The sequence below is a fragment of the Sinomonas halotolerans genome, assembly GCF_039615075.1.
Lineage (GTDB): Bacteria > Actinomycetota > Actinomycetes > Actinomycetales > Micrococcaceae > Sinomonas > Sinomonas halotolerans.
In genome coordinates, this window is sequence record NZ_JBDFRB010000005.1 from 109,142 (window position 1) to 165,729 (window position 56,588).

49 protein-coding genes and 1 tRNA gene (2 of these 50 running past the window's edge) are annotated in these 56,588 nt (G+C 71.0%); 27 read left to right on the plus strand and 23 right to left on the minus strand.

Annotation, left to right across the window (positions count from 1 at the left end; all coding sequences use genetic code 11):
- Positions 1–77: the 5' portion of a dihydroxy-acid dehydratase gene (gene ilvD, locus ABCQ75_RS07655; protein WP_345884416.1), read on the minus strand. 1,816 nt of this gene lie to the left of the window's left edge; only the first 77 of its 1,893 coding nucleotides appear in the window; its start codon is at positions 75–77; its stop codon lies beyond the left edge, outside the window.
- A gap of 86 nt (positions 78–163) precedes the next feature.
- Here ilvD and ABCQ75_RS07660 point away from each other — a divergent pair, with 86 nt between their 5' ends.
- Positions 164–1,138 (plus strand): helix-turn-helix transcriptional regulator, encoded by a 975-nt coding sequence (locus tag ABCQ75_RS07660; protein WP_345884418.1) that lies wholly within the window; start codon positions 164–166, stop codon positions 1,136–1,138.
- 89 nt (positions 1,139–1,227) lie between these two features.
- On the opposite strand, the gene ABCQ75_RS07665 is transcribed toward ABCQ75_RS07660, so the two are convergent.
- Positions 1,228–3,315 carry an HNH endonuclease signature motif containing protein gene (locus ABCQ75_RS07665; protein WP_345884420.1) on the minus strand — a complete coding sequence of 696 codons (2,088 nt, stop codon included), beginning with the start codon at positions 3,313–3,315 and terminating at the stop codon, positions 1,228–1,230.
- Positions 3,316–3,513: 198 nt separating this feature from the next.
- Between ABCQ75_RS07665 and ABCQ75_RS07670 the strand changes: the two genes are divergently transcribed.
- A complete protein-coding gene (locus ABCQ75_RS07670; protein ID WP_345884421.1) occupies positions 3,514–4,977 on the plus strand; it encodes a DUF2637 domain-containing protein in 1,464 nt (487 codons plus the stop codon).
- Positions 4,978–5,209: 232 nt separating this feature from the next.
- Here the strand turns inward: ABCQ75_RS07670 and ABCQ75_RS07675 are convergent, their stop codons facing one another.
- From ABCQ75_RS07675 to ABCQ75_RS07685, 3 genes are all read right to left on the minus strand, one after another.
- A complete protein-coding gene (locus ABCQ75_RS07675) occupies positions 5,210–6,214 on the minus strand; it encodes a cytochrome P450 (protein WP_345884423.1) in 1,005 nt (334 codons plus the stop codon).
- A 312-nt stretch (positions 6,215–6,526) separates the two neighbouring features.
- Entirely contained in the window at positions 6,527–8,575 is a 2,049-nt protein-coding gene (locus tag ABCQ75_RS07680; RefSeq protein WP_345884425.1) for a hypothetical protein, read from the minus strand.
- The gene (locus ABCQ75_RS07685) at positions 8,572–8,874 is read right to left on the minus strand and encodes a PDDEXK family nuclease (RefSeq protein WP_345884427.1); all 303 of its coding nucleotides are present in this window, start codon (positions 8,872–8,874) and stop codon (positions 8,572–8,574) included. Before ABCQ75_RS07685 ends, ABCQ75_RS07680 begins: the two co-directional genes overlap by 4 nt.
- Before the next feature lie 179 nt (positions 8,875–9,053).
- Between ABCQ75_RS07685 and ABCQ75_RS07690 the strand changes: the two genes are divergently transcribed.
- Positions 9,054–9,185 (plus strand): hypothetical protein, encoded by a 132-nt coding sequence (locus ABCQ75_RS07690; RefSeq protein WP_345884428.1) that lies wholly within the window; start codon positions 9,054–9,056, stop codon positions 9,183–9,185.
- 84 nt (positions 9,186–9,269) lie between these two features.
- Here ABCQ75_RS07690 and ABCQ75_RS07695 read toward each other — a convergent pair whose 3' ends face one another.
- From ABCQ75_RS07695 to ABCQ75_RS07725, 7 genes are all read right to left on the minus strand, one after another.
- On the minus strand, positions 9,270–10,112 hold the full coding sequence (locus ABCQ75_RS07695) for a GIY-YIG nuclease family protein (protein WP_345884429.1): 843 nt from the start codon (positions 10,110–10,112) through the stop codon (positions 9,270–9,272).
- 100 nt (positions 10,113–10,212) lie between these two features.
- On the minus strand, positions 10,213–10,815 hold the full coding sequence (locus ABCQ75_RS07700) for a helix-turn-helix transcriptional regulator (RefSeq protein ID WP_345884432.1): 603 nt from the start codon (positions 10,813–10,815) through the stop codon (positions 10,213–10,215).
- A gap of 31 nt (positions 10,816–10,846) precedes the next feature.
- Complete coding sequence (locus ABCQ75_RS07705; protein WP_345884433.1) at positions 10,847–12,832, minus strand: APC family permease; 1,986 nt, start codon at positions 12,830–12,832, stop codon at positions 10,847–10,849.
- A gap of 289 nt (positions 12,833–13,121) precedes the next feature.
- The gene (locus ABCQ75_RS07710) at positions 13,122–14,822 is read right to left on the minus strand and encodes a phosphodiester glycosidase family protein (protein WP_345884435.1); all 1,701 of its coding nucleotides are present in this window, start codon (positions 14,820–14,822) and stop codon (positions 13,122–13,124) included.
- Between the two features lie 311 nt (positions 14,823–15,133).
- Positions 15,134–16,675: an alanine/glycine:cation symporter family protein gene (locus ABCQ75_RS07715; protein ID WP_345884437.1), complete on the minus strand. Its 1,542-nt coding sequence runs from the start codon at positions 16,673–16,675 to the stop codon at positions 15,134–15,136.
- A gap of 161 nt (positions 16,676–16,836) precedes the next feature.
- Positions 16,837–17,277, minus strand: a complete 441-nt coding sequence (locus tag ABCQ75_RS07720; RefSeq protein ID WP_345884439.1) for a VOC family protein — start codon at positions 17,275–17,277, stop codon at positions 16,837–16,839.
- Positions 17,278–17,369: 92 nt separating this feature from the next.
- A complete protein-coding gene (locus ABCQ75_RS07725; RefSeq protein WP_345884442.1) occupies positions 17,370–18,647 on the minus strand; it encodes an MFS transporter in 1,278 nt (425 codons plus the stop codon).
- Between the two features lie 151 nt (positions 18,648–18,798).
- Here ABCQ75_RS07725 and ABCQ75_RS07730 point away from each other — a divergent pair, with 151 nt between their 5' ends.
- Positions 18,799–19,401, plus strand: coding sequence for an SAM-dependent methyltransferase (locus ABCQ75_RS07730; RefSeq protein WP_345884444.1), 603 nt, complete (start codon positions 18,799–18,801; stop codon positions 19,399–19,401).
- A gap of 233 nt (positions 19,402–19,634) precedes the next feature.
- On the opposite strand, the gene ABCQ75_RS07735 is transcribed toward ABCQ75_RS07730, so the two are convergent.
- Positions 19,635–20,978: an MFS transporter gene (locus ABCQ75_RS07735; protein ID WP_345884678.1), complete on the minus strand. Its 1,344-nt coding sequence runs from the start codon at positions 20,976–20,978 to the stop codon at positions 19,635–19,637.
- A gap of 154 nt (positions 20,979–21,132) precedes the next feature.
- Here ABCQ75_RS07735 and ABCQ75_RS07740 point away from each other — a divergent pair, with 154 nt between their 5' ends.
- A complete protein-coding gene (locus tag ABCQ75_RS07740) occupies positions 21,133–21,879 on the plus strand; it encodes an IclR family transcriptional regulator (protein WP_345884445.1) in 747 nt (248 codons plus the stop codon).
- 214 nt (positions 21,880–22,093) lie between these two features.
- A complete protein-coding gene (locus tag ABCQ75_RS07745) occupies positions 22,094–24,430 on the plus strand; it encodes an FdhF/YdeP family oxidoreductase (RefSeq protein WP_345884446.1) in 2,337 nt (778 codons plus the stop codon).
- Between the two features lie 9 nt (positions 24,431–24,439).
- Here ABCQ75_RS07745 and ABCQ75_RS07750 read toward each other — a convergent pair whose 3' ends face one another.
- Entirely contained in the window at positions 24,440–24,760 is a 321-nt protein-coding gene (locus ABCQ75_RS07750; protein WP_345884447.1) for a DUF6457 domain-containing protein, read from the minus strand.
- Positions 24,761–24,978: 218 nt separating this feature from the next.
- Here ABCQ75_RS07750 and ABCQ75_RS07755 point away from each other — a divergent pair, with 218 nt between their 5' ends.
- From ABCQ75_RS07755 to rlmN, 4 genes are all read left to right on the plus strand, one after another.
- Positions 24,979–26,169 (plus strand): 4-hydroxybenzoate 3-monooxygenase, encoded by a 1,191-nt coding sequence (locus tag ABCQ75_RS07755; protein ID WP_345884448.1) that lies wholly within the window; start codon positions 24,979–24,981, stop codon positions 26,167–26,169.
- Positions 26,170–26,375: 206 nt separating this feature from the next.
- Positions 26,376–26,858 carry a carboxymuconolactone decarboxylase family protein gene (locus ABCQ75_RS07760; protein ID WP_345884449.1) on the plus strand — a complete coding sequence of 161 codons (483 nt, stop codon included), beginning with the start codon at positions 26,376–26,378 and terminating at the stop codon, positions 26,856–26,858.
- 122 nt (positions 26,859–26,980) lie between these two features.
- Complete coding sequence (locus tag ABCQ75_RS07765) at positions 26,981–28,942, plus strand: ABC transporter ATP-binding protein (RefSeq protein ID WP_345884680.1); 1,962 nt, start codon at positions 26,981–26,983, stop codon at positions 28,940–28,942.
- 470 nt (positions 28,943–29,412) lie between these two features.
- Positions 29,413–30,624, plus strand: coding sequence for a dual-specificity RNA methyltransferase RlmN (gene rlmN, locus ABCQ75_RS07770; protein ID WP_345884451.1), 1,212 nt, complete (start codon positions 29,413–29,415; stop codon positions 30,622–30,624).
- A gap of 138 nt (positions 30,625–30,762) precedes the next feature.
- Here the strand turns inward: rlmN and ABCQ75_RS07775 are convergent, their stop codons facing one another.
- Positions 30,763–31,281: a GNAT family N-acetyltransferase gene (locus ABCQ75_RS07775; protein ID WP_345884452.1), complete on the minus strand. Its 519-nt coding sequence runs from the start codon at positions 31,279–31,281 to the stop codon at positions 30,763–30,765.
- A 195-nt stretch (positions 31,282–31,476) separates the two neighbouring features.
- Between ABCQ75_RS07775 and ABCQ75_RS07780 the strand changes: the two genes are divergently transcribed.
- Positions 31,477–32,514, plus strand: a complete 1,038-nt coding sequence (locus ABCQ75_RS07780) for a LacI family DNA-binding transcriptional regulator (protein ID WP_345884454.1) — start codon at positions 31,477–31,479, stop codon at positions 32,512–32,514.
- 65 nt (positions 32,515–32,579) lie between these two features.
- A complete protein-coding gene (locus ABCQ75_RS07785) occupies positions 32,580–33,596 on the plus strand; it encodes an aldo/keto reductase family protein (protein ID WP_345884456.1) in 1,017 nt (338 codons plus the stop codon).
- Positions 33,597–33,970: 374 nt separating this feature from the next.
- Here ABCQ75_RS07785 and ABCQ75_RS07790 read toward each other — a convergent pair whose 3' ends face one another.
- Genes ABCQ75_RS07790 through ABCQ75_RS07800 form a run of 3 tightly spaced genes read right to left on the minus strand, consistent with a single transcriptional unit; the run spans position 33,971 to position 37,744 of the window.
- A complete protein-coding gene (locus ABCQ75_RS07790) occupies positions 33,971–35,491 on the minus strand; it encodes an APC family permease (protein ID WP_345884458.1) in 1,521 nt (506 codons plus the stop codon).
- 1 nt (position 35,492) lies between these two features.
- Positions 35,493–36,578, minus strand: a complete 1,086-nt coding sequence (locus tag ABCQ75_RS07795; RefSeq protein ID WP_345884459.1) for an agmatine deiminase family protein — start codon at positions 36,576–36,578, stop codon at positions 35,493–35,495.
- Positions 36,575–37,744 (minus strand): nitrilase-related carbon-nitrogen hydrolase, encoded by a 1,170-nt coding sequence (locus ABCQ75_RS07800; RefSeq protein ID WP_345884461.1) that lies wholly within the window; start codon positions 37,742–37,744, stop codon positions 36,575–36,577. The genes ABCQ75_RS07795 and ABCQ75_RS07800 overlap by 4 nt, the downstream gene beginning before the upstream one ends.
- A 185-nt stretch (positions 37,745–37,929) precedes the next feature.
- On the opposite strand from ABCQ75_RS07800, the gene ABCQ75_RS07805 reads away from it, so the two are divergent.
- The 6 genes from ABCQ75_RS07805 (at position 37,930) to ABCQ75_RS07830 (ending at position 42,914) form a co-directional block, all read left to right on the plus strand.
- A complete protein-coding gene (locus ABCQ75_RS07805; protein WP_345884463.1) occupies positions 37,930–38,622 on the plus strand; it encodes a TetR/AcrR family transcriptional regulator in 693 nt (230 codons plus the stop codon).
- Positions 38,623–38,752: 130 nt separating this feature from the next.
- Entirely contained in the window at positions 38,753–40,183 is a 1,431-nt protein-coding gene (locus ABCQ75_RS07810; RefSeq protein WP_345884465.1) for a flavin monoamine oxidase family protein, read from the plus strand.
- Positions 40,184–40,364: 181 nt separating this feature from the next.
- The gene (locus ABCQ75_RS07815; protein ID WP_345884468.1) at positions 40,365–41,135 is read left to right on the plus strand and encodes an RNA polymerase sigma factor; all 771 of its coding nucleotides are present in this window, start codon (positions 40,365–40,367) and stop codon (positions 41,133–41,135) included.
- Positions 41,132–41,389, plus strand: coding sequence for a zf-HC2 domain-containing protein (locus ABCQ75_RS07820; RefSeq protein WP_345884470.1), 258 nt, complete (start codon positions 41,132–41,134; stop codon positions 41,387–41,389). Before ABCQ75_RS07815 ends, ABCQ75_RS07820 begins: the two co-directional genes overlap by 4 nt.
- 71 nt (positions 41,390–41,460) lie before the next feature.
- Entirely contained in the window at positions 41,461–42,264 is an 804-nt protein-coding gene (locus tag ABCQ75_RS07825) for a methyltransferase domain-containing protein (RefSeq protein ID WP_345884472.1), read from the plus strand.
- 80 nt (positions 42,265–42,344) lie between these two features.
- Positions 42,345–42,914: an OsmC family protein gene (locus ABCQ75_RS07830; RefSeq protein WP_345884474.1), complete on the plus strand. Its 570-nt coding sequence runs from the start codon at positions 42,345–42,347 to the stop codon at positions 42,912–42,914.
- 159 nt (positions 42,915–43,073) lie between these two features.
- On the opposite strand, the gene ABCQ75_RS07835 is transcribed toward ABCQ75_RS07830, so the two are convergent.
- Entirely contained in the window at positions 43,074–43,763 is a 690-nt protein-coding gene (locus tag ABCQ75_RS07835) for a methyltransferase domain-containing protein (RefSeq protein ID WP_345884476.1), read from the minus strand.
- Between the two features lie 80 nt (positions 43,764–43,843).
- Positions 43,844–43,920 (minus strand) — tRNA-Met (locus tag ABCQ75_RS07840).
- A gap of 174 nt (positions 43,921–44,094) precedes the next feature.
- On the opposite strand from ABCQ75_RS07840, the gene ABCQ75_RS07845 reads away from it, so the two are divergent.
- The gene (locus ABCQ75_RS07845; RefSeq protein ID WP_345884479.1) at positions 44,095–45,288 is read left to right on the plus strand and encodes a YihY/virulence factor BrkB family protein; all 1,194 of its coding nucleotides are present in this window, start codon (positions 44,095–44,097) and stop codon (positions 45,286–45,288) included.
- An 82-nt stretch (positions 45,289–45,370) separates the two neighbouring features.
- Here ABCQ75_RS07845 and purB read toward each other — a convergent pair whose 3' ends face one another.
- Positions 45,371–46,825, minus strand: a complete 1,455-nt coding sequence (gene purB / locus ABCQ75_RS07850) for an adenylosuccinate lyase (RefSeq protein ID WP_345884481.1) — start codon at positions 46,823–46,825, stop codon at positions 45,371–45,373.
- A 236-nt stretch (positions 46,826–47,061) separates the two neighbouring features.
- Between purB and ABCQ75_RS07855 the strand changes: the two genes are divergently transcribed.
- Positions 47,062–47,643: a hypothetical protein gene (locus tag ABCQ75_RS07855; RefSeq protein WP_345884483.1), complete on the plus strand. Its 582-nt coding sequence runs from the start codon at positions 47,062–47,064 to the stop codon at positions 47,641–47,643.
- Complete coding sequence (locus tag ABCQ75_RS07860; protein WP_345884484.1) at positions 47,640–49,094, plus strand: hypothetical protein; 1,455 nt, start codon at positions 47,640–47,642, stop codon at positions 49,092–49,094. Before ABCQ75_RS07855 ends, ABCQ75_RS07860 begins: the two co-directional genes overlap by 4 nt.
- Positions 49,095–49,104: 10 nt before the next feature.
- Here ABCQ75_RS07860 and ABCQ75_RS07865 read toward each other — a convergent pair whose 3' ends face one another.
- Positions 49,105–49,533, minus strand: a complete 429-nt coding sequence (locus tag ABCQ75_RS07865; RefSeq protein ID WP_345884486.1) for a phage holin family protein — start codon at positions 49,531–49,533, stop codon at positions 49,105–49,107.
- Positions 49,534–49,587: 54 nt separating this feature from the next.
- Between ABCQ75_RS07865 and hisC the strand changes: the two genes are divergently transcribed.
- From hisC to ABCQ75_RS07885, 4 genes are all read left to right on the plus strand, one after another.
- A complete protein-coding gene (hisC, locus tag ABCQ75_RS07870; protein WP_345884488.1) occupies positions 49,588–50,742 on the plus strand; it encodes a histidinol-phosphate transaminase in 1,155 nt (384 codons plus the stop codon).
- Between the two features lie 160 nt (positions 50,743–50,902).
- Entirely contained in the window at positions 50,903–52,180 is a 1,278-nt protein-coding gene (gene pdhA / locus ABCQ75_RS07875) for a pyruvate dehydrogenase (acetyl-transferring) E1 component subunit alpha (RefSeq protein WP_345884490.1), read from the plus strand.
- Positions 52,180–53,160: an alpha-ketoacid dehydrogenase subunit beta gene (locus tag ABCQ75_RS07880; RefSeq protein ID WP_345884492.1), complete on the plus strand. Its 981-nt coding sequence runs from the start codon at positions 52,180–52,182 to the stop codon at positions 53,158–53,160. The genes pdhA and ABCQ75_RS07880 overlap by 1 nt, the downstream gene beginning before the upstream one ends.
- Positions 53,161–53,168: 8 nt before the next feature.
- The gene (locus ABCQ75_RS07885) at positions 53,169–54,761 is read left to right on the plus strand and encodes a dihydrolipoamide acetyltransferase family protein (RefSeq protein WP_345884493.1); all 1,593 of its coding nucleotides are present in this window, start codon (positions 53,169–53,171) and stop codon (positions 54,759–54,761) included.
- A 59-nt stretch (positions 54,762–54,820) separates the two neighbouring features.
- On the opposite strand, the gene ABCQ75_RS07890 is transcribed toward ABCQ75_RS07885, so the two are convergent.
- A complete protein-coding gene (locus ABCQ75_RS07890; protein ID WP_345884496.1) occupies positions 54,821–55,399 on the minus strand; it encodes an HhH-GPD-type base excision DNA repair protein in 579 nt (192 codons plus the stop codon).
- Positions 55,400–55,541: 142 nt separating this feature from the next.
- On the opposite strand from ABCQ75_RS07890, the gene ABCQ75_RS07895 reads away from it, so the two are divergent.
- Positions 55,542–56,186 carry a phosphatase PAP2 family protein gene (locus tag ABCQ75_RS07895; RefSeq protein WP_345884497.1) on the plus strand — a complete coding sequence of 215 codons (645 nt, stop codon included), beginning with the start codon at positions 55,542–55,544 and terminating at the stop codon, positions 56,184–56,186.
- 121 nt (positions 56,187–56,307) lie between these two features.
- Positions 56,308–56,588: the beginning of a LysR substrate-binding domain-containing protein gene (locus ABCQ75_RS07900; protein WP_345884499.1), read on the plus strand. The gene runs 667 nt beyond the window's last position; only the first 281 of its 948 coding nucleotides appear in the window; its start codon is at positions 56,308–56,310; its stop codon lies beyond the right edge, outside the window.

Sequence of the window (56,588 nt, forward strand, 5' to 3'; positions counted from 1 at the left end):
CCGGACGCGCGCATCAGTGCGCGGGCGCCCGCCATGTTGCGGCCATGGGTCACGGTACGGGAGCGAAGAGCTGGCATGGGATCACCCCATCACGCGCGCGCGGACCCCGGCCAGACTCCCGTAATACTAGTAGTGGGACTACTAGCGTTCGAGGAGGCTGCCCATGGAGGCTCCCGGTTCCGCCACTGCTGCGGGCTCTGCTGGATCTGGGGAATCTGCGGGTTCCGCCGGTTCGGCCACTGCTGCCGGTTCCGCCGGCTCCGCAAGGTCTGCGGGATCTTCCAGTCCCGCCGAGGCGCGCCGCAAGGAGCTCGGCGCGTTCCTCCGCAAGCGCCGCGAGCGCGCCGTGCGGGCCGATCACGGGCTGCCGCCCGTGGGGCGCGGCCGCACCACGGGCCTGCGGCGGGAGGAGATCGCCTTCCTCTCGGGCGTCTCGGTCACCTGGTACACGTGGCTCGAGCAGGGGCGGGACATCAACCCCTCGCGCCAGGTGCTCGACGCCGTCGCCCTCCACCTGCGCCTCACCGCACCTGAGCATGACTACATCCTCGGGCTGAGCGGCTTCGCGCCCGCCCCCCGGGAGGCGCCCGGTGCCCCCGAGCCGGTGCCGGCGCACATCCAGAACCTGCTCGACGCCCTCGACCCCTCGCCGGCCTTCGTCGTCACCGCGACGTGGGACATCGGGGCGTGGAACCGTGGGTACGAGGCGCTCTTCCCCGGCATCGCGACCGTCCCGGCCGGCGAGCGGAACCTGCTGCGCCTCACGTTCACCGACCCGTACGTGCGCGGCATGCTTCCCGACTGGGAGGACACGAGCCGCAGCTTCCTCGCCGACTACCGCGCCGAGGCCGGCTCCCGCGCCGACCGCGACGCCCATCTCGAGCTCATCACGCGCCTGCGGGCGGACAGCGAGGACTTCGCCCGCGCCTGGGACGACCACGAGATCCGCCGCTTCGCCTCCCGGGCCCGCACGTTCCTGCACCCTGAGGCCGGGCGGCTCGAATTCGAACAGCACCAGCTCGTCCCCTCCGACGCCCCGGCCCTCCGCATCATCGCCTACCTCCCCGCCCCCGGAAGCGATGTCCTTGAACGCCTCGAAGCCCTCGTCGGGGGGAAGCTGCGGCCGGGAGCACAGTGAAGGTGCGTCTGTCCTGCAGCTGGTGCATCCCGTGCGATGCAGGCTCGGGCTCCTAGGCTCTCGGGCTCCCGTACCCCCGCGGCCTTGGGTCAGAACGGCGGCGGCGGGTCGGCGTGCGGGTAGGTCAGGAAGCGCCTTCCCGAGGGCGACGTCCATTCAAGCGTTCCCGGCGGCGGGTTCGGCGCCTGCGCGGGACTCGCACTCATTCGGGGTGCTGGTCCTGCAGGTGGTGGTGCAGGTGGTGGTGCGGCGTGGCGGACCTTCCAGAGGCCGAGGCTCTTGAGCCGATGGTGCTCAGGGCAGAGCAGGGCAAGGTTTCCAATCTCGGTGGAGCCCCCGTCGGCCCATTCCTTCGTATGGTCCGCCTCGGTCGCGGCGGCCGGCTTGTCGCAGCCGGGAAAGCGGCAGGTCCCGTCGCGGACGGCCAGGAAGCGGCGCATGGCGGCAGTCGGGGTATAACGGACCCGCCCGACGGCGAGCGGTGCGCCCGTCTCGGGTGACACAACGAGCCGCGTCCACGTCGACGCCTGGGCCGCGAGCCTCCGTGCCGACTCCGGATCGATCGGCCCGTAGCCCAGGATCTCGCCCGCGCCGCCGCCGCCCGCGAGCGTGGCTGCGGGAACGGTCACGACGAGCTCCATCCGCACCCCGCCCAGCGGCCCGCAGCCGGGCGGGACCTGCCCTGTCGCTCCGGGCAGGCTGGGAGCGGTCCCCGGCACGCGGCCGTCGCTGGCGGCCGCTTCGGGCAGGGGCGCGGGCTGCAGGTCTCCAGTACGGGGCGGCGCCGGCTTCAGCCCGGGGCAGGTGGTGATCTGGACGTCCGTGCCGATGGGCGCGGTGCTCTGGGCGCCCGCCTCGTGCGGCGCCGCGTGCACGCTGAGCACGAGGTCGGCGAGGACGTCCGCGCGGAGCTGGTTGACGGTCCGCTCCTCGGCCGGGCTCTGGAGGCTGCGCGCGATCGCGGTGAGCCGCGTGTCGATGGCCGCGCCCGTCTCGAGCGGCAGGAAGGCATTGAGCCAGCACATGCCGTCCCCGACCGGGACCACGTCCACGCGCCTGTCGGCGACGGCCTTCGCCCTGCGGATGGCAATCGGCTCGTCGGCGTAGTCCTCCGCGAGCCGGCGCAGGCGTCTGCTGAGGGTCGGAGCGGTCGGCCTGACGCCGCCGTCGGCGGGCGCGGCGATCTGCACGGCGGCCTCGGCGAACTCCCGGAGGCGCGAGACGGGCACGGGGATGGACGCGTCGAGCACGACGGCGGCGCGTCGCCTCGTGAGCTGGCCCGCCCGCATGGTCTCGAGGACCGGGGACATCCGCGGGTCGGCCAGGGCCATAGCCTCCTCGACCATGCCCCGCGCCGTCCGCTGGGCGATCCGCAGCGTCGCCGCCACCTCGGACGCTGCGACGCCCGGGACGTCTGACGTGCTGATGCCCGGGTACCGCCCAACCAGGTCCGCATGCCCCGCCAGCAGGCTGATCCTGTGGGCATCCAGGCAGGCCTGCTGCGTCTCGAGTGCTTCGAGGTCCTCGAGGAGCTGCGCCGGGTCGTCAAGCCGGGGGACATCCGGATCGAACGGGCCGAGGGGAAGGGCACTGCCCCCGGTTCGGATCCCCGCGCGCCGTGCTGGGTCGCCCGGCACGGCGCAGATGCGGCTGAGCTCCACCGGCGGGAGGTTCGCCGCGAGCGTGGACTCGAGCCATTCGAGGTCTTTCAGTTCCCCCGCGGCAGCCTCCTCGTCAGAGGGCTGGCCCAGCGGTTCCTCGAGGCTCATCGGGTCGACGAGCCCGAGGTCTTCGAAGTCCCGTGTGAAGAGCTCGGTGTCCTCGGGCAGGCCGTTGTCCCACGGCCCGTCGCCCGGCCCGTCCGGGGGCGGACCGGCCCAGAGCGGCAGGTCTGCGACCGGCACAGGCACGGGAAGAGCCAGCGATGGCGGGGTGCCCGCGGAAGTGGGGGACGCGGCGTCGTGCCCGGGGGCGTGCGGAGGGGCCGCCGACGGCGGGGTGCCCGCGGAAGCCGGGGACGCGGCGTCGTGCGCGGGGGCGTGCGGAGGGGCCGCCGACGGCGGGGTGCCCGCGGAGGCAGGCGGGGTGTCCGCGGAAGCCGGGGACGCGGCGTCGTGCGCGCGCGGGCGGGCGAGCCGGGCGGCCGCCTCGCTGTCGAACACGCGTTCCTCTGCCATGAGCCAAGGCTCGCACACACCTACGACAATTCTCGTCGCGCCGGCGCACGTCGCGACGGGCCCCCGCCGCCCCCCACCTGCCCCGGAAGCCCTCAGAACCCCACCAGAAGCCCCAGAACCCCTCCCCGACAGGCGAAGGGGGCACCTTACCGTGTAACTTTTCACCGGCACGTCATTTCAAACGAGTAGTCAGGTACCGTGAGCCCTTCGAAAACAGCCCCAGCCCCCAGACCGCTCTCCCGTCCGATCGTTGCGTCGGGGATCGCCTCGACCATCATCATCGGGTCCGGCGCCTTCGTCCTGAGCTTCTCGGCATTGACTGACCTGGCCGTCCGCGCCGGGATCAGGCCCGAGATCGCGTGGATCTGGCCGATCATCGTGGACGGCATGATCGTCGCGGCGACGGTCGCGATCGTGGCACTGGCCGGCCGCAGCCGCCGTGCACTGCTCTACCCCTGGTCGCTCCTGTTCTTCGGCGCGATCGTCTCCACTGCGGCGAACTCGGTGCACGCCATCCTGGCCGTCCAGGCCGAGCACGGGAACGTCCCCGTGGTCGTCTCGGCGCTCGTCGCCGCGATGCCGCCCGTGGTCCTCCTCGCGATCACGCACCTCACAGTCCTCCTGGTCCAGCACGCGCGCACGGCGCGGTCGGCGGCCAAGCCGGATGCCGCCGTCGAGGATGCTCCGGAGGAAGCCGCCGCTGACGCCGCAGCCCTGGCGCACGACGCCGCGGCTGCCGCCGCCCTGGCTGCCCCCGTCGCCCCGGGTGCCCACACGGGCATGGTCCCGATGGTGCAGGCCGGCCCGCACACGGGGATGGTCCCCGTGGTGGGCGCGCAGGCGGCGCACACCGGGATGGTCCCGGTGGTGGGCGGCTACGACGGCATGATGCCGGCCGCCGGCGTGCACACGGGAATGGTCCCGATTGTCGGGCTGGACGGCATGACGCCGGCTGCCGGCGTCCACACCGGGATGGTTCCCATGGTCTCGGCGCACGGGATTGAAGCCGCGGCTGGCGCCGAGGGCGAGTCCGAGGCCGCGCTGCGGCCCGCGCACAAGGCGGAGAAGGCTGCTCCGAAGACGGCCCGCGGGGCCAAGTCGGCGTCGTCGAAGCCGGCCACGGGCAAGACCCCGGCCGTGAAGGCCAAGCCGGCCGCCAAGCGACCGGCGCCCCGCACGCGCGCTGGCGCTGGAGCCGGTGCTGGTGCTGGAGCCAGTGCCGCGACGGGTTCGGGCACGGCTGCAGCCGGTGCGACTGGCGGTGCGACTGCCGGGGCTTCGGCCAAGTCGGCGGCGTCCTCGACCGGTGGGCTGGGAACGGCCCGCGCGCTCAACGAGCAGCTGGACAAGGCCGCCTCGAGCCCGCTCCTGCGGGCGCTCGACGCCGCCGACGCCGTGGCCGCCCAGGCGAAGGCTGCTGAGGCGAAGGCCGCCGAGGCGAAGGCTGCCGAAGCGACGGCACTTGAGGTGACCGCCGCTGGCGGGACGGGCGAGTCCGTCGAGGCCCAGGCCGACAACGCCCAGGCTGCCCAGGCTGCCGAGACCGCCCAGACCGCCCAGGGCAGTGCGGCGCAGGACAGCGCGGCCCAGACCAGCGTGGCCCAGGATGAGGCCGCCAAGTCCTCCGAGAAGGAAACGGACGAGGAGCTCGTCAGCGCCTGACGCGCCAAGAGCCTCAACAGCAGGCCCTCGGCTACACAGCAGACCCTCGGCTGCACAACAGGTGCGCACGCGGGCCTGTTGTGCAGCCGAGGGCCTGTCGTCTTGTCCGGGGCCGTCATGCCTCGGGCCTCGGGGATGTGACCCGCAGCGGGTGGGGCGAGACGTGGCCACGCGTGGGGTCAGCGGGACTTGCGGTGGATCGACTTGTAGCTGAGGTACGCGGCGAGACCCTCTAGGCCGAGCCGGAGTAGCGCAGCACCTCGTCGATCGCGCCGGGGATCTTCTTGGGGTCCTCGACGAGCTGGGCCCAGACGGCGGCGTCCGCGGCGAGGAGGTGGAGGGCGTTGGAGATGAGCGTGGTGGTGGTCTCGTGGCCGGCGAAGAGGAGGCTGTAGGCCACGGAGGCGATCTCGTGGTCGGAGATCTCGGCGCCGTCCTTCTGGGCGGTGACGAGGTCCGCGATGAGGTTGTCGCCGCCCTCGGCGTGGGCCTTCGCGACGAGCGCGAGGCAGGCCTGCCAATACTCGACGAGGTTGTGCGCGTGGGGGATCTGCTCCTCGTCGCTGAGGTCGCCCCAGGTCATCGCGGCCCGCGAATCGGACCAGCGCTTGTAGTCGTCCAGCTTGGCGAGGTCCTCGCCGAGGGGCGTGAGGATGGTGATGGTGGGGACCTCGTAGGCGAGGTCCTTGACGATTTCGCCGTGGTGGGTGGCTGTGTCCTGGCCGCGCGCGATCATCGCGTCGAGGCGGTCGGCGACGTTCTGGCGGATGAAGGGCTCGAGGACCTTAAACCGGCGCGGCGTGAACGCCTTCTGCACGATGCCGCGGATGCGGGTGTGCTCCGGGTGGATGCGGGCGGAGAGGCCCGAGTAGGCGGTGAAGCCGCCCTCGTTCATGATCTGGGTGGCCTGCGGGCCGCGCTTGCGGACGGGCGCCTGAGCGTTCCCGGAGGAGAAGGTCTCCCAGTCGTCGAAGACGGCCTTGATGTCGTAGCGGGTGACCACGAAGAGGTCGATCCGCTCGTCGTACATCACCGGCTCCTCGGCGCGGAGGGCTGCGTACGCCGGGAACGGGTTCTTCATCTGGAACGGCTCGTAGCCGTGGTGGGTGGCGCCGTGGGTTGCTGCGGGGGCGGACGACGGCGCGTGGCCGGCTCCAGCGGGCGCCGCACCTGTGTCGGTGCCCGCCTGAGCGCCGAACCCGAACGGACAGCCCGTTCCCTGAGTCTCCAGTGACATCAGCACTCCTTGATCTGGTGACCTTCGGCGCGGCTGGGGGCCGGGCCTGTGCCTCTAGATCCAGTGTGGTCCTGGTCACCGACAAGTGTGCTGGGTCGCCTTCCACTGAGCGGAAGTGGGTTGGGCGTAGTCTTCGCTCAACTCTGCGCCTTGTCACGCGCGGGGCCCCGGCCGCGCAATTCGGTGCGCTCAACGCCGCTTGGCAGGCTGTAATTTGCCAACGGCAGATCACACCAATATCGATTTGAAGAACCTAAATTCGCCGCCCAAGTGCGATCCGGTGGGACATCAAGTTGAAACCGGCTCTCGCCCTCAAACCTCTAGGCCTGCTCGGCTCAAGGCCTTCCTTCTGATCCGATCGGCCAAGGGCCGTTCTAATGACTTGAGCCATTGTGTTACGGTTCCTTGTCCCAACGAGTCGAGGATGGCGAAGATCGCAACGAGCGCGGCACATGCGCCCGCGAGCCAGCCAACGATTGGCGACAGCTGGGCCAACCAAGGAGGATCTATAAGCTTTAGGCCCGCCAAGCTTACTAGAGGGGCGACTATCACCCAAAGAGCAACCTTGATCAAGAGCGCTGCCCGTCGATGAGCGAACGCCTCGATATTCGTTCGGCGGTTTCGTTCGATGTCACGCAGTGACTCGAGTTGAGAACTCAACCGTTGGGCTTCCTCTCGCTGTTCATCGAGCTCTGCCGAAATACGAGTAATCTCCCCTTCGTTCTCAAGCCAAGCAGCGGCGGCGGAGTCGGCCGACGCCGATGCGGCCGCCTCTTCACCTTCGCGAACTATTAATTCTCTGTGGAACGGCTCCTCAATCTCTGTCCGTAATCGTTGAAGGACTGCAAGCGGTGAATCTGAATTGACTCTAGCATCAAGGCCCAAGGTCTCTTCCATGAGAGCGTTCTTGCCGGCGACAGTTGCCCTAAGAACGACGGCCTCGTCAGCGCTGACTTCACCCCGAGACTCTAGAGTTTTGACTTCGTCAACATATCTAGCCCAGAGATGCGCCTCTGGCTGCATTCCAGCGTATGCAGATGCGACAACCATATTTCGCGGGAGATCCTGGGCGACCGCAGGGCTCCTAGCCCATAGGATTCCTGCTAAGGCCGAATCTGACATTGCTAGTGGCCAGTCATGCCGTTCGCCTTCGACGAGCTGGGAGGCGCGGACGAGCTCCGTGTTATTGGTCAAAAGGACGGCACCACAGCGATCAAGAAAGCCGTGGGAGCTTCCTCTCCGCAATCTATGTATGGCAGAAATACTCTCGACGTCATAACGGCGCGTGCTTTCATGCCGATAATGAACTACTTCTTGAAGATGCCGTTCCAAGGCCTCTTCATCCAGGCCATATGCTCGGTAGCCATCTGGTGTGGAGCGGACTTCTATGCCAAGGTCTTGGAGCCGCTTGGGGATCATTTGTCGCCCAATGGCGATGTCGGCAGCGCTCCAGTGTAGCTCCTGAAAGGTAAGATCTATGGGTCGTGCCTCACGTCCTTGCGTGTTCCTAGAGAAGCTTTCTGCGCTCTGCATGACGCCGTCTAGCTCTCGAACCGAATGTTCGAAGGCGCAGATTGTTGCTCCTTGCGCTCGAGCTAAGTCTATGAGTTGACTTGTTGCCAGCGCCTGCGGGACACCGCCATAGCCGAGAAGATCGATAAGTACGGGAGTGTCGACGTAGATTGACAGCGTGGCCAGCGAATTCCGAAACGTGGAAGTGTCCAGCGTGACCACAGAAGCAAGGATCGCACCTTTCGCAAATTCTTCCAAGTACGAGAAGCCAACGCTGTCTCGTTCGTGAAGATGTGCAACAAAGCGCGCCACAACGTACTCTGAATCTTGACTCTGATCATCTGTTCGGGAGTCGAGATCTGCCAGCCGCCGTCCTCGTACCGCGCTGGCAATCACCGGAACGGCGATGCGGTCGAGATACTTTACAAGATCTTCTGCAGCAGGTGCTTCTTGAAGTTCGGGTCGCAACGGAAATTCAGCTTTGGTGAACTCAAAGAAACGATCCTCGAGTTCATTCTGCTGGCGGAGATACTTATCACGCATGCCCTTGATGGCGGGAGCGGCCTTGAGTCCGTCTTGGGTCAAAGAATACCCAGAAGGTTCTCCCTCGATGAGGCGAGTCCGTTTAGCTCTTTTAAGGATTTTTCCTACAACAAGGTCGGGAATGGCGATGCCAAAGCTCTCGCGGATCTCTGCGGCTATTTTATCCTGTGTGAGCCTCTTGGGGTGCTCCTCCACTAGAACGCCCAATACGAACCCTCGGAAATTATCGATATAGCTCGGCGCCTCTGCGTTAAAGTTTGCTCTCAAGACTGCGAATCCTACTAGGGCGCTTGAATGCTCGGTCACGAATGCTCTCCAGTAGTAGATTGATGCGGCGATGTCGGAGCGGCGGTCCAGGCTTGACTGTTGAGCCGGTACGTCGAGTGCAATGTCGTGGTGGCCGTAGTGGTCAACTGCTGTGTCGCATGCCCGTTGTGGACCGGCCAGTCGCGTGACGGGCAAGCATCGGAGAACCGGTCCGCGTACTTCGACTCCAGCCCCACATGCCGCTTCACCAGCCGTTCGTACGTGCTGCCCTTATCTCGCGCATCGGCGGCGAAGTAGTGCAGCTTGTCGAACGCGGCCGCGAAATCGGTAGCCCCCATGAGGGACATCTTGCCTGATGCGGACCGAATGCTTGAACGTCCGAGTGAGTCCGTATGATGAGCAAAGCTCCGGGGGGCACCGCATCGCTTGAGGGGACACCCACTGAAGAGGCATCTTGTCGTTCTGTCGGAAGCGCCTGGTTGCGCGCCGGCTCGAGCCTCCGCCCGCTGCTGGTCGCGTGGATCATGGACGGCTTCGAATCCCCCGGGTATTCGTCGCCTTCCGAGCGATCGCCCTCGTAGGCGGGGTCGTCACGGTCTTCTTCGTGATCGAGACCAAGGGCCGGGTCCTCGAGGAGCTCGCGCCGTAGGGCTGGATTGAGGTTGTGTGAGGCGAGTGCACGACGGCGGGTGGGTGCCCGCCGTCGTGCGCTTGTTGGTCTGTGCTGCCAGCCTCAGCGGAAGCGGTTACGGATGTATGACTCCTGCTCGCATGTGAGCGCACCCCAGCGGTCGCCCGTAACGGCCAGCTTGCCGTACCTATCGCGCAGCGCCTGCCGCACCGTCTTGGGACTCCTGCGGAGTTCGCGTGCCAATTCGACGGGGGTGGGCCCAAGCCCTGGCGCCCGTGCCGCAGGCGTGGGCTCCTGGGCCGCAGACGTTCTTGCCGGCTTCTCATCGAGGGGTGGCCGAGAAGCCGCGCTAGGGTGCGAGGCTGACGCCTCACGCGTCATCGCTTCGCGTGCCGTGCGCAGCCGGGGGAGAGGGCGCGGGTTGTCCGCGATGTTCAGGGGCGGCATCCAGCGGTGAATGATCGCGGACTCAACGGTCTTCAGGGAATGGGCGAGCGTCGTGGGCCTTAGCCAGACTGCGATCGACAGACGCTCGTGCATCCACGCCGTAAGCCGCGTATCCCCGTCGAGTGTAAGCCCATAATTAGAGAAGTAGCCGGGCTTCTCAGGATTGCGCGGAATCGCCTGCAGTTCGAGCGCATCGCGCATAAGTGCGGCGAATGATCGTCGAACCGTCGAGCTGCCAGTCCGCGTCTTCTTTGCCGGATCCACCGCGAAATGGGTGTCGAGTTCCCGACGCACAAGGTTGTCCTCGCTCTTGCCTACATACAGCGGCGAGTTTGGCTCTGGGTCGAGGCCCAGGTCAGTCCATGCAGTCGTGTCGCCGTAGATCGCGTACAGCCCCGGGGTCGGCGGCACGTGCCGCTTCGCCAGCATGATCGGCCACCGTTCGCCCGACAACGTGGTGAGGGCTTCGGCGAGGTGCAACGATTCGGACGGGGCCATGTGGGAACCGTAGCAAGGATGGCTTCCCGCGCTGCAGATCGGCCCCGCGTCCCTGTCTCCCATCTGGGCGCCGATCGAGCGCCCTCGTGCTGTGCGGTGGTCACTCGGCCCCGTCCTGGTTCCGCGCCTCATCAAGGTACGAGTAGGCCGTTACTCGGGAGATCCCCAGCCGCGCGGCAATGCGGTCGATGCCCTTCCTCATCTGCAGCACGCCCTGCTGGTCGAGCTTGGTCAGGATGGCGATGCGGTCGTCGCGGCTCATCTGGTCCACGGGCTTGCCGACCTCGCGGATGGCCTCGGTGACCATCGCATCCATCACCGCAACGTTGTCCCGGCCGAAGAACTCGTTCGGCTGCTCGGGGGAATCGGAGGCGGCCCCCGGCAGTAGGCCCTGGAGGAGGGACTGCAGGCGCTGGAGAGTGCTGACGTCGAAGTTGATGCAGAGGGCGGCGATGATGCGCCCGGCCGAGTTGCGGAAGTACACGGAGGAGCACCGCAGCTCGCGGCCGTCGGCCGTGAAGCCGCGGTAGCCGAACGCGTTGTGGTCCGCGCCTAGTTTGTGGAGCACGCCGGCGACGAGCGACGAGCGGCCTCTGCCCAGGGTGCGCAATGTCCACAAACAGCAGGACCAGGCGGCCGTCATCGTCCTCCGACGAACCGAGCAGGCGCGCGGGGCGGACCGACGGCAGCGCAGCGGAGCCATCCTGGAAGCACCCGGCCGGGCTCGCCCCTGGTCAGCCCACGTGGATCCCGGGGCGGCGCGCCGGGTCGGGCTCGTGTTCGCGGATGATCTCCCTGACCACGGGCGGGGTGTCCCCGCGGCCGAGCAGGAGGTAGCGCATGAGGTGCGCGAGCGGGTTGCCCTCCGACCACTCGAAGTAGGCGTGGGGGCGGACCCCGGTGGCGTCGCGCAGGGCCAGCAGGATCGCGGCGATCGCATTGGGCGCCGCCGGACTCGCGGCCCGCAGCACCCGGTGGCCCTCCACTTCCACGCCCCGGACCACCAGCGCCTCGCTGAAGTCGGATGGGTCCACCACGTCGATCTCGAGGAAGATGACGTCCGCACTCCCGGGGACGGGATTCATGCCGCGCTGCTCCGCCTCCTTCGCCGCATACTCGGCCGGGTCCCGGACATCGGGCCGGTGTGCGATGAGGTTGAGCCGGCCGTCGTAGTCGAGGGAGTCGACGATGAAGCGGCGGGCCGTCGGATCGAACTCGATGCTGTCCGCACGCAGCTCCGTGGTCCTGCTGACCCGGGAGACGAGGGAGACCACGATGATGCCGGCGATGAAGAAGCCCGAGATCATGATCCCCTCCGGCTTCTCGATGATGTTGGCCCCGAGGGCGTACAGCATGACGAGGCTGAGGGTTCCGAAGGCCACGGTCCCGATGCGCTGACCCCTGCGCGCGGCGGAGATCGTGACGGCCACAGCGCCGGAGACCATCATGGCGAGGACTCCGGTGGCGTAGGCGCCGGCCTGCGCGTTGACATCGGCCTTGAATCCGATGGTGATCGCGATGCTGATGCCCGTGTAGACGAGGACGACGGGGCGGACGGCGCGTCCCCACTCCGGCGCCATGCCGTACGAGGGCAGGTACCGGGGGACGATGTTGATCAGCCCGGCCATCGCCGAGGCGCCGGCGAACCAGAGGATGAGGATGCTGCTGATGTCGTAGGCGGAGCCGAAGGCGTCCCCGAACTGCTCGTGGGCCATGTACGCGAGAGCCCTGCCATTGGCCTCCCCGCCTTCCTGGAAGGCGGCTGCAGGGATCAGGAGCGTGGTGACGAAGCTGCTCCCGATGAGGAAGACGCTCATGATGACCGCGGCGGCCGTGAGGAGCTTGCGCGTGTTCCGGATCCGATCGGCCAGCTGCTGCTCCGGTGTGCTGCCCTTCGAGGCCACGAGCGGCATCATGCTGACACCGGTCTCAAACCCTGACAGGCCGAGCACGAGCAGCGGGAAGGCCAGCAGGGCCGGGATGAGCAGCCCCGAGAGCCCGCCTCCGCCCGACGCGACGAGGGCACTTGCCCACGCGTCCAAGGACTGGGGATGGGACAGGATCTCCAGGAGACCCCGCCCGATGATGATGGCATTCAGCCCCAGGAACGCGGCCACGAGCGGGATCGCAATGGCCACGGCCTCGGTGAAGCCGAGCAGGAAGACCCCGCCAAGGACCAGAAGGAGCCCCACCGTGATCGGGACCGCCTGTCCCTCCAGGGCCGGCGGGAGGAACGGATTCTCGAGGATGTGCACGGTCGCATCCGCCGCTGAGAGGGTGATCGTCACGATCCACGAGGTCGCGACGAACCCCAGGAGCACGAGGACGAAGACCTTCCCCCGCCAGAACGGCAGCAGCTCCTCGAGCATGTGCACGGATCCCTGGCCGTGCGGGCTCTCCTTGGCCACGCGCCGGTACATCGGAAGCATGCCGAGCAGGGTCAGCGCGACGATCAGAAGCGTCGCCAGCGGGGACAGCGCCCCCGCCGCGAGGGCGGCGATGCCGGGGGGGTAGGAGAGCGTGGAGAAGTAGTCCACGCCCGTCAGGCACATGACCTTCCACCAGCTGTGCTTCTCGGTGTGGTCCTCCGGGGACTCGGGCCCCACCGGCTGGTGGACCCGCCTCTCCAGCAGCCACCGGGCGAGCGGCGTCTGGGGCGGGCTCTGCGGCGCGGGGCCCGGAACACTCTCCGGCATCGAGTAGTGCATGGGTATCGTCATCGGTGTCCTCCGGATCGCCGCCCCTGGGTCTGTGGAGGCCCATCAGCATCAGCAGTGTCAGCTGAAAGCAATGATGGGCCGAGACAGGGGCGCCGTCCGCATTTACGCCCGGGCCTTTACGCATCCCTAACGCGCTTTGCGGGCGGGAGCGCCTTTCGCCGGGCGATCGCAAGGACCGTGAGGCGGTCCTGCCAGAGGAGGCGGTCCTGACAGTGGAGGCGGTCCTGGCAGAGGGGACGATCCGGAAGAGGAGGCGATCCGGAAGCCGACGGGTCAGCCAGCCGACGGCTCAGCCGGCCGTCTCCCGCCCGGGGAGGAGGAGCAGCGCGTCGCCGACAGTGCGCTCGGTGCCGCCCGAGGGGCTGGTCACGAGGGACCCGCCGACGGACATCGCGGTGGACCCGCCGCCGTCGAGGTTGATCGCCTGGACCATGCCGAGCGAGGCGGCGACCTGCGCGGTCTCCTTGATGCTCAGGCCGAGGCGGTCGGTCTGGCGGCCGTCCGCGGTGACGAGGAGGGTGCGGCCCTGGGCGTCCACGCCGGCGAAGGTGCGCGGGTTCCGCTTGTGGACCCAGCCGTAGAAGAAGCTGGGCTTGCCCGGGTGGACCATGCCGTCGCGGGCAGCGGTCACGTTCTCGGCGCCGTCCTGGATGAGCAGGGGGCCGCCGTTGACCACGCTCGTGGACTTGCCGGCGTCGAGCGCCTTCCCGTCCTCGCCGACCAGGCCGGTGGTGACCTGGAGCTGGCGGCCCACGGGCGCGATCTCGCGCAGCTGCACGGCGGCGGATCCGGTGGCCTGGAGGGTGCGGGCGCCGGCCGGCACCGCCATGCCGCGCTGCCCGCGCACCTCGGTCACGCGCCCGGAGGCGTCGAGGACCACCTCGACGCCCGCGCCGGCGGGGGTCTGTGGGCCGAAGTCGGAGGTGAACGCGACCAGCTCGTCCGCGTCGGTGCACGTCACATCGTGGAGGGGGAGCCAGGTCGGGGTGTCGCCGGTGCCGCCGCAGTTGCGGACCAGCCCGGGCACGCGGTCGACGCCGTCGAGCACCAGCTGCTCGCTGCCCGCCCGCACCGTGCCGCGCCAGCGCAGCCGTTCCACCGAGGTGCGGCTGTGCTTGCCGTCCACGACGAGGGCGGGGCGGTCGCCGACCGGCTCGCTCAGCGTGCGCCCGCCGTAGACGCCGACGCCGGCCGGGTCGCCTTCCGCCCCAGCCTTCGGGTCGAAGACGAAGAACCCGCCGTTGACGCCGGCGAGGGCGCCCTGCGCCTGGGCGAGCGCGGTCACGCTCTCGCGTCCCTGCAGGTCGGGGCCGAACGAGGCGGCCAGCTGGCCGGTGTACTCCTTCGGATCGATCGTGAGGACCTCGAGCTTCCACTGGCCGTGGCTGTTGTCCCCGCTGGCCGAGTCGCCGTCCCAGCCCGTGTAGACGAGCGAGGAGGCGTAGCCGGCGGCCTTGATCTGGGCGACGAGTCCGGCACCCTCCGCCTTGGTCGCGACGTTCCCGGCACGGACTCGGTAGCCCAGCTCGCCGCCGGCATCCGCGAGCTGCGGGGAGACGACGTGCTCGACTCGGGCGTCGACCCCGGCGGCCCGCAGCCGCTCCGCGGTGCGCTCGGCGCCCTCCCGGCTCGAGATGGCCGACGCCGGAGCGTCGGGGTCCGGGGAGTCGGAGGGCACCGCGACCTCGGCGGTCCAGAAGAGCGAGGCGCTCGGCGCGCCGCGGGTGATCGAGGTCCGGGTCACGCCCGGCGCGAGCTGGGTGACCGTCCGCGTCTCGGGGAGGTCCTCGGCGCCGAGGGCGAGGCGGCCGGCCTGCGCGGTCGGGTCCGGCGTGGCGCTCGACGACGGTGCCGCGCTCGGCGATGACGACGAAGGCGCCGGTGCGGGGGCCGGCTCGGCGAAGGCGGCCGGGGCGGTGAGGGCGGCGGCTGCTGCGACGGCAGCGCACGCGGCGTAGAGCCGGGAGAAGTTCGAGGTGGGTGCGATCACGGCGTCAAGCGTAGGGGCGCAGGCTGGCCCAGAACGCCGGATCGAGGAGCCCATCCGTGATCTTCGGCAGCTGTTCCGCGCAGCGTCGCGAGCACTGCGCGAAGGGTTCACGCCGTGTTCACACTGGGGGCCGCGTCCAGGCTGCTGGCAGAGAGCGCCCCCAAAGCGCGAACGGCGCGCCCCCTGCACACCCCCGCCCGAGGAGGGCGGGGGAGCGCGGTGGGGGACACGCCGTCGTGCGTCTGCCCCGGCCCGCCGCAGACCGCAGCGAACCGGGGCAGATGCTCCGAACCAGAGCCGGTGCCGAGAGGTCAGACGCGCGCGTCTTCCTTCTCGCGCTCGGCCGTCTTGTAGGACTCCCAGAAGGTGGCGCCCACGATGCCGAGGGGCTTGGGATCGAAGACCGGGTCGAGACCGAGCTTGACCTGGCGCTCGTAGTCCTTGAGCGCCTTGAAGGCCGGCTTCTGCAGGACGAGGATGCCCACGATGTTCAGCCAGGCCATGAGGCCCACGCCGATGTCGCCCATCGTCCACGCGTCAGCGGCGGTGTTCACGCTGCCGTAGGCCGCGGCGATGAGGATGGCGACCTGCAGGGCGATGGTGGTCACGCGGCCAATGCTCACGCGGGTGCCCGGGAGGAGCTTCTTCGAGGCGTCCCCGACGAGGAAGCGCAGGTTGGTCTCCGCCATGTAGTAGTAGGCGATGACCGTGGTCATGCAGAAGAAGATCAGCGTGAACGCGATGAACGCGGCGCCGACGCCCGGGAAGACCGAGTCGAAGCCGGCCTGGACGAACTGGGGTCCCACCACGGCGCTGGCCGAGAGGAGGCCGCCGTCGGCGAGCACCGCGCCGTCCTCGCTGCCACCCGAGAAGACGCGGTACGCGCCGGTCGAGAGGATGAGGAAGCCGGTGGCCGAGCAGACGAAGAGCGTGTCGATGTAGACCGCGAAGGCCTGTGCGAGGCCCTGCTTGGCCGGGTGCGAGACCTCGGCGGCAGCAGCGGCGTGCGGGCCCGTGCCCTGGCCGGCCTCGTTCGAGTACACGCCGCGCTTGACGCCCCACATGACGGCGAGGCCGATGATCGCGCCGAGGGCGGCGTCCATGCCGAAGGCGCTGCGGAACACGAGCGAGATGATCGCGGGCAGCTGGCCGGCGTTGAGGACGACGACGATCAGGGCGAGGATGATGTACGCGATGGCCATGAACGGCACGACGAACGCAGCGACGCTCGCGATGCGCTTCACGCCGCCGACGATCACGAGGGCGAGCACGACGGCCGCGCCGAGGGCCACGGTCCACGACGGGAGGGTCCAGGCGCCGCTGATGGCGGTGGCCATCGAGTTGGTCTGGACGCCCGGCATGAGGACACCGCAGGCGAGGACGGTCACGGCGGCGAAGATGTAGCCGTAGACCTTGAAGAAGCCGGCGCCCTTGGTGTGGGCGAAGGCGCGGGAGAAGTAGTAGGCCGGGCCGCCACGGTACTCGCCGGTCAGCGGGTCGCGGGTCTTGTAGATCTGGCCGAGCGTGGACTCGATGAAGGACGTGGACGCGCCCAGGAAGGCGACCGTCCACATCCAGAACAGGGCTCCGGGCCCGCCGAACGCCACAGCGGTGGCGACACCGGCGACGTTGCCGGTGCCGACGCGGCCGGACAGGGACATGGCCAGAGCCTGGAACGAGGAGACGCCCGAGTCGGACTTCTCACCGCGGAACAGCTGCTGGACCATGCCCTTCACGTGCCGCACCTGCAGGAAGCGCGAGCGGACGGAGAAGTAGACGCCGGTGGCGAGGCACAGATAGACGAGCCAGTCGCTCCAGATCACGCCATTGATGGCAGACAGGACATCGCTCATGAGTGTGGGTTCCCTCCATGAAGAGCGTTTGGGGTGCGATCGGGGGCTGCGCGAAGTCGGTGGACCTGAGTGGCGCGCGTCACCCAAAACCTGTGAAGTTTCCCACAGAGCATCGGCATTAGTCCATTTGGCTATGCCCGGGGCGGGGCCGGGGCCTTGCGTCAGCCGATCTGCTCCGCGAGGGCGACGATGATGCCCGCGGGCCCGCGGAGGTAGCAGAGCCGGTAGATGCCCTCGTAGTCCGCCACCCGGCCGAGCAGTTCGGCGCCGTGGGGGCGGAGGCGGGCGATGGTGTCCTCGATGTCGTCGACGGCGAACATCACGCGGTGCAGGCCCAGCGTGTTGGGCGGCAGGCTCGGCGGCTGGGAGCTGACCGCAGCGGGGTGGTGGTACACGGTCAGCTCGAGCCTGCCGTGGCCGTCCGGCATCCGCATCATTGCGATGTCGGTGCGCACGCCCTCGAGCCCGACGGTCTCGTCCGCGACGGCGCCCTCGATCGACGCCCTGCCCTCCACCTCCAGGCCGAGCTCGGAGTAGAACGCGACGGCCGCTTCCAGGTCGTCGACGACGATCGCGACGTTGTCCATCCGCTGAACAGCCACAGGGCCACCTCTCGCCGGCACACGGGACGCCCCCAGTCTCTGGTCCCGAGCCCGCTGGGGACAAGGCTGCGCGCCGCGTCAGGACCCCCGCGTCATGCCGCCCGGCGGTGGGGCTGGGCGGCGAGGTGCCGCCCGGCCCCGACCAGCACGGCGGCGAGCACCAGCGCGGCGGTGCCGCTCACCAGCAGCGGCACCTGGCCGGCGTCGCCCCACGCGAACCCGGCCCACAGCCCTGCCACGAGGATGCCGCCGCCCGTGAGCCCCTGGAAGAGCCCCTGCGCCCGGCCCTGCAGCCCCTCCGGCGCGAGGCTCGACACCCACGCTTTGCCCACCCCGTCCGTGCAGGCGGCGAACCCGCCGTACGCGAGCAGGATCGGGAACACCCACGCCGGGTCCTCGATGAGCCCGAGCCCCAGGTAGCCGGCCGCGAAGAACACGAGCCCCGCCGCGAACACGAGATGCCGCGGCACGCGGTCCGAGAGGGCCCCGGCCGGGTAGGAGAGCGCCGCGTACGCGACGTTGAACAGGATGTACGCGGCCACGACGCCCTCGGTGGGCAGGCCCAGCTCGTGTGCGCGCAGCAGCAGGAGCGCGTCCGGGAAGTTCACGAGCGAGAACACTGCGAGCACGCCGATGAGCCATCGCAGGCGCCGGGGTAGGGCAGGCGGCGGGCGCCCCGGCAGGCTTTGGGGGAGGGCGCGGGGGAGGCGGGGCGCGGCACGCGGCGGGGGACTCGGCGTCGGGCGCCGTGCCCAGGGCGGGAGGGAGGGGTGCACGACGGCGGCGGGGTCCCCGCGCTCTTCCCGCACCGCGGCGACGAGCAGCACCGAGAGGACCGCGGGCACCACAGCGACCCACAGGAGCGGCTGGATCTGTCCGCCGACCAGGGCGAGGAGGCCGAGCCCGACCGCGGGGCCGACCACCGCGCCGGCCGAGTCCGCCATCCGGTGGAAGCCGAAGATCCGGCCGCGGGAGGCGGGTTCGGCGCCGTGGGTGAGCAGGGCGTCCCGGGGCGCGCCCCGGATGCCCTTGCCGAGCCTGTCCACGCAGCGGCCCGCGAGCACCGCCGGCCATGCCGAGGCGAGGGCGATGACGAGCTTGCCGACCGCCGCGAGCCCGTAGCCCAGGCCGATGAGGCGGCGCTTCGAGGAACGGTCAGCGAGCCGGCCCGCCACGACCTTCGTGACCGAGGCGGCGCCCTCCGCCGCACCCTCCACGGCCCCGACCACCGCAGCAGGCGCCCCGAGGACCGCGGTGAGGAAGATCGGCAGGACCGGGTAGAGGAGCTCGCTCGCGGCATCCTGGAGGAAGCTCACGCCCGAGAGCGTCGCGACGTTGCGCGTGAGCCAGCGCGGACGCAGCACCTCCACGGAGCCAGTCCAGCATCGATGCCTCCCGAGCGGAAGGCGGAGGCGAGCCTGAACCCGCGCCTGTGTTCGCTCAGGCCTTCCGGACGGGGGCGGAGAGCGCGACAGTGGTGCTGGGCGCATGCGCTGGCTGGGGCGTCCGGAGGGTTCTGCGATGAAGGGCTTCTACAACTCCTGGTACCGGTTCGGGACCCCGCCCTGGGTCGGCGGGCCGCGAGCGGAACTGGTCCGCCTCGTCGAGTCCGGTGGCCTGCGGCCCGGGCGGGCGATCGACTTGGGGTGCGGGGTAGGGGACAACGCCGTGTTCCTCGCCCAGCACCGATTCGAGGTCACCGCCGTGGACTTCGCGCCCGCGGCCATCGCGAGGGCGGAGGAGAAGGCCCGCCAGGCAGGCGTGGACGTGGACTTCGTGGTGGACGACCTCACGCGGCTCACGAAGGTCAGCGGCCCGTTCGACGTGCTCGTGGACTACGGCACGTTCGATGACCTGGGCCCACGGCAGCGCGCCGCCTACGTCGAGCAGGTCGTCCCGCTCGCGGCACCCGGGGCGAGGTTCCTGCTGTGGTGCTTCGAATGGGAGCCGCGCCTCTGGGAGCGGGCCGCGACCGCGGTCCTGCCGTTCGGCGGGCTCGCGCTCCGTCCCGGCGAGGCGGAGCGCTGGTTCGCGGACCGTTTCGATGTCGAGCGGATCGCCGGCGAGACGGGGCTGCCGAGCTGGCCGCGCGGCTGGGCCGCCTACCTGATGGCCCGCCGCTGAGAGCCTGTCGAGCGCCCGTCCGCGCCAGTCCGGGCTTCCGCTCGGCGGAAGGCCGGGGCGCTTTGGCGGGGGGGGGTGCTGGTGCGGTCCCCAACTGCACAACCCGCGAGGCCGCCGGGCCATTTTCGGCCGTTGAGCGGCACGAGTTGTGCAGTTGGGGACGGGTCGACACAGTTCCAGCTGCCTGAGGGCATGAGCCACGCGAATTGTGTCGCTCTCGCGCCGGCTGACGCCTACAGGTCCTTGCGCCCCGGCACGACGTGCGGCACGGCGACGAGCGCCAGCACGGCCAGCACGGCCGCGCCCGCGAACACGTAGAAGCCCCACGGGTAGGCGATCCCGAGCGTCACGAGCGTGCCGGTCACGGCCGGGCCGAGGATGGCGCCCACCCGGCCCACTCCGGCGGAGAAGCCGAGCGCGGTGCCGCGGAGGCGGGCCGGGAAGAGCTGGCTGACCCACGCGTACACGAGTACCTGGGCGCTGAACACGAAGACGCCCGTGACGAACACCGCGGCGTTGAGCAGGAGTTCGTTCTGCATCCTGATGCTCAGGGCCGCGAGCAGCACGGCGGAGATCCCGAACCACAGGAGCACGATGCGCTTGGCGCCGTGCCTGTCGGCGAGCCAGCCGGCCACGAAGAGCCCCGCCACGGCGCCCACGTTGAGCACGAGCAGGAGCGTGAGCGAGGAGCTCAGCGAGTAGCCGGCCGAGGCCATGAGGGTGGGCAGCCACGTGTTGAGGCCGTACACGAGCAGGAGGCCCATGAAGGATGCGATCGCGATCCCGACCGCGACGAGCGGGTACGGCTTCTCGAGGAGCGCGCGGTAGCCGAGCCGGGCGGGCACGCCGGCTGTGGCGGGCGACGACGGCGAGTCGCCGGCGGCGTGCGCGCCCACCGCCGGCGCGGCCTGGGTGCGTGCGGGTGCGGCCTGAGTGGGGGCTTCCTGCGCGGGTGCAGCCTGTGCAGGTGCAGCCTGTGCAGGTGCGGCCTGGGCGGCCCGGGGGAGCGACTCGGGGAGCTTGAACCACAGGAACGGCAGCAGTACGAAGCCGGCCACGCCGCCGATGGCGAACATCATGCGCCAGTCAGGGATGAGGATGAGCGCGAGGAACGCCGTGGCCACAGCGCCCACGTGGTAGCCGGTCATGGTCCGGGTGGTGGCCTTGGCGCCGGAACCGGCGGGGGCATAGTCGTTCATGTAGGCGAGGGCCGCGGGGAGGCATGCGCCGAGGCCCGCGCCGGCGAGGAAGCGGAAGAGGCTGAAGACGGCGACATTCGGCGCGATGACGATCGCGAGGGTGAAGACCGAGAACCATGCGACGCACGCGATGAGGAGGCGGCGCCGTCCGAACCGGTCGGAGAGCGGGGCGATGAAGAGCGCCCCGACGCCCACGCCGACGAGCGAGATGGTGGCGGCGAGCGTGGCGCCCACGGGCGTGAAGCCGAGGTCGCCGGTCTTCAGCAGCGTGGGGATCACGGTGCCGAGCACCACGAGGTCGAACCCGTCCAGGACCATGGCGAGCCAGCAGAGCCATACCGGCCATGCGGAGCGTTGGGCTGTCGGGGCGGGGGTCATCGTTGACATGGCTACCTCGGAGATGGAGAGCGCTCGCCGCTGCGGTGCCATCACGGCGTGCTGGGTACGCGAGATTTGTATCACTGGACGCTATGGCCTGTGACACGTGCCACCATTGAATGGAATCTGAACCCGTCCCAATGGAGGAGGTGCCGTGGCCAACTCGACATCGGGGGACTCGGTCGTGGACCGGATCGTGCGGATCCTCGAGGCGTTCCCCGAGGGGGTCAGCTCGCTCCCGCTCGCGGAGGTCGCCGCCCGTGCGGACCTTCCGCTCACGAGCGCGCACCGGCTGGTCCGCCAGCTCGCCGAGCACCGCCTCCTCGAGCAGGCCCCGGGCGGCACTGTCCAGCTGGGGCTGCGGCTGTGGGAGCTCGTGAACCGCAACTCTCCCATCCTCGTGCTGCGCCAGGCGGCCCTGCCGTTCATGGACGACATCCACCAGGTCCTCAACCAGAACGTGAACCTCGCGGTGCTCCAGGGCGACGACGTGCTGTTCGTCGAGCGGTTCTCGCGGCGCGGGTCGGTGGCGAACCGGGCCAAGGTGGCGGGCCGCATGCCCGTGCACGTCTCCTCGGCAGGGGTTGCGCTCATGTCCGCCCAGCCGCAGCACGTCCAGGCCGAGTACCTCGCGCGGTTCCGCGACCCCACCGGCAAGGCCACCGTGGACCACGTCCGCCACCTCCTCGCCGCCGCCTCGACGCAGGGCTACGCGGAGCTGGCCGGCGTGGTGGACCCGGACACGTGGGGCATCGCCGTCCCTGTCCTCGACGCGAAGCGCCGGCCCGTCGCCGCAGTGGGCGTGGTGGTGCCCCTCGCGGAGGTTCGCATCCCGCAGATCGTGCCGGCGCTCAAGACGGCGGCGCGGGGCATCTCGCGCCAGCTCGTCCAGGCGGAGTAGGCACGACGCCGTCGGCGCGCCTTCGCGCCGGCGGCGGGCGCCCGGCGTCGGGCACCAGAGCGGAGAAGCCGGGAGGACGGAGAGGGCGGAGACGGGAGAAGCCGGCGCGGTGGGTTGCCCTGAGGGTATTGCGGGTATCCCCGGATTACTGCTACGCCTGAAGGCAGTGAGCCGCGCACCGCCAACCGTCCAGTCTGGCCGAGGGGAGCACCACGTGACACGCAATGAGCCTCCAGTCGAGGAAGTCGACGAGAGCACGATCGAGGTCAAGGACCATCCGAAGCACTGGGCCGCAGGCGTGCCCGGCGTCTACTACTCGATGAAGCCGGCCCTGAAGCACATGGGCATCCGGCGGGCCTCGAAGACGCTGCTCGCCCTGAACCAGAAGGACGGCTTCGACTGCATGAGCTGCGCGTGGCCGGACCCGCCGGAGGACCGGAAGACGTTCGAGTACTGCGAGAACGGCGCCAAGGCGGTCACGTGGGAGGCCACTCCCGTGGTCATCTCGTCCCAGTTCTGGGCCGAGCACCCGATCAGCGAGCTGCGGCAGCGCTCCGAGTACTGGCTCGGCATGCAGGGCCGGCTCACGGAGCCGGTCTACAAGGCCGAGGGCGAGGACCACTACCGGCCCATCTCGTGGGAGGAGGCGTTCTCGCTCCTCGGGACGAAGCTCAAGAGCCTGGCCTCGCCGGACGAGGCCGCCTTCTACGTCAGCGGCCGCACCTCGAACGAGGCCGCGTTCCTGTACCAGCTGTTCGTGCGGGCCTACGGGACGAACAACCTGCCGGACTGCTCCAACATGTGCCACGAGTCCTCCGGCTGGGCCATGGGCCAGACCCTCGGCATCGGCAAGGCCACGGTCTCCTATGACGACTTCCGCAACGCAGAGCTGCTCATCCTCATCGGGCAGAACCCGGGCACCAACCACCCGCGCATGCTCAGCGTCCTCGAGGAGGCCAAGCACAACGGCGCCGAGATCGTGGCCGTGAACCCGTTGCCCGAGGCCGGCCTCATGCGGTTCAAGAACCCGCAGCGCGTGGACGGCGTCATCGGCAAGGGCACCACGCTGACCGACCAGCACCTCCAGATCCGCCTCGGCGGGGACATGGCGCTGCTGCAGGCGGTCTCGAAGCGCGTCCTCGAGGCCGAGGAGAGGAACCCCGGCACCGTGCTGGACCACGAGTTCCTCGCCGAGCACTGCGAGGGACTCGAGGAGCTCAAGGCGCACCTGGCGGATCTGGACGAGCAGACCGTCCTGGAGGCCACCGGGCTCACGAGCGAGGAGATCGACGAGCTCGCCGCGCGCTACCTCAAGGCGGAGAGGGTCATCATCTGCTGGGCCATGGGCGTGACCCAGCAGAAGAAGGCCGTGCCCACCATCAAGGAGATGATCAACCTCCTCCTCCTGCGCGGCAACATGGGCAAGCCGGGCGCAGGCGCCGCCCCGATCCGCGGCCACAGCAACGTCCAGGGCGACCGCACCATGGGCGTCTGGGAGCAGATGCCGCCGGCCTTCCTGGACGCCCTCGGCAAGGAGTTCGACTTCGAGCCCCCGCGCCACCATGGCGTGGACGCCGTGGAGAGCATCCGGCGCATGAAGGACGGGCGCATCAAGGTGTTCGTCGCGATGGGCGGGAACCTCGTCGCCGCCATCTCGGACTCCCACGTCGCCGAAGAGGCCATGGAGAACACGGACCTGAGCGTCCAGATCTCCACCAAGCTCAACCGCTCGCACACCGTGACCGGCCGCGAGGCGCTCATCCTCCCGACGATGGGCCGCACCGAGATCGACCGGCAGGCCAGCGGCGAGCAGTTCGTCTCCGTGGAGGACACCGTGTGCGCCGTGCACCGCTCCGCCGGCACCGTGGAGCCCGTGGCGCCGAACCTGCTCTCCGAGGTCGCGATCGTGACCCGCCTGGCGCGCGCCACCCTCGACGGGAAGACGAGCGCGGACTGGGCCGGCTTCGAGCGGGACTACGACCTGGTCCGCGAGCACATCTCCCGCGTGGTGGTCGGCTGCGAGGACTACAACCGCCGCATCCGGGAGAAGGACGGGTTCCTCCTCCCCAACGGCCCGCGCGACTCCCGCACGTTCAGCACCCCCACGGGCAAGGCGATCCTCACCGTCAACGAGCTTGAGTACCTGCAGCGCCCCGAGGGCACGCTCATCCTGCAGACCCTGCGCTCGCATGACCAGTTCAACACCACGATCTACGGCTACAACGACCGCTACCGCGGCATCAAGAACGGCCGCCACGTGGTGTTCGTCAGCGCCGAGGACATCGCCGAGCTGGGGCTCGAGGACGGGCAGCTCGTCGACGTGCACGGAGTTCACGACGACGGGAGGGAGCGCGTGCTGCGCTCGTGCCGGCTCGTCTCGTACCCCACACCGCGCGGCTGCGCCGCCGCCTACTACCCGGAGGCGAACGTCCTGATCCCCCTGGACAGCGTCGCGGAGGGGAGCAACACGCCCGTGTCCAAGGCCGTCATCGTGCGCCTCGAGCCGAGCGCCCGGACAGGTGAGGCGCCGGCGGCGGCCGCCGGCGCCTGAACCTGCGCGTCACTGGGCCGTGTCGGTCCAGCCCTTCCGGTCCGGGCCGCCGTCCGTGCCGTCCTCGCAGAGCCTGAGCACGGTCGCGGCCGCCTTCTCGAGGGCGGACTGGGTCTCCTGCTTGCCGTTGCGCGAGGCGAGGCCCGCCGCGTAGCCCACCATGAGGGCGCTCACGGGGCCGGCGTCGGGGGAGACGCTCCGCGCGGACTCCTCCGCGACCCGGCGGACGAGCGCCTGATCCAGCTCGAAGTCCAGGATCTGGAGGGCCTGGGCCAGACGCCGGCTCCACTGGGCGATCTCTCGGTCGTTGTCCGCTGCGTGCTCGCTCATGCTGCTCCTTGCGGTAGGTCCTGCTGGCGGGTGCGGCGCCCGAGGGCCGCTGCCCTCAAGGCATAACACCCCCGGATGCCCTCCACAATGCCCGCGCGGCGGGGAATCATTCTTCCGTTGAATGGCATTCGGGGTCCTTCTGGGCCGACGGGCACGCCACACTCGTTGCAGACCAGCCTCCGCGGGCCGCGGACCGGCTCCAGCCGAAAGGAACGATCATGGGCGATCGCACCGTCATCACCACCCAGGTGGCCATCATGGGCGCGGGCCCTGCGGGCCTCATGCTCTCCCACCTCCTCGCGCAGGCCGGGATCGAGAGCACGGTCGTGGAGATCCGCTCCCGCGCCGACATCAGCGCCACCATCCGCGCGGGCATCCTCGAGGCCGGCAGCGTGGACCTGCTCGTGGGCTCCGGGATCGACAACGTGCTCCGCAACGGCCACGAGCACGAGGGCACGGAGTTCCGGGTCAACGGCGAGAGCCACCGGATCGACTTCAAGGACCTCGTGGGCCAGTCCGTGTGGCTCTACCCGCAGAATGACGTCTTCGACGACCTCTCCGCGCGTCGCGAGGCCGACGGCGGGGACGTGCGCTACTCGTGCTCCGACGTCTCGACCGCGGACCTCACGGGCCAGCCGAAGGTCTTCTTCACCGACTCGGACGGTGCCCAGTTCGAGCTGCGCGCCCAGATCCTCGTCGGCGCGGACGGCTCGCGCAGCCACTGCCGCTTCCAGATCCCCGAGAACGAGCGCACCTGGTACTTCAACGAGTACCCCTTCGCATGGTTCGGGATCCTCACCGAGGCCCCGCGCAGCGCGGACGAGCTCATCTACGCCAACTCCGAGCACGGGTTCGCGCTCATCTCCCAGCGCACCGACACCGTCCAGCGCATGTACTTCCAGTGCGACCCCAAGACCAACGCCGCCGACTGGACCGACGAGCAGATCTGGGAGCAGCTCCGCGCCCGGGTCAATGGCAACGGCTTCGAGCTCAAGGAGGGCCCGGTCATCGACAAGATGGTGCTGCCGTTCCGCTCGTTCGTGAACGCGCCGATGCGGTACGGGAACCTCTTCCTCGCCGGCGACGCCGCGCACACCGTCCCGCCCACCGGCGCCAAGGGCCTGAACCTCGCCCTGCACGACGTCAAGCTGCTCTTCGAGGGCCTCGACTCGTTCTTCTCGACCGGCTCCTCCGCCCTTGTGGACTCGTACTCGGACCGGGCGCTGGACCGGGTCTGGAAGGCGCAGAACTTCTCGTACTGGATGACCACGCTCCTGCACACGGTCCCGACCGAGGAGAACCACGCGTTCTTCCGCGCCCGCCAGCTCGGCGAGCTCCGCTCCCTCCTCGAGTCCGAGCACGGCCGCGCCTACATCGCCGAGTGCTACACAGGCTGGCAGGGCAAGTAGTATCACCCCCTCCCGTTGTGGGCTCCCTGCCGGACGGTTGTGGGGTCCCTGGCGGGCCGTTGTGGGGTCCTTAGCGGGCGGTTGTGGGGTCCCTGGCACTCTCAGGGACCCCGTATCGGGGTGGCAGGGACCCCGTGTCGGGGTGGCAGGGACCCCGTATCGGAGGGGGCGGGGCGGAGGGCCCGCGGACAGGCCATGATGGGTCCATGACTCACAATCCCGCCCCCGAATCCGACGAGGCCCACGCGTTCTACCTCGACAAGTCGGACCCGGCCGCGTGGAAGGCCATCAACGCCTTCGCGCTCGCCGTCCGCAAGGCGACGGACGACGCCGGCCTGCCGCGCGACGTCGTCGAGCTCGCCGCGGTGCGCATCTCCCAGATCAACGGCTGCGCGTACTGCCTCGACCTGCACGGGCGCCTCGCGGCCGAGGCGGGGGTCTCCGCCCGGAAGCTCAACGTGCTGCCCGCGTGGCGCGAGGCCGGGGTGTACACGGTGCTCGAGCGCGCGGCGCTGGACATCGCGGAGGCCGTGACCCTCCTGCCGGAGGACGAGGAGCGCATCGCCGCCCTCTCCCGCGCCCGCGCCGAGCTCGGCGACGCCCGCTACTCGGCCCTGTCCTGGGCGGCCATCTCGATGAACGCGTTCAACCGCCTCTCGATCGTGAGCCGCCACAAGGTCACCCCCTAGGCGCGGGGCGCCCGAGGCGAGCAGCCCCTCGGGCACCCAGGCCAGCACCCCGTCCGGCCCCTCGGCCCTCTGCCGCATACTGGCTCCTGTAGGCGCGCGAGCCCGGAAGGAGGCCCATGTCCATGCACCCACCCGGGCGGCCCGGCGGCGTCGTGCGCGGAGGGCGCGTCGGAAGCGGCGACGTCGCCCTGCAGAAGAAGCTCAACGCCGAGGCGCCCAGGATCCCCCACCTCCTGCGGCGCATCGCCGAGCTGTTCGCGCCGCACCGGAAGGCGCTGGCCCTGACGGTCGTGCTCGTGCTCGCGGCGGCCGCGCTCTCCGTGGCCCCGCCGCTGCTCACCCAGCGGATCTTCGACGAGGGCCTCTTCCCGCCCGGCGGCGGGCCCGACCTCCCGCACCTGGCCGAGCTCGTGGGGCTCATGGTGGGCGCGTACGTCCTCTCGGCGCTGCTCGGCGTGTGGCAGACGTACCTCACCTCCACCGTGGGGAACACGGTCATGGGCTCGCTGCGCGTGCGCCTGTTCAGCCACCTCCAGGCCATGGAGTTGAGCTTCTTCACCCGCACCAAGACCGGCGTGATCCAGTCCCGCCTGCAGAACGACGTGGGCGGCGTGGCAAGCGTCCTGACCAACACGGTCTCGAGCGTGGTGGGGAACATCGTCACGGTCATCGCCGCGTTCGTCGCGATGGTGCTGCTGAGCTGGCAGCTCACGCTCGTGGCACTCGTGCTCATGCCGTTCCTCGTCATCGCACAGCGGCGCGTGGGCCAGGTGCGGGCGCGGATCGCCACGAAGACGCAGGAGTCGCTCTCGGACATGACGGCGATCACCCAGGAGTCGCTCAGCGTCTCCGGGATCCTGCTCGCGAAGAGCTTCAACCGCCAGCCGGACGAGATCGCGCGGTACTCCAAGGAGAACCAGAACCTCGTGGGCCTCCAGGTCCGCCAGGCCATGAGCGGGCAGTACTTCTTCGCGCTCGTGACTATCTTCATGTCCTCGATCCCCGCGATCGTGTACCTCGTGGCGGGGTGGCTCCTGACCGGCGGGGTGGGGGAGCTGGGCGGCGCCGTGATCACCGCGGGGACGATCGTCGCCTTCACGACCGTCCAGGCCCGCCTCCTGTTCCCGCTCATCGGGCTCATGCGCGTGGCCCTGGACCTGCAGACCTCCGGCGCGCTGTTCGCGCGGATCTTCGAATACCTGGACCTGCGGCCCGCCATCACGGACGACGACGGTGCGCACCCCCTCCCCGCCGACGCCCCCCGGCTCGGCGAGGTGGAATTCGATTCCGTGACGTTCCGGTACCCCGACGCGCGCGGCGGCGAGCGGGCGACCCTGGACGGCGTCTCGTTCCGCATCGAGCCCGGCCAGTACGCGGCGTTCGTCGGGCCGAGCGGGGCCGGGAAGACCACCGTCTCCTACCTCATCCCGCGCTTCTACGAGGCCACGTCCGGGACGGTGCGGTTCGCGGGCCGGGACGTGCGCGGGCTGAAGCGCGAATCGCTCATGCGGCACATCGGCGTCGTGAGCCAGGAGACCTACCTCTTCCACGCGAGCATCGCCGAGAACCTCCGGTACGCCAAGCCGGACGCGACCGCCGAGGAGCTCGAGGCCGCGTGCCGCGCGGCGAACATCCACGCCACGATCGCGGCCTTCCCGGACGGCTACGACACGGTGGTGGGGGAGCGGGGGTACCGGCTCTCGGGCGGGGAGAAGCAGCGGATCGCCATTGCGCGCGTGCTGCTCAAGGACCCCGAGGTGCTAGTGCTGGACGAGGCCACGAGCGCCCTCGACACGGTCTCCGAGCGCGTGGTGCAGAAGGCGCTGGACACCGCCTCGCACGGGCGGACCACGATCGCGATCGCGCACAGGCTCTCCACCGTGGTGGGCGCGGACGTGATCTATGTGGTCGACGGCGGGCGGATCGTGGAGCACGGCACCCACGCCGGGCTCGTCGCCGCCGGCGGCGCGTACGCGCGGCTCTACGCGCAGCAGGCGGCGGGACCGGGCGAGCGGGCTGCGGGGCCGGGCGAGCGGGCTGCGGGGCCGGGCGAGCGCGCGGTGGGGCAGTCGGCCCCGCCCTGACCGTTTCGGGTACAGATCAGGACCCGGTTTTGGCGTTTCGGGTACGCGGGGCGAGGGGCCTTCCCCGTTTCGGGTACACATCCGGGCCGGGTTTTGGCGTTTCGGGTACCGTCGTGGCACGCATGCGCCCGCTGTTGTCCCGGCTCGCGGCAGCGGCGCACGACGCCGGGCACTCGCCTTCAGCGGCAGCGGTCGCCTGGCCAGCCGGAGCGGCAGGCGGGCCGGCGGCGGGCGGGGTGCGCTGCGCCGTCGTGCGCGTACCAGGAACACGGAAATCGCCGAGCTATCTGTCCCCGAAACCGCGTTGGGCGCGAGAGGTGTACCCGAAACCGCGTGGGGGCGCGAGAGGTGTACCCGAAACGCCGAAACCCCGCCCCGATGTGTACCCGGAACGGAAGGGGGCCTGCGGGAGAGCGGAATCATAGTCCCCGGTTGTGGAATCAACAAACGGACATGGAACAATGGAAAGGATGACTTCCTCCGCCAGCCGTTCCGACCTCCAGTCCGAGGCGCCCCGTCCCCAGGTCACCCCGAAGGCCGAGGGCTGGGAGCAGCAGCGCACCCCCGAGGGCCGCCCGCTGCTCCAGTTCGCGTCCCCGCGCGTCAAGCAGCCGCCGCAGCACTTCGCGGACCTGAGCCTCGAGGAGCGCGTGGCGAAGGCCAAGGAGCTGGGACTCCCGGCGTTCCGCGCCAAGCAGCTCAGCACCCACTACTTCCAGCACTGGACCACGGACCCGGCCGCCATGAGCGACCTCCCCAAGACGGGCCGCGAGGAGCTCGTAGGCGAGCTGTTCCCGCCGCTCCTGACCGAGGTGCGCCGCCTCAAGACCGACGACGGCAACACCATCAAGCTCCTGTGGCGTCTCTTCGACGGGGCCCTCGTCGAGTCCGTGCTCATGCGCTACCCGGGCCGCATCACGCTGTGCGTGTCGAGCCAGGCCGGCTGCGGCATGAACTGCCCCTTCTGCGCCACGGGCCAGGCGGGCCTGACCCGCAACATGTCCACGGCGGAGATCGTGGACCAGGTCGTGGCGGCGAACAGGCTCATCGCGGCGGGGGAACTGGGCACGAGCGAACACGACGACGAGCGCGTCACCAACATCGTCTTCATGGGCATGGGCGAGCCGCTCGCGAACTACAAGCGCGTCATGGCCGCCGTGCACCGCTTCGCCGACCCGGTCCCCGCCGGCCTGGGCATGAGCGCGCGCAACATCACCGTCTCGACCGTGGGCCTCGTCCCGGCGATCCGCAAGCTCGCCGACGAGGACCTCCCCGTCACCTTCGCGCTGTCCCTCCACGCGCCCGACGACGAGCTCCGCGACGAGCTCATCCCCGTCAACAACCGCTGGAAGGTGGACGAGGCCCTCGACGCCGCCTACGACTACTTCCGCGCCACGGGCCGCCGCGTGTCCATCGAGTACGCGCTCATCAAGGACATGAACGACCACGCCTGGCGCGCCGCCCTCCTCGCGAAGAAGCTCAACCAGCGCGGCCGCGGCTGGGTCCACGTCAACCCGATCCCGCTCAACCCGACACCGGGTTCCATCTGGACGTCCTCGGAGCCGGCCGTGCAGCGCGAGTTCATCGAGACCCTCCGCGCCGCCGGCGTCCCCACCACGCTCCGCGACACGCGCGGCAAGGAGATTGACGGCGCCTGCGGGCAGCTGGCCGCGGCCGAGTAGGGGGCGGGCGCGGGGAGCTTGGTGCGTACCCGGAACGGGGTTTCGGCGCGTTGATGTGTACCCGGAACGGGGTTTCGGGGGTGTGATGTGTACCCGAGACGGGGCGGTGAGGACGTCGGGTGGGCGCCCCTTCGTGCGTCAGCCCGCAACCGCGTGGGCGCGCACCGGCGCCATGACCGGCTTGGCGTAGCAGATGGAGTCCTCGAGCTCCTGGTAGGGGCCGAAGTTGGGCACGCGCCGGTATCCCGCAGCCTCGTAGAACATCTTCCCGTCCGGCTGCGCCGACCCGGCCTCGGCCATGACGAGGGTGATCCCGGCGTCGTGGGCCTCGGCCTCGAGCGCGAGCAGGACCGAGCTCGCGATCCCCGCACCGCGCGCGTAGGGGAGGACGTAGACCCGCCTGACCTCCGCCGTCCCGCGGTCCAGCCAGCGCAGCCCGCCGCACCCGAGCGGCTGCCCGGTGGCGCGCTCATAGGCGATGAGGAACACGGCGAGTTCGGCGGACGACGGCGGGTCCCCGGCGTCGTGCGCCATCTCCCCGGCGGCGGTGCCTCCGCGGCGGGCGGCGAGCTCCGCCTGCTGCGCGGCGCGGAGGTCGCGGCCGACGGGGTTGCCCCACGGAACGCGGCGGATGGTGAGCTTGGGATGGTTCTGCATGCCTGCCCCCTTCGCTGGGACCGCCGCTGGAGTGGCCCGCGGCCGGTACCGAGAAACGGTAGGGAGCGGGTGTTTCGGCGGCGTATCGTCGCCGTGAGATCTGGGCAAAACCGCGCTCTCCAGCCTGCCCGAAGACGGCACCGCAAACTTCGCAAGCGCTTGCGAGATGTGCGTCACCCCTACTAGTCTCGTCCTGTGCCTTCCCCTTCCGTCCATGACGTCGCCGCGCGCTCTGGCGTCTCGGTGTCCACCGTCTCGAGGGCCCTGCGCGGCGTGCCGGGCATTTCAGCTGCCACTCGCAAGCGTGTGCAGGAGGCTGCGGTGGAGCTCGGGTACACGGCCTCGCCCACGGCGTCGCGCCTGGCCACCGGCCGCACCCGCACGGTTGCCGTGATCGTCCCCGAGCTCGCCAAGTGGTTCTTCGCCGAGGTCATCGCCGCGGCAGGCCGCGTCCTGGCCGAGCACGGGTACGACGTGCTGCTCGTGGAGCTCTCCACGGCGGAACTGCGGCGCGCGTTCTTCACCGGGCCCGGGCTGCGCGGCCGCGCGGACGGTGCGATCGTCGTCGCCCTGCAGCTCGGCGCCGACGAGTTCGAGGCGCTCGAGGGACAGGGCCAGTCGGTGGTGCTCGTCGGCTCGGAGCGGCAGGGCGCCGGGTCCGTCAGCGTCGACGACAGGGCCGGGGGCCGGGCGGCCGTCCGCCACCTCGTCAACCTGGGGCACGAGCGGATCGCGTTCCTCGGCATACGGCACGAGCCGCGCTCCACTCTCGGCGGCGTGCCGCCCGCACAGCGCCTGCTCGGCTACCGTGACGCCCTCGCCGAGGCCGGGCTGCCCGAGGACCCCCGCTGGGTGCTCACCGCCGAGAACAGCGTGGACGGGGGAGCGGGCGCCGTGGCCGGCCTCCTCGCGGAGCAGGGGCTGCCGACGGCGATCGCCGCCGCCTCGGACGAGCTCGCCTTCGGTGCGCTCAGGACGCTGCGGGGAGCGGGCCTGCGCGTGCCCGAGGACGTATCAGTGGTGGGCTACGACAACCACGGGCTCGCCGGGGCCGTCGACCTGACGACGATGGACCACGACGTGTCCGGTCAGGGCCGCGCCGCCGCGCACGCACTCCTCGCAGTGCTGGGTGCGGCGCCGGTGGCGGGGCCGCGCGTGATCAGCCCGCGGCTCGTGGTCCGCGGCTCCACCGCGCCACCCGTGGACCGCGCGGGCTCCACCCTGCCCCCGTGAGCCCCACGGACCCCAGAACCCCAGAACCGCAGAACCCCAGAAGACCCTCTTTCGGAAGGAACCCCATGGAATACCGCAAGCTCGGCCGCTCCGGCATGTACGTCTCGGAGATCGCCTACGGGAACTGGATGACCCACGGCGAGCAGATCGACCAGGACGCCGCCACGGAGTGCGTGCGCGCCGCCCTGGACCTCGGCATCACCACGTTCGACACCGCCGACGCCTACGCCGGCACCCGCGCGGAGTCCGCCCTCGGCGAGGCGCTCCAGGGCGTGCGCCGCGAGGGCCTCGAGATCTTCACGAAGGTCTACTTCCCCACAGGCGAGGGCAAGAACGACCGTGGCCTCTCCCGCAAGCACATCATGGAGTCCATCAACGGCTCCCTCCGCCGCCTCCGGACGGACTACGTGGACCTCTACCAGGCCCACCGCTACGACTACGAGACGCCGCTCGAGGAGACCATGCAGGCGTTCGCGGACATCGTGCACGCGGGCAAGGCCCACTACATCGGCGTCTCGGAGTGGACGGTCGAGGAGATCCGCGCCGCGCACGCCCTCGCGACGGACCTGGGCATCCAGCTCATCTCCAACCAGCCGCAGTACAACATGCTGTGGCGCGTGATCGAGCCGGAGGTGGTGCCGGTGAGCGAGGAGGTCGGGCTCGGGCAGATCGTGTGGTCCCCGATCGCGCAGGGCGTCCTCACCGGCAAGTACGCACCAGGCGCCTCCACGGCGCCGGCAGACTCGCGCTTCGCGACCGAGGCGGGCGCGGTCAAGGACGAGCACCGCTACATGCAGCAGTCCGTGCTCGAGCGCGTCCAGGAGCTGCGCCCGCTCGCCGAGGAGGCCGGCCTGTCCATGGCCGCCTTCGCCGTGGCGTGGGTGCTGCAGAACCAGAACGTCTCGGCGGCGATCGTCGGCGCCTCGAAGCCCGAGCAGCTCAAGGACAACGTCACCGCATCCGGGGTCACGCTGTCCCCCGAGCTCCTCGCGCGGGTCGACGCGGTGCTGGTCCACCCCGAGGCGGGGGACGTCGTCGAGCGCGATCCGTCCAAGGTGGAGTCGCGCCCCGAGCGCGCGTAGAGCCGTACGCAAGGCGGCACGCGGAGCGTTTCGGGTGCGTGCCGGGCGTCGTGCATGTCCGTGTCGGGCACGCACCCGAAACGCTGGTTCGCGGGGATTGTCTGTACCCGAAACCGTGATTCGGGGGAATTGTCTGTACCCGGAACGCTGATTCGGGGGAATTGTCTGTACCCGAAACGCTGATTCGGGGGAATTGTCTGTACCCGGAACGCTGATTCGGGGGGATTATGTGTACCCGGAACGCTGATTCGGGGGGATTATGTGTACCCGAGACGGGGAGAGGGGCGACGGCGGCGGGCCTGGTACGTGACCCGGCCCGCCGCCGTCGTGCCTGCCGTCTGCGTTCCGGGCGCACCGCTCAGCGCGCGGCGGCATTACTCCGCCGCGGCCTCCAGCGGGACCGTCTCCCCGCGGAAGAAGGCCGGGTCCTTCGCGCGGTGGGCGAGCATGAGCACCGCGCCGAGGGCGAGGATGCCCACGCCGACGATGAACACGAGTCCCACCCCGCCGATCTCGGACCCGGAGCCGAAGGCCGGGTCGATCGAGTCGACGGCGGTCTGCACGAACACCACCGCGAGGCCGATCCCGCCCAGGAGCGGCAGGACGAGCCGCATGACGGTGCTGCGGCCCGAGGCGAACCACGTGCGGCGGAAGTACCACGCGCACGCGAACGCGGTCACGGCGTAGTAGAAGCACACCATCATGCCGAGGGCCATGATCGTGTCGTTGAGGACGTTCTCGCTCACGATCCGCATGACCACGTAGAACGCGGCGGAGAGCCCGCCGGCCACGAGGACCGCCACGCGCGGGACCCCCTTCGCGTCCACCCGGCGCAGCGGCTCCGGGAGGGCCCGGTAGAAGCTCATCGCCTGGAAGGTGCGGGCCGGGCCGATCATGGTGGCCTGCAGCGACGAGGCCGAGGAGGTCAGGACGGCGAGGGAGAGCAGGATCGCGAGCGGGCCCATGACCGGTCCTGCGAGGGAGGTCAGGACGTTCTCGGAGATCTCCTCGTTGCCCAGCCCCAGCCCCTCCGTGCCCACGCCGGCGAACATGAGAGAGGCGATCGAGGTGGCGAGGTAGATCGCGAGGATCACGACCGCCGTGACCGTGGCCCCGACGCCCGCGGTGCGGTGGCTTCCCTTGGTCTCCTCGTTCATGGTCAGGCACATGTCCCAGCCCCAGAAGAGGAAGATCGAGAGGCTCATGCCGGCCGCGAACGCCCCGAAGTCGGGGATCCGGGTCACGTCGAACCAGGACCAGTCGAACGGGATCGAGGTCTCGGACGCGCCCCCGGCGGCCTTCGCGACCGCCATCCCCGAGTAGAGCACCAGGACGCCCACCTGGAACACGAGCAGCACGACCTGCACGTTGCGGGCGGTCTCGAGCCCGCGGGCGCTCACCCACACGGCCACCGCCATGAACGCGAGGCACGTGAGGATGTTCACGAGCCTGTCCCCGGCGAGGTCGGCGAGGGCGGCGTTGCCCGTGACGTCCGCGAGGAACAGGTAGAAGAAGTCAACGGCGACGCCGGCCAGATTGGACAGGACGATGATGTTCGCGGCGAGGAAGCCCCACCCGCCCATCCACCCGACCCACGGGCCGAACGCCTTGGACGCCCACGTGAACGTGGTGCCCGAGTCCGGGAGCGCGGCGTTGAGCTCCTTGTACGCGAGGGACACCATGAACATGGGGATGAATCCGAGCAGGAGCACGACCGGCACCTGAAGGCCGACCGAGCCGGCGGTGGGGCCGAGGCTCGAGGTGATCGCATACGCCGGCGCGACGGTCGCGACGCCCATGACGATGATCGCGAGCAGGCCTATCTGGCCGCCGCGGAGGCCCTTGCCCCCGAGCTCGTGCTTGCCGACTGTCACGTCTGTAGTGTGCAGTGCCATATCAACTCCTTCCGAGCGCCGGGGCCGGAGTGCGGACAGCACTGAGGGCCCGGGGCTGCTGCTGGGTGATGCAGTGGATCCCGCCTCCGCGGGAGAAGATGGCGCGGGAGTCGACGGCGATGACGCGCCGCCCGCGGTAGGCGTCCGCGAGGATGCGGAGCGCCTTCTCGTCCTGCGGGTCGTTGAACGAGCACGCGATGAGCCCGCCGTTGACCGCAGTGTGGTTGATGTAGCTCCAGTCCACCCAGTCCTCGCCGTCGTGCAGCTGGGCCGGGGCCGGGAGCTCGATCACCTCCCAGCGTTTCCCCTCCGCCGTGCGGGAGGAGCGCAGTGCCTCGAGGATCTCGCCCGTGACCTCGTGGTCCGGGTGCTCGGGGCTGTGCTGGACGTGCACGAGGAGCGTTCCCGGGCGCGGGATCGCCGCGACGAGGTCCACGTGGCCGCGGGTGCCGAACCGCTGCGAGTCCCGCGTGAGGCCGCGGGGCAGCCAGACGGCGTGCCGCGCGCCGATGGTGCGGGCGAGCTCCGCCTCGACCCCGGCTTTCGTCGCCCCGGGGTTGCGGCCCGGGTCGAGCTGGACGGTCTCGGTCAGGAGGACTGTGCCGAGGCCGTCCACCTGGATCCCGCCGCCCTCGTTCACGAGCGCGCTGGGCACGCGCACCGCGCCCGCGGCCTCCGAGACGGTCCGGGCCACGCCGGCGTCGTCCTCCCATGAGGCCCAGTCCTGCGCGCCCCACCCGTTGAACACCCAGTCGACGGCGCCGAGGCGGGGCGCGCCGGCGGGAGCCGCTTCCCCACTGGTCCCCAGCACGAAGCTCGGCCCGATGTCCCGCATCCACGCATCGTCGAGCGCGGTCTCGAGCAGGTCCACGCGCGGGTCGAGGTATGCCTCGGCGATCGCGCGGTCCTCGGGCCGAACCGCCATCGTCACAGGCTCGAACTGCCGCGCCGCGTTCGCCACGGCCGCCCATGCGGCGCGGGCCTCGTGCGCGGACTCCTGCGTGTCCCCCAGCGTGTAGCCGCCGGAGGGCCACGCCATCCACAGCCGCTCGTGCGGGTCCGTCTCGGCGGGCATGCGCCAGCTCATGCGCTCGCGCCTTCCAGGGCGTGCGCCGCCGGCCGGACGGACGACGACGGTGCGCGGCCGGCGTCGTGCGCGGTGCCAGCCGCGGCGCTCGGCGGGACGGGCGACGACGGTGCGTGCCCGGCGTCGTGCGCCTCGCCCTCGTGCGCCTCACCCTGGCGGGGCCCGCCGAAGGGGCGGGACGGGGTCACGGGCGCGGTGAGCGCGGCGTACGTCTCAGGGCGCCGCGTGGTCAGGAACGGGAAGAGGGTGAGCCAGTCGCGGCGGGCGTCGAGGTCGAGATCGGCGACGAGCACGCACGAGCCCTCGCGCGGGGCGCGGACCAGGATGCGGCCGTACGGGTCCGAGATGAACGAGGAGCCGTAGAACGTCACGAGGCCCTCGGAGCCCCAGCGGTTCGGGACGACCATGAACATCCCGTTCGCGATCCCGTTGCCCACGATCACCTGGCGCCAGAGCGGCTCGGTGTCGAAGTCCGGGTGGCCGGGCTCGGAGCCGATCGCGGTGGGGTAGGCGAGGATCTCGGCGCCCGCGAGCGAGTAGACCCGCGCGAGCTCGGGGAACCACTCGTCCCAGCACGTCGGCAGGCCGATGCGGGCGCCGCCGAGCTCGGCGGGGGAGTGGACGGGGTACGGGCTGCCCGTCTCGGGGCCGGGGCGGAAGAACCTGTCCTCGTAGTAGCCCTCGGTGACGGGGATGTGCAGCTTGTCCGTCGCCGCGAGGAGAGTGCCGTCCGGGCCGACGAGGATCGCGGTGTTGTACCCGAGCCCGTCGCCGGGATCGGAGCCGTCTCTGGGGCCGTGCTGGGCCTTTCGGTAGAGGCTCGCGTGGACGCAGATGCCGTGGGCCTTCGCGGCGCGGCGGGCGAACGCGAGGGTGGGGCCGGTCTCGAGGTCCTCGGCGATGCTGCTCGGGGTGTAGTCGGGGAGCGTGTCCGCGGGGTAGCGGGAGAGGGTCAGCTCCGGGAGGAAGACGACCCGTGCGCCCCGGGCCGCGGCCCGCCGGATGCCGTCCTCGAGCTCGGACTCGGTGCGGGCGGGGTCCTCGTGCCAGCGGTGCTGGACGAGGGCGACGCGCAGGGGGGCCCGGCGCCCTGGCGGGGCTCCGGGGAGGGTCTCGTCCGTGCGGGCCCACGACACCGGGGGCTGCAGGGCCAGGATTTCTTGCATGGGGAGTCCTTCAGGAAGTCTGTGGGGCTGGGTTCATGCGCCATAAATGAACGACGTTCGTTTATTAGAGCAGTGAGGTGGCTCACGGTCAACCCCTCCCCTCGCCTGGCCGCCTCTCGCCGCTCGCGTGGCCACGTCCGTCCGTCGCGGGGTCATATCCGCGTGTTCGCGTACAGTGGCGATCCATGGAGTCCCCTGCGCCCGAGGTCGCCGGCCCCGCCGCTCCCCGCCGCCGCGGCCGTCCCGCCCGGCCCGTGCTCTCGCGCGGCAAGATCACGACGGCGGCGCTCGCCGTCATCGGCCGCGCGGGCTACGACGGACTCACCATGGCGGCGCTCGCCCGCGAACTCGAGACCGCGCCGTCGGCCCTCTACAACCACGTGAAGTCCAAGGACGAAGTCCTCAACTGGGTCCAGGACGACGTCAACGACACCATCGACACCACAGCCTTCGGGCGCGACCCCTGGGACCTCGCGCTCATGCGCTGGGCGCACTCATACCGGGACGCGTTCGCGCGGCACTCGCCGCTCATCCCGGTGATCGCGGTCCTGCCGATCACCGGCGCGCCGCACTCCCTCGCCATGTACGAGCGCGTGGCCGGGGGCCTCGCGGCGGGCGGCTGGCCGGAGGACATGGTCGTGGACGTGATCGTGGCGGTCGAGTCGTTCGTGCTCGGGTCTGCGATGGACGTCGCCGCGCCCGAGTGGATCTTCGACGTCGGGGACCAGCGCGATCTCGCCCCGACGTTCGCCGACGCCGTCGCGGCCCGCCCCGCGCGCGGCCCCGCGGCCGCCGACTCGGCGTTCAGCCTGGGCCTCAACGCCCTCGTCGCCGGTCTGCGCGGCACCCTCGCCGCCGTCCGGGCCACGCGCGGCTGACCTCGCGCGGGGACGTGACCCCGCAAGATGGCTGGGGGACGTGACCCCCAAGGAGGGGCTTGTCGGGGCTCCCATAATGAACTACATTCATTAAATCCCCACCCGTCCTCCACCGTCGAAGGAACCCGCCATGTCCCACAACCAGCCCGCCACCCACCCGCAGCCGCGAGAGATAGAGGCGGGGGTCGTCGTCGTCGGCGCGGGCCCGGCCGGCCTCATGGCGGCGCGCACCCTCGCGAAGGCGGGGGAGCGGGTGGTCGTGCTCGAGGCGCGCGACCGCGTGGGCGGCCGCACCTGGAGCGACACCGTGGACGGCGCGTTCCTCGAGATCGGCGGCCAGTGGGTGAGCCCGGACCAGACCGAGCTGCTCGGCCTCCTGGACGAGCTCGGGAAGGACACGTTCCCGCGCTACCGCGAGGGCGCCTCGGTGTACATCGGCCTGGACGGGCAGCGTCACGTCTACTCGGGCGAGGACTTCCCGGTCTCGGCCGGGACCCTCGCCGAGGTGCACCGGATCACGGAGATCCTCGACGGCCTCGCCGCGGAGATCGGCCCGGAGGAACCGTGGGCGCACCCCAGGGCCCGCGAGCTGGACACGGTCAGCTTCCAGCACTGGCTCCGCGGCCAGTCCGCGGACGAGGAGGCCGTGAGCCTGGTCGGCCTGTTCATCGCCGGCGGCATGCTCACCAAGCCCGCCCACGCGTTCTCGGCGCTCCAGGCGGTCCTCATGGCGGCCTCGGCAGGCTCGTTCAGCAACCTCCTGGACGAGGACTTCATCCTGGACCGCCGCGTGGTGGGCGGCATGCAGTCCGTGAGCGAGGCGATGGCCGCCGAGCTGGGCGACGCCGTCGTGCTCGGCGCGCCCGTGCGCACGCTCGAGTGGGGTGAGGCTCTCGCTGGCATCGGCGGCGGGGTGCGGGTGACGGCCGACGGCGGCACGGCCGGCCGGGTCACGGTCACCGCGCGCCGGGCTGTCCTCGCCGTCCCGCCGAACCTGTACAGCCGGATCTCCTACGTGCCCGCGCTCCCGCGGCGCCAGCACCAGATGCACCAGCACCTCTCGATGGGCCTCGTGATCAAGGTCCACGCCGTGTATGCGACTCCGTTCTGGCGTGAGGAGGGGCTCTCGGGAACGTGCTTCGGGGCCGGCCAGCTCGTGCAGGAGGTCTACGACAACACCAATCACGGCGACGCCCGCGGCACGCTCGTCGGCTTCGTCTCGGACGAGAAGGCTGATGCCCTCTTCGCCCTCCCCGCCGAGGATCGGCGGGAGCGGATCCTGGCCTCGATCGCGGACCTGCTCGGGCCGCGGGCCCTCGCGCCCGAGGTCTACTACGAGTCCGACTGGGGCTCCGAGGAGTGGACCCGCGGCGCCTACGCGGCGAGCTTCGACCTCGGCGGCCTGCACCGCTACGGTGCCGACCAGCGGACCCCCGTCGGCCCGGTCCACTTCGCGTGCTCGGACCTCGCGGGCGAGGGCTTCCAGCACGTGGACGGCGCCCTGCGCATGGGGCGTCGTGCGGCCGAGGAGGTCCTGGGCGACCGCGCCCCGATCGCCTGACGCTGGCGTCCCCGGGCCTGAAGCTGGCGTGCCCGGGGGACCACGCAGGGGAGGCGGACGACGGCGGGTGCGTGCCCGGCGTCGTCCGTACCCGAGACGGTGGGAGGGAACCTTTTCGCGCCGGACGCGTCGTCCTTTTCAGACGGAGCCGTCCTCCTCAGCGCGAAGGTGAGGGATCCTGATGACCATGGCAACCGAGGCGCCGCGGACAGCAGCGCAGCACACGTGGTTCGCCGGCGAGGTGGCAGCGCTGCTGCCCAAGCTCTACGGCGCCGCAGTGAAGCTGTGCCGGGACCGCAGCGACGCCGAGGACCTCGTGGCCGAGGCGCTCACCCGTGCATGGGACCGGCTGGACACGCTCGCGGACCGGGCCACGTTCCGCGGCTGGCTGTTCACGATCCTCACGAACATCTACATCTCGCAGTACCGCAGCGCCCGGACCCGGCCCGAGACCGAGGCGATCGGCGCGGACGCCGAGGACTTCTCCCTCTTCGAACGCCTCCACCAGCCCATCCTGCTGTGGTGGGGCAACCCCGAGCAGGAGTTCTTCGACAGCCTCCTGCGGGAGGACCTCAAGGCCGCGATCGAGTCCCTGCCCGAGCCGTACCGGGCCGCCGTGGTGCTCGTGGACGTCCATGAGCTCTCCTACCGGGAGGTCGCGTCGGCGCTCGGCGTCCCGGTGGGCACCGTCCGCTCGCGGCTCTCCCGCGGCCGCGCGATGCTGCAGAGGAACCTGTGGCAGTACGCGCGGCCCGGCGGGGCGAGGGCTCCCGGTGCGGCCCAGCCGGACGACGGCGCGCACGGGCACCGTGCGGACCGCAGCGGCAGCGGGGCGCAGGGGGGCGACGGGGCGGGGGAGGCCAGCGGGGCGGGGGAGGCCAGCCGCGCGGGGGAGGCCAGCAGAGTGGGGGAGGCCAGCGGGATGCGAGGAGACGGAGGGGTGGAGCAATGAAGGCCACACAGATCACGAGCTGCGCCGAGGCCCTCCGCGTGCTCGCAGAGCACCTCGACCACGAGCTCAGCGAACAGGTCGACGCCGAGCTGCGCGCCCATCTGGACGAGTGCCGGAGCTGCTGCTCCCGTGCAGACTTCGAACGCGCCCTCAGGGAGCGCATCCGCGAGCTCGGCGACGAGCAGGTTCCGGGGGAGGTCGCGGACCGCGTGCACCGGCTTCTCGCGGGCTTCGCCGGGCCGCCGCCGCAGTAGCCGGCCGGGCCGCAGCTGCCGGCCCTTCCCCTCGGATCTCCCTTCGGCTCTCTTCCGGAAAGGCTCCTCCCATGGTCGTCATCAGCTCGGACCAGCGCGAGATCATCTTCGATGCGGTCGTCGCGATGTACACGTCCGTCGCCTCAACCCCCGCCCAGGGGTTCCACTTCCCCACCGGCCGGCCCGCCGCCGAGTACGTGGGCTACCCCGCGGACGCCCTCGACGCGCTGCCGGCCGCGGCGGTCGAGTCCTTCGCCGGAGTCGGCTACCCCTTCGCGGCCGCGGTCCTCAAGCCCGGCGACACCGTGCTCGACGTGGGCTCCGGCTCCGGCACGGACCTGCTCATCGCGGCACGGGCCGTGGGCCCCGCGGGGTTCGCATACGGCGTCGACATGACGGAGGCGATGCGCGAGAAGGCCACCGCCAACGCCCAGGCCGCCCACCGCGCCCCGGGCGCGCGCCTCGCGAGGGTGGAGGTGCGCGCGGGGAACGCCGAGCGCCTGCCGTTCGAGGACGCATCCGTGGACGTCGTGACGAGCAACGGCGTCATCAACCTGGTTCCCGCCAAGGCCGCCGCGATCGCCGAGATGCACCGCGTGCTCCGGCCCGGCGGATGGGTGCAGATCTCGGACATCGTGGTGGAGGACCTCCCCTCGGAGGCCTGCCGCGCCAAGCCGCGCCTGTGGGCCGAGTGCATCGTGGGCGCCACCACCCAGACCGACTACGCCGGGATGTTCACCGCCGCCGGATTCACCGGCGTCGAACTCCTCGCCGACCTCGACTACTTCGCCGCGAGCTCGAGCCACTCCACCCGCACCACGGCGGAGGGCTTCGGCGCGCACAGCATGACCCTGCGCGCGAGGAAGCCCCTCTAGCGCGGGCGCCTCGACGGCGCCCAGCACGACCCCCGGGGGACCCATCCACAGCACCACAGATCAGACACGAGGAGGACGCCATGTCCGCGCCAGCAGAGGCCGTTGAGCTCAACGGCGTCAACGTCACCCAGCTCACCGACACGGTCGGGGCCATCCAGGGCGACCCGAGCATCGCGCAGTTCCGCTTCCGCGCCCGCACCCGCTGGGAGGGCGGGGGGAAGAGCACCACCGAGATCCAGGGGTTCCACGGCGCCAACGCCGAGGACACCTCCCGCACCGAGCCGTTCGTCCTCACCGGCGACGAGCCGCCCGTGCTGCTCGGAGGCAACGCCGGCCCCAACGCCGTGGAGGCAGTCCTGCACGCGCTCACCTCGTGCCTCACGGTCGGGTTCGTGTACAACGCCGCGGCGAAGGGGATCGCCGTGCGGAGCCTGGACTTCGAGATCGAGGGAGAGCTGGACCTCCACGGGTTCCTCGGCCTGTCCGAGGACGTCCGCCCGGGCTACGACCGGATCCGGATCCGGTACCGCGTGGACGCCGACGCGTCCGATGACGAGATCGAGGAGCTCTGCCACTACGTGCAGCGCACGTCCCCGGTCCTGGACATCGTGCGCAACCCGGTCAAGGTCACCCTCGCCAGGGTGCACTAGGTCCCACTGCCACCCCTCCGCCCCGGTGCCACCCCTCCGCCCCGGAAATGCTGGGTTGAGCAGGGTGCGTCCCGTCCGCACCCTGCTCAACTCGACAATTCGCGTCAGGATGTGCGTCAGGGCGGGGATGTGCGCCAGAGGGTCGGTGCGCGGGGCGGGTCAGCGGAGTGCGCCCACCACGTGCCACGCGAGTCCGCGGTGCACCGTCACCGGGTCGAGGCCCTGCGCGCGCACGACGGCGGCCATCGCCTCGGGCGGGTGGACGAACGCCCGGAAGCTCTTCCCCGTGAGTCGTGCGAGGAGGTTGAACCCGCCGATCGCCGCGCGCGAGAAGGGGTGACGCGGCGGGTGGCTGAACACGATTGCGCGCCTCGCGTGCCCGGCAGCAGCGCCGAGGAGGCGCTCGTAGTCGGGGTAGCAGCACACCACGCGGTGGAGGACGACGACGTCGGCCGGCTCGACGTCGTCGGGCGCATCTGCGAGGTCCACGCCCAGGCGACGGTCCACCCGCCCGGCAACCCCGGCGCGCGCGATGAGCCGGGCCGCGTCCTCCTCGTAGCCGTCCGAGAGCTCGAGGTTCGTGGTGCGGGCCGCGCCGCGGGCGAGGAGTTCGAGCTGGATCTCGCCGGCCCCGCCGCCCACTTCGAGGACGGTCGCGCCCGCGAGGCCGCCCGGGATCCCCTCGAGGAAGCGCACGATCCGGCGGGCAGGGCCACTGAGCCCGTGGCGCTCGTAGCTGCGCGCCACGCTCCGTGAGAAGGCGGCTCCGAACACCGAGCGGTAGCGGTCGGGGTCGGAGTTGGCGGGGGAGGGTCCGCAGCAGCCGGGCATGCTGCCAGTATCCAGCACGGTCGGCCAGGCTTGGGCGCAGGCAAAAAGGCTTGGCCACAGCAAGAAGGCCCCGCATCCTCGGATCCGGGGCCTTCACGTGGTTGCGGGGGCAGGATTTGAACCTACGACCTCTGGGTTATGAGCCCAGCGAGCTACCGAACTGCTCCACCCCGCGGCGCTTGATCCACTTTACACGAGCGGCGCCCGCGGGGCCAATCGGCCGCTGCCACAGCCCCGGCGCCGGGCGCCTCGGCAGTGCGCACCGCCGGGCGCACTGCCGAGGCGCGCTACCGTGCGTGCCCGTGCAGAAGCCCGATTGGCCCCGCCGTGCACGGGTAAACAACTGCCCATGACGGAACAGCACAGGGAAGACACGCAGCGCAAGGCGCAGGCGGCGCCGCATCCCGAGGACCCGCGCAAGCCGGACCGCGTGCGGGACATCGAGAAGCCGTCCTGGAAGTACATCCTGCGCAAGACCGTGCGGGAGTTCAGCGACGACGACTGCCCGGACCTCGCCGCGGCCCTCACCTACTACGGCGTCCTCTCGCTCTTTCCCGCCCTCCTCGCCCTCGTCTCGCTCCTGGGGCTCTTCGGCCAGGCGGAGCGGACGGTCGCGGGCGTCATGGACATCGCGCAGGGGATCGCGCCGGCCGGCGCCACGGACACGATCCGTGGGCCGATCGAGGAGCTCGTGAAGAGCCCGGCCGCCGGGTTCGCCCTCATCGGCGGTATCCTCGGCGCCCTGTGGTCCGCGTCCGGGTACGTGGGGGCGTTCGGGCGTGCCATGAACCGCATCTACGAGGTGGACGAGGGGCGCGGCTTCGTGAAGCTGCGCGGGACGATGCTCGGTGTGACGGTCGGGGCGGTGCTGCTCGTGGCGCTCATTGCGGCGATGCTCGTGCTCAGCGGTCCGGTCGCCGAAGCGGTCGGCGGCGCGATCGGGCTGGGCAGCACGGCGCTCATGGTGTGGAACATCGTGAAGTGGCCGGTCGTGCTGGGGCTCGTGGTGCTCCTCATCGCGTCGCTGTACTACTTCACGCCGAACGTGCGCCAGCCCAAGTTCCGCTGGATGAGCACCGGGTCGGTCATCGCCATCGTGGTGCTGGCCGTCGCGACCCTCGGCTTCGGGTTCTACGTGGCCAACTTCTCCAACTACAACAAGACCTACGGCGCCCTGGGTGGCGTGATCATCCTGCTGCTGTGGCTCTGGCTGACGAACCTCTCGCTCCTGTTCGGCGCCGAGTTCGACGCCGAGACCGAGCGCGGCCGCGAGCTCCAGGCCGGGCTCCCGGCCGAGGAGACGATCCAGCTGCCCCCACGGGACACCACGAAGATCGACAAGAAGCGCGCCAAGGACGAGGAGGACGCGGCCCGTGCCCGCGACCTGCGCGAGCAGGCCGGCCCTGACGGAGATCGCGGCAGGGACGCAGGCTCCGGCAGGGATGCTTCCGGTCGGGATGGGCTCGGTGAGGGCTCCCGTCCGGATGCGTCGTCGCACGGGGCGGACCCGGTCGGCCGCGGTCGGCACACCTCCGGCGGTTAGGCGGCCCCGACGCACGACGGCGAGCCCAGGCACCCGGCCTGCGCTCGCCGTCGTGCGCCATCACCGTGGCGCGTGGACCGCGTCAGCCCAGGTGCTGGACCAGATCCGCCGCGATGCCGTTGTAGGTGCCCGGGGTGAGGGCGAGCAGGCGCGCCTCGGCCTCGGGGGAGAGGCCCAGTCCCGAGACGAACTCCTTCATGCGAGCCGCGTCCACGCGGTGCCCGCGGGTGAGGTCCTTGAGGCGCTCGTAGGGGTTGTCCATGCCCTCCACGCCCGCGATGGCCTCGGCACGCATGACCATCTGGATGGCCTCGGCGAGGACCTCCCAGTTCGTGTCGAGGTCCGCTGCGAGGACCTCCTCGGCCACGTCGAGGCGCTCGAGGCCCTTTGCCACGTTGGAGATCGCGAGGAGCGAGTGGCCGAAGGCGACGCCGATGTTGCGCTGGCTCGAGGAGTCGGTGAGGTCGCGCTGCCAGCGGGAGGTCACGAGCGTGGCGCCGAGCGTGTCGAGGAGGGCCGAGGAGATCTCGAGGTTCGCCTCGGCGTTCTCGAAGCGGATCGGGTTGACCTTGTGCGGCATGGTCGAGGAGCCCGTGGCGCCGGCGACGGGGATCTGGGCGAAGTAGCCAATGGAGATGTAGCTCCAGATGTCCGTGCACACGTTGTGCAGGATCCGGTTGAAGCGGGCCATGTCCGCGTACAGCTCGGCCTGCCAGTCGTGGCTCTCGATCTGGGTGGTGAGCGGGTTCCACGTCAGGCCCAGGCCCTCGACGAAGGACTTCGCGACCTGCTGCCAGTCCGCGCTCGGGACCGAGGCGTAGTGCGCGGCGTACGTGCCGGTGGCACCGTTGATCTTGCCGAGGAACTCGGTGCGCGCCACGCGGTCCAGCTGGCGGCCCAGACGGTGCGCGATGACCGCGAGCTCCTTGCCGAGCGTCGTCGGGGTGGCTGGCTGGCCGTGCGTGCGGGAGAGCATCGGCACGTCCTTGGTGGAGCGGGCCATCTCGGCGACCTGCGCGACGAGGGCGCGGGCGGCCGGCAGCCACACGTCCTCCACGGCGCCCTTGATGCCGAGCGCGTAGGAAAGGTTGTTGATGTCCTCGGACGTGCAGCCGAAGTGGACCATCGGGGTGAGGTGCTTGATGCCGAGGGCCTCGAGGCGGCGGCCGATGTAGTACTCGACGGCCTTGACGTCGTGGACCGTGACGGCCTCGATCTCGGCGAGCTCGGCGACCGATGCCGGGTCGAACTCCGTGACGATCTCCCGCAGGCCCTCCTCCTGCTCCGGCGTGAGCGGGCCGGCGCCGGGGAGCACGCTGTGGCGGGTCAGGTGGATGAGCCACTCGACCTCGACGGCGACCCGGTCCCGGTTGAGCGCCGCCTCGGACAGGTAGTCCACGAGGGGCGCGGTGGCGGCCTGGTAGCGGCCGTCGAGCGGCCCGAGGGCGATTCTGTTCTGTGCGGGCGCGCCCGCAGGCCCGCCGGCGGCGGCCAGGGACAGGCGTCCAGAGGGGGTGCGCGAAGGGGAGTCAGCCATGGCCTCCATTCTTCCACGAGCACCCGGGGCGCATACCCTGACGGCGCAGCGTGACGGCGGGGGCAGGGCGGGGTGACGGCGCGATGTGGCCGTGCGACGTGACCCGACTTGTCCTCCACAGAACCCGGCCCGGCGTGTTGTGCACATACGACGCCGGGCACGTGCCGCAGCGGTCGGCGCCCCCCTAGCGTCGTGGCCATGCCGGGCGAAGGGCGCGCGGCCGAGGGGGAGGGACCATGGAGGACAGCGCACCCGGTGGTGCGGGACGGGACCGGCGCGCGGATGAGGCTGGCGCCTTCGGGGCTGCTGCCTACGGGGCTGGCGCCGCCGGGCTGGGCGCCTATCAGACCGACGCCTTCGGGGCCGGTCCCGTGCGGGCGCCTTGCGGGCATGACCCGGGCGAACTCCGTGCCGCGGCGGCGGAGGTCGAGGCGGCCCGGGACGACCTCGAAAGGGCCCGCAGCGCGGTGCTGAGGGCCAAGGACGTGGAGTGGTCCGGACCGGCGGCGTCCGCCTTCAGGAGCTCTGCCATCGCCCTCTGGATCCAGCTCGGCCTGCTCGTCGGCGGGTTCGGCGGGCTCGTGCTGACGCTCTCGACGCTCCAGGCGGAGACCGCTGCCTGCCCCGGCTCTGCCGGAGCGGCCTCGGGGACCGCCGGGAGCGCGGCGCCGGCGCTGCCGCTGTTCCGCGAGCCGAGGCAGCCGCTCTTCCCGGCGAGGACCGGTCCGCCGGCACCCGTCGCCGCCCCGGCCCCGGCCTTCTCGTACCCACCGCGGGCGCCCCTTGCCACGCCCGGACCGGGTCAGGTGTGCCGGTGAGCCTCGACGGGAAGGACGAGGACTGGCGCCGGGAGCGCGACCCGGCCGGGTTCATCGTCACGGGCGGCGCGGCCTTCGCGGTCAACACCTCGGCCATGGCCGCTGCCGAGGGCGAGCTCGCGGCCGCGGCACGGGACCTCGAGTCCTCCCGGCAGCACCTCGAGTCCGCGCGGCGGTCCGTGGCGCGCGGCTCCTGCTCCGTCTCGCCGTCCGCTGCCCGCTTCGACCTCGTTGCATGGGGCGTTGCCCGCGGGGTGTCCGAAGCCCGCGGCGGGGCCGGCGCCCTGGCGCGGGAGACCTCCCTCGCGCGTGACGCCTACGCGGCCGAAGAGGCCCGCCGCGCCACCGAGACGGGCGGGCTGCAGTCCTCTGGCCTCTGGCTCGCCACAGGGATTCCCCCCTCGCTCGCCGTGCGATGGCCCGGCCTGTTCGAGGCCGTGAGCCTGGACCGCCCCGTGGGGGACGCAGCCCGGGTGGCGCGGGCCGTGGCAGGGTTCGGGCCCGTTGCAGGCTCTCCGGCGGACAGGATCAGCGTCGTGCGCCGGGACGTGCCGCCAGCCCCCTCGGACCCCTCGACGTTCTCCGCCGCTGCCCAGAGCCTCCGGCAGGCCCAGGGGACCGCGCCGCTCGAGGACGGCTCGAGGGTCCCGCCGTCGTCGGTCGTCGTGGACCGCATTCCGCGGCCGGACGGGACGACGGCGGTCGTGCTCACGGTGCCGGGCACCCAGGAGTGGGAGCTGGACGCCGCATCGGGGAACGTCTTCGACGCCGAGGGCAACGCTGATGCCCTCGCGGGCGCCGAGAGCCATGCCCGCCAGCTGATCGAGCGCGCCCTCGCAGACCAGCGGCTCCGGGACGGCGACACGGTGGTGGTCAACGCGCACAGCCAGGGCTCGCTGCACGTCTTCGGGCTGCTCGAGGACAGGGGATTCCGGGAGCGCTGGCCTGTGGCCGCGGTGACCGTCTTCGGCGGGGCGCCGCGGCAGTTCGACATCCCGGACGATGTCCAGGTGCTCAGCGTCTCCAACGTGGACGACGTCCTGCCGGCCATCTCCGCCGAGGTCGTCACGCCCCGCCCCAACGTCGTGGACGTCGTGACGCCGGCCCACCGGGATGCCGCGCGCGGGCTCGACCTGGGCGACGCCGGGGGCACGTGGGACCGCGTGGTCAACGGCCATTCGATCGACCGGTACGCGATCGACGCCCAGGCGCTGGACCGCTCCACGGACCCGTCCGTCCTCGCGTACGCGGGCGTGCTCGGAGCAGCCATGGGCGGCGCGGCGGTCGGAGCGGTCGGAGCCGCCGGAGGCGCCCCGTCCGGAGCCGGCGCACCTGGGGGTACGGCAGCCGGGGTGCCCGCCGCCTCATCGGAGGCCCGGGCAGCACGCGGGAGGGAGCGCATCATCTACACGGGGGCCGACACCGTGACCGGCGCCGCCGCCAGGAGGTGAGCCAGAGGCCCTACTTGCGCTTCACGCCGACCACGCCGCCAGCGAGGGCTGAGACTATCGCGATGATGATCGCCCCGAGCACGGCAGTCCAGAAGAAGGAGTCGATGGTGAGACGGACCGGTGTGTACGAGGACAGCCATGCCGTCAGCGCCAGCATGGCCGCGTTGATCACGAGGGCGAAGAGGCCGAGGGTCAGGCACGTGATCGGGAGCGAGAGGAGGCCCACGATCGGGCGGACGAGCGCGTTGACCAGACCGAAGATGAGGCCGATGAAGAGGTAGGCGAGCACGATCCCCACCGTCTCGCTGCCGCCCCCGGCGCCCGCGCCGCTCGCGGCGTCTGTGGTCGCGGCGGCGTTGATGTCCATGCCCGGGAGGATCCAGGCGGCCACCCAGAGGGCGAGGGCATTGACGAGGACCCGGAGCACGAACTGCTTCATGGCCCCATGCTCGCACAGAGGGCCGATGTCCCCGCCGACGCTAGGCTATGCACCATGACTTCACCGCTGAACCAGAACGACAGCGCCGACGCCGCTGCTGTCGTGCCCGGACCCGCGGGCGTTACCCCTCGCCCCGTCGTGGCCCGGCTCCCCAAGTACGCCGCCGGGCGGCCTCCCGCCCCCGTCGAGGGACTCGCGAGCTACAAGCTCTCCTCCAACGAGAACCCGCTGCCGCCGATCCCCGCCGTCATCGAGGCAATCGCCCGCGAGAGCGCCGTCAACCGCTACCCGGATCCCGTCTCCTCGCGGCTGCGCGCCGCGCTGGCGGACTTCCTCGGGGTCCCGGCCGAGGACATCGTCACCGGCGGCGGGAGCCTCGGCGCCCTCAATCAGCTCCTGGCCACGTTTGCGGGCCAGCAGGACGACGGCACGCAGGACGAGGTCGTCTACGCGTGGCGGTCCTTCGAGGCCTATCCGATCTCGATCGGCCTCGCGGGTGCCAAGAGCGTCCAGGTGCCCGTCACCGCCGACGGCCGCCACGACCTCGACGCGATGGCCGCCGCGGTCACCGAGCGGACCAAGGTGGTCCTCCTCTGCACGCCGAACAACCCGACCGGCCCGGCGCTCCGCCGCGAGGAGACGGAGCGCTTCATCCAGTCCGTGCCCAGCAGCGTTGTCGTCGTGATCGACGAGGCGTACCAGGAGTTCGTGCGGGATCCCGAGGCCGTGGACGGGATCGAGATGTACCGGCGCTACCCGAATGTCGTGGTCCTGCGCACCTTCTCGAAGGCGCACGGGCTGGCCGGGCTCCGCGTGGGCTACTCGGTCTCCCAGCCCGGGATCACCCAGCACCTGCGGGTCGCGGCCGTCCCGTTCGCCGTGTCCTCGATTGCCGAGTCCGCAGCGATCGCCTCGCTCGAGAACTACGGCGAGGTTGTAGGAAGGGTACAAAGCCTGGTCGACGAGCGGGACCGCGTGACGGCGGCCCTGCGGGAGCTCGGGTGGGACGTCCCGGACGCCCAGGGCAACTTCGTGTGGCTGGGCCTCGGCGAGGCGACGGCCGAGTTCGCGGCTCAGGCTGCGGCCAAGGCGCTCTCCGTGCGGGCCTTCGGCAACGAGGGGGTCCGGGTGAGCATCGGCGAGCCGGAGGCCAACAGCCGGTTCATCGAGCTGTGTGGGAACTTCACAAAGGTCCCGCAGGCTTCCTAGAAGTATCCGACTGCGCGGCGGCCCGGCACGACTCGGTAGAGTTGCTGCTGGGCCGCCGCTGTATACCGCGTCAGGAATGTATGCCTTAGAAGGAATATATCCGCGGCCGACCACCGCGCGGGCCCCCGGGCGGTGGAACGACGTCTTGCGAGGAGGCGGTATGGGAGTGGACCTTCCCACCACCGAATTCAGCGACATCCCCGATGAGCTGTGGCTCGAGCTCGAGGCCCACGCCCACGAGAACGCCGAGGGCCACCGCGCCCTCGTGCGGCTGCTCGACGAGGACGGCACGTTCGCCGCCGGGTCGAAGCTCGCCGAGGCCATCCGGGCGCTGGACCGGGACGAGCTCCTCGGGATGTACCGGGACATGGCGATGATCCGGCGCTTCGACACCGAGGCCACCGCCCTCCAGCGTCAGGGCCAGCTGGCCCTCTGGGTCCCGCTGCGCGGCCAGGAGGCCGCCCAGATCGGCTCGGGGCGCGCCACCCTTCCGCAGGACTACCTCTTCCCCACCTACCGCGAGCACGGGGTCGCGCTGACCCGCGGCGTCGAGCTCGGCGAGGTCATGCGCCTCTTCCGCGGCCTCTCCAACGGCGGCTGGGATCCGCGCGAGACCGGCTTCCACCTCTACACCCTCGTCCTCGCGGCCCAGACCCTCCACGCGGTGGGCTACGCGATGGGCATCCAGCGGGACGCCGCCCGGGCCCAGCAGGCAGGGCAGCCGGGGCAGGCCTCGGCGGCGCCGGAGCAGGATCCTGCCGCCGTGGTCGCGTACTTCGGCGACGGTGCGAGCTCCGAGGGCGACGTCCACGAGTCCATGGTCTTCGCGGCGAGCTTCAAGGCGCCGGTCGTCTTCTTCTGCCAGAACAACCAGTGGGCCATCTCGGTGCCCGCCGAGGTGCAGTCCCGGATCCCGCTGTTCAACCGGGCCAAGGGCTACGGGTTCCCGGGCGTGCGCGTGGACGGCAACGACGTGCTGGCCGTCTACGCCGTGACCCAGTGGGCACTCGAGCGCGCCCGCTCCGGCAAGGGCCCTGTCCTCATCGAGGCCTACACGTACCGGCAGGGCGCCCACACGACCGCGGACGACCCCACCAAGTACCGCCTCTCCGACGAGGAGAAGACCTGGCTCGCCCGGGACCCGCTCGAGCGGTTCGAGAAGTACCTCCGCGCCGAGGGCATCGCCGGCGAGGCGTTCTTCGACGATGTCGCCGCTGCCGGCGACGCGCTCGCCGCGAAGGCCCGCGCGGACATCCTCTCCTTCGAGGCGCCCACCATGGAGGACGCGTTTGCGCACGTGTACGCCGAGCCCCACCCGCTCGTCGCGGAGGAGCTCGCCTGGCACCGCCAGTACGAGGCCGGCTTCGCCGACGCCGACGCCGGTCCCGGCACCCCCGGCGCTGAGTCCCCTGCCGCCGCCACGAAGGAAGGCCGCTGATGCCCACGATGACCATCGCCAAGGCGATCAACGCCGGGCTCCGCGCCGCACTCGCGGGCGACGACACGGTCATGCTCATGGGCGAGGACATCGGGAGCCTCGGCGGCGTGTACCGCGTGACCGAAGGCCTCAAGGCCGAGTTCGGCGCCGAGCGCGTCATCGACAGCCCCCTCGCCGAGTCGGCGATCATCGGCACGAGCATCGGCCTGGGCCTCCGCGGCTACCGGCCCGTGGCGGAGATCCAGTTCGACGGCTTCGTGTTCCCCGGCTTCAACCAGATCACCACCCAGCTGGCCAAGATGCACGCGCGCAGCAACGGCCAGCTCACCGTTCCCGTGACCATCCGCATCCCGTACGGCGGCGGAATCGGCTCGGTGGAGCACCACTCGGAATCCCCCGAGGCGCTCTTCGCCCACACCGCCGGCCTGCGCATCCTCACCCCGTCCAACCCGCACGACGCGTACTGGATGACCCAGCAGGCGATCGCGAGCGGGGACCCCGTCATCGTCTTCGAGCCCAAGCGCCGCTACTGGCTCAAGGGCGAGGTGGACACCGAGGATCCCGGCACGAGCGCCGACCCGTTCCGCGCCCACGTGGTCCGGGAGGGAACGGACGCGACCGTGGTCGCGTACGGTCCCCTCGTCCCCGTGGCCCTCGCCGCCGCGGACGCAGCTGCCGAGGACGGGCGCAGCGTCGAGGTGATCGACCTGCGCTCGGTCTCGCCGATCGACTTCGACACCGTGATCGCCTCCGCCACGAAGACCGGCCGCCTCGTCGTGGCCCATGAGGCCCCGACCTTCGGCGGGATCGGCGGCGAGATCGCCTCGCGCGTCTCGGAGCGCGCGTTCCTCTCCCTCGAGGCGCCCGTCATCCGGGTCGGCGGCTTCCACATGCCCTATCCCGTGGCGAAGGTCGAGGAGCACTACCTGCCGGACATCGACCGCATCCTCGAAGCCCTCGACCGCTCCTTCGCGTACTAGGAGAACCCGTGACGCAGCAGATCTTCACCCTTCCGGACGTCGGCGAGGGGCTGACCGAGGCCGAGATCGTCTCCTGGAAGGTCAAGCCCGGCGACACGGTCGCGATCAACGACATCATCTGCGAGATCGAGACCGCGAAGAGCCTCGTCGAGCTCCCCAGCCCCTACGCGGGCACGGTCCTCGAGCTCCTCGCGCCCGAGCATCAGACCATCCCCGTGGGCACCCCGATCATCGCGGTCGGCGAGGGTGCTGCGGGCTCCGTCCCGGGCGGCACGGCGCCCGGCGGTTCGGCGGGCGACGTCGTTGCCTCCTCCGGAGGCTCCGCTGGCGGCGAGGTCCCGCCCAAGGATGCCCACCGATCCCCGGACCGCGCCGCCAGCTCCGCCTCCTCTGTGGGCATGTCGCCTTCTGGCGGGGCTGGCTCGGGCGTCGAGTCTCCCGTTCCGGTCATGAACGAACCCGGGATCGAGAGCGGTCCCCTCGTGGGATCGGGGCCGAAGGCCGACGCCGTGAAGCGCCGCCCCCGCAAGCCGAGCCCGACGACAACGGCGCCGTCGGCACCAGCGCAACCGCAGGCACCCACGAGCGGCGCAGCCGACGAGGGGGGCGCGGTGTGGCGGGCGTCGCGAAGCGGGCACGCCCCCCTCGTCGGCGGAGCCGCCGCTGAGGCGACGGCAACCGCCCAGGCGCCGAACGCCGTCGTCGGCCTCATCTCGCGCGTCCTGGCCAAGCCGCCGGTGCGGCGGATCGCCAAGGAGCTCGGGATCAACCTCGCGGACGTGCCGGCCACCGGCGCCCGGGGCGAGGTGACGCGGGCCGACCTCGAGTCGTACCAGGCGCAGCGCGATCGCGAGCAGGACGCCGCGCCGACCTTCTGGACGCACGGGACCCCGCAGGACAGGCGGGTCGAGGTGATCCCGGTGCGCGGCGTGCGCAAGGCGACCGCGAAGGCCATGGTGGACTCGGCGTTCGCCGCACCGCACGTGAGCATCTTCGTGGACGTGGACGCGTCCCGGACCATGGAGTTCGTCCAGCGGCTCAAGAAGTCCCGCGACTTCGAGGGCATCAAGGTCTCGCCGCTGCTGATCCTCGCCAAGGCGGTCATCTGGGCCGCCGCGCGGAACCCGAGCGTGAACTCGCAGTGGGTCTCGACGCCGGGCGGGGACGAGATCCACGTCAAGCACTTCATGAACCTGGGCATCGCCGCCGCGACCCCGCGGGGGCTGCTCGTGCCGAACATCAAGGACGCGCAGGACCTCTCGCTCAAGGAGCTCGCGATCGCGCTCAACGACCTCGCGACGACCGCGCGGGCGGGCAGGACCAAGCCGGCCGACATGCAGGACGGCACGCTCACCATCACGAACATCGGTGCGCTCGGCATCGACATCGGCACGCCGATCATCAACCCGGGCGAGGTCGCGATCGTGGCGTTCGGCACGATCAAGCAGAAGCCGTGGGTCGTCTCGGGCGAGGTCATCCCGCGCTGGATCACGACCCTCGGCGGGTCTTTCGACCACCGCGTGGTCGACGGCGACCTGTCCGCGCGCTTCATGGCGGACGTCGCGGCGATCATGGAGGAGCCGGCACTCCTGCTCGACTGAGGAGCGCCGGCCCCGGGGCTGCCCCTGGACTGCTCTGGGGCTGCCGGGCTGCCCCGGGACTAGGCCTTCTGCTTCGCGGCGCGCTTGGCTGCCTGCTTCGTTGCGCGCACTTCGAGGAGCGAGTCGGCATCGACGATGTCGGCCACCGAGCGCCTGCACCCCTCCTCGCCGTAGGGTCCGGCCACCTCGCGCCAGCCCGCGCCGTCGAACCCGGCCTGCTTGCCGAGGAGCGCCAGGAAGATGCGGGCCTTCTGCTCGCCGAAGCCCGGCAGCGACTGGAGGCGGCGGAGCACCTCGGCGCCGTCCGGGTTGCCGCGCGTCCAGATCGCGGCGGCGTCGCCGTCCCACTCGTCGGCGACGATCGCGGCGAGCTGCTGGATTCGCTTGGCCATCGAGCCCGGGAAGCGGTGGACTGCCGGCTTCTCGGCGACCGCGGCCTGGAACGCGTCGGGGTCCATCGCGGCGATCGCGGCAGGATCGAGGGCCCCGAGCCTGTCGCGGAGCTTGGCCGGCCCCGCGAACGCGGTCTCCATGGGCACCTGCTGGTCCAGCAGCATGCCCGTCAGGAGGGCGAAGTCGTCCTCGGAGAGGAAGCGGTCTGCGGCGTCATCGCCGGTGAGGTGCAGGTCGCGGGTCATGCACCTACCTTCGCACGGGCAGTCCTGCGCGCACAGGCCGGCGCCGCCACCACACTGGAGGGCGCGCACGGCGCGGTTCATGCCAGCGGGCGCGCACGGGCCGGTCCTGTGCGCAGCGGCTGCCCCTGCCACACTGGAGGGCGTGCAGACTCTCGACGACGTGGCGCCTTCCCCTGCATCCCAGCCGGCCCGCACCGGCCGCACCGCGGCTGCCCGCGTCCTGAGCGAGGTCTTCCAGCCGCCCTTCACCACGGCCGCGCTGCTCGCCCTGAGCCCGGCCGGCAGCCCGGGATGGCCGGGGACGTGGTGGTACGGCCTCGTGGCGGTGGCCTTCACGTGCGTGCTGCCGTTCGGGATCCTGCTCGCCCTCGTCAGGGCCGGTCGCGTGGTGGACCACCACGTGAGCGAGAGGTCGCAGCGCGCCCCGGTCCTCGCCATGGCCCTCGTGTGCGTGCTCGTGGGCCTCGGCACGCTCGCCCTCGCCGGCGCGCCCGCCTCGACTCTCGCGATGACGACGGCGACCGTCGCCGGAATCGCGCTGCTCGCCATCGTGAGCCTGTGGTGGAAGCTCAGCGGCCACGCCTCGGCGGTCGCGGCGGCAGCGCTGGGGACAGTGCTCCTGCTCGGCCCGGCGTGGTGGCCCGTACTCGTCGTGGTGCCGGCCGTGGGCTGGGCGCGCGTGATGCTGGGGGCGCACACCGTAGGCCAGGTGCTCGCCGGATTCGTGGTCGGGCCCGCGGTGATCGTGGGCCTGTGGTGGGCGCTGCTCTCCCTCGCAGGACAGTGACAAGTACCCGTTGCGTATCAATGGAGCCCGAATAGATATTTCCCTGACCTAATCCTCCGTCCTACGCTGGAACCGGCCCGGCGCACGACCGCGGCCCGGGCACTCGGCGTGGAGGACGGCAATGGAGACGAGGCATCTGCGCTACTTCGTCGCGGTGGCGGAGGAGAAGCACTTCGGCCGCGCCGCGCAGCGGCTTCACATGGCCCAGCCGCCCCTCTCCCAGCAGATCAAACAGCTAGAGGAGCTACTCGGCACGCCCCTGCTGGAGCGCACCACCCGCCGCGTGGAGCTCACGCCCGCGGGGGAGCTCCTGCTCGAGCGCGGGCGCCGCATCCTCGCGGACCTCGACGAGCTTGCCGCGGACGTGGCCCAGATCGGCGCCGGCGCCACGGGCGTCCTGCG

Excerpts from the sequence above, each read along its gene's own strand:
- ABCQ75_RS07845 (WP_345884479.1), top strand. The coding sequence starts at position 44,095 with ATGACGGAACAGCACAGGGAAGACACGCAGCGCAAGGCGCAGGCGGCG.
- ABCQ75_RS07700 (WP_345884432.1), bottom strand. The coding sequence starts at position 10,815 with ATGGCTCCGCTGCGCTGCCGTCGGTCCGCCCCGCGCGCCTGCTCGGTT.
- ABCQ75_RS07790 (WP_345884458.1), bottom strand. The coding sequence starts at position 35,491 with ATGGCACTGCACACTACAGACGTGACAGTCGGCAAGCACGAGCTCGGG.
- ABCQ75_RS07730 (WP_345884444.1), top strand. The coding sequence starts at position 18,799 with ATGAAGGGCTTCTACAACTCCTGGTACCGGTTCGGGACCCCGCCCTGG.
- ABCQ75_RS07705 (WP_345884433.1), bottom strand. The coding sequence starts at position 12,832 with ATGACGATACCCATGCACTACTCGATGCCGGAGAGTGTTCCGGGCCCC.
- ABCQ75_RS07890 (WP_345884496.1), bottom strand. The coding sequence starts at position 55,399 with ATGACCCGCGACCTGCACCTCACCGGCGATGACGCCGCAGACCGCTTC.
- ABCQ75_RS07785 (WP_345884456.1), top strand. The coding sequence starts at position 32,580 with ATGGAATACCGCAAGCTCGGCCGCTCCGGCATGTACGTCTCGGAGATC.
- ABCQ75_RS07665 (WP_345884420.1), bottom strand. The coding sequence starts at position 3,315 with ATGGCAGAGGAACGCGTGTTCGACAGCGAGGCGGCCGCCCGGCTCGCC.
- ABCQ75_RS07695 (WP_345884429.1), bottom strand. The coding sequence starts at position 10,112 with ATGGCCCCGTCCGAATCGTTGCACCTCGCCGAAGCCCTCACCACGTTG.
- purB (WP_345884481.1), bottom strand. The coding sequence starts at position 46,825 with ATGGCTGACTCCCCTTCGCGCACCCCCTCTGGACGCCTGTCCCTGGCC.
- pdhA (WP_345884490.1), top strand. The coding sequence starts at position 50,903 with ATGGGAGTGGACCTTCCCACCACCGAATTCAGCGACATCCCCGATGAG.
- ABCQ75_RS07830 (WP_345884474.1), top strand. The coding sequence starts at position 42,345 with ATGTCCGCGCCAGCAGAGGCCGTTGAGCTCAACGGCGTCAACGTCACC.
- ABCQ75_RS07755 (WP_345884448.1), top strand. The coding sequence starts at position 24,979 with ATGGGCGATCGCACCGTCATCACCACCCAGGTGGCCATCATGGGCGCG.
- ABCQ75_RS07800 (WP_345884461.1), bottom strand. The coding sequence starts at position 37,744 with ATGCAAGAAATCCTGGCCCTGCAGCCCCCGGTGTCGTGGGCCCGCACG.
- ABCQ75_RS07750 (WP_345884447.1), bottom strand. The coding sequence starts at position 24,760 with ATGAGCGAGCACGCAGCGGACAACGACCGAGAGATCGCCCAGTGGAGC.
- rlmN (WP_345884451.1), top strand. The coding sequence starts at position 29,413 with ATGACTTCCTCCGCCAGCCGTTCCGACCTCCAGTCCGAGGCGCCCCGT.
- ABCQ75_RS07825 (WP_345884472.1), top strand. The coding sequence starts at position 41,461 with ATGGTCGTCATCAGCTCGGACCAGCGCGAGATCATCTTCGATGCGGTC.
- ABCQ75_RS07820 (WP_345884470.1), top strand. The coding sequence starts at position 41,132 with ATGAAGGCCACACAGATCACGAGCTGCGCCGAGGCCCTCCGCGTGCTC.
- hisC (WP_345884488.1), top strand. The coding sequence starts at position 49,588 with ATGACTTCACCGCTGAACCAGAACGACAGCGCCGACGCCGCTGCTGTC.
- ABCQ75_RS07795 (WP_345884459.1), bottom strand. The coding sequence starts at position 36,578 with ATGAGCTGGCGCATGCCCGCCGAGACGGACCCGCACGAGCGGCTGTGG.
- ABCQ75_RS07815 (WP_345884468.1), top strand. The coding sequence starts at position 40,365 with ATGACCATGGCAACCGAGGCGCCGCGGACAGCAGCGCAGCACACGTGG.
- ABCQ75_RS07865 (WP_345884486.1), bottom strand. The coding sequence starts at position 49,533 with ATGAAGCAGTTCGTGCTCCGGGTCCTCGTCAATGCCCTCGCCCTCTGG.
- ABCQ75_RS07880 (WP_345884492.1), top strand. The coding sequence starts at position 52,180 with ATGCCCACGATGACCATCGCCAAGGCGATCAACGCCGGGCTCCGCGCC.
- ABCQ75_RS07760 (WP_345884449.1), top strand. The coding sequence starts at position 26,376 with ATGACTCACAATCCCGCCCCCGAATCCGACGAGGCCCACGCGTTCTAC.
- ABCQ75_RS07805 (WP_345884463.1), top strand. The coding sequence starts at position 37,930 with ATGGAGTCCCCTGCGCCCGAGGTCGCCGGCCCCGCCGCTCCCCGCCGC.
- ABCQ75_RS07735 (WP_345884678.1), bottom strand. The coding sequence starts at position 20,978 with ATGACCCCCGCCCCGACAGCCCAACGCTCCGCATGGCCGGTATGGCTC.
- ABCQ75_RS07775 (WP_345884452.1), bottom strand. The coding sequence starts at position 31,281 with ATGCAGAACCATCCCAAGCTCACCATCCGCCGCGTTCCGTGGGGCAAC.
- ABCQ75_RS07660 (WP_345884418.1), top strand. The coding sequence starts at position 164 with ATGGAGGCTCCCGGTTCCGCCACTGCTGCGGGCTCTGCTGGATCTGGG.
- ABCQ75_RS07675 (WP_345884423.1), bottom strand. The coding sequence starts at position 6,214 with ATGTCACTGGAGACTCAGGGAACGGGCTGTCCGTTCGGGTTCGGCGCT.
- ABCQ75_RS07855 (WP_345884483.1), top strand. The coding sequence starts at position 47,062 with ATGGAGGACAGCGCACCCGGTGGTGCGGGACGGGACCGGCGCGCGGAT.
- ABCQ75_RS07685 (WP_345884427.1), bottom strand. The coding sequence starts at position 8,874 with ATGGGGGCTACCGATTTCGCGGCCGCGTTCGACAAGCTGCACTACTTC.
- ABCQ75_RS07715 (WP_345884437.1), bottom strand. The coding sequence starts at position 16,675 with ATGAGCGATGTCCTGTCTGCCATCAATGGCGTGATCTGGAGCGACTGG.
- ABCQ75_RS07765 (WP_345884680.1), top strand. The coding sequence starts at position 26,981 with ATGCACCCACCCGGGCGGCCCGGCGGCGTCGTGCGCGGAGGGCGCGTC.
- ABCQ75_RS07810 (WP_345884465.1), top strand. The coding sequence starts at position 38,753 with ATGTCCCACAACCAGCCCGCCACCCACCCGCAGCCGCGAGAGATAGAG.